The following is a 55,693-nucleotide window of genomic DNA, read 5'->3' on the forward strand; positions in this document are numbered from 1 at the left end:
GTACCGGTGGTCGCCGTTCCACAACCCGGACGACGAGCTGACGACGCGGCTGCAGTCCGCGAACGACCTGATGCGGCAGCACCTGGAGGGGTACGAAGGCCCGATCTTCGTCACCACGCCGGACCTGCTGGAGTTCGTTGACAACGGCATCTGGTTGCCGCTGACCGTGGACGTCGAGGAGTTCGGGTCGACCCAGCCGGTGCTGGAGCGCGAGGTGCCGGTGGTCCTGCACGCACCGTCGGCGAGTGCGTTGAAGGGTTCGGCGTACGTCGATCCTGTGCTGGCGGACCTGGATGCGCGAGGCCTGATCAGGTACCAGCGGGTCCAGGGCGTTCCGCACGCGGAGCTGGCCGAGCTGGTCAAGAGCGCCGACATCGTGGTCGACCAACTGCTGCTCGGCACGTACGGCGTCTTCGCCTGCGAGGCGATGGCGGCCGGCCGGGTCACCGTCGGGCACGTCGCGGACCCGGTTCGCGACCTGCTCCCGACCGGCCTGCCGATCGCGGAGGCGACGCCGGACGACCTGTCCGAGGTGATCGAGCGGCTGGTCGCCGAGCGCGACACGGCCCGCAAGATCGCCGACGCCGGGCCGTCGTACGTCCGGGACCTGCATGACGGGCACCGGTCGGTCGAGGTGCTGCTTCCCTTTGTCAACAACGAGCTCGAGGTCGGCGGCCGGTAAGTGCGAATTCTGATGATCGCGCAGTCCCCGATCGCCGGGGACTCGCGCATTCTGCGAGAGGCAATGGCTCTGGTCGCGGCCGGTCACACGATTCATGTGATCGGACGCGATGTCCCCGAGGGCTTCGAGGTCGGACCCGGGGTCACGGTCGAGTCGGTGTCCCGCTCGGCCGGGCTGCGGACGGGCAACGGCGGACTCGCGGTCGGCCACGGCCGGAACGGGCCGAAGGTGCTGATCCAGCGATTCGGCCGGTGGCTGCTGCTGCCGGAACACCGGGACCGGACCGAGAAGCAGTGGCGGATCGCGGCGGCGCCCCAGGTGGCCGACGCGGGGCCGTTCGACGTCGTGCACGCGCATGACTTCAACACGTTGGAGCTCGCCGCCGAGTACGCCGAGAAGTGGTCGGCGGCGCTGGTCTACGACACTCATGAGCTGTGGTTCGACCGGGCACTGCCGGGGCGGCCGACGCCGCTGTGGCGTGCTCGCGGGCGGCGGTACGAGGTTTCGCTGGCTTCGAAGGCGCGGTTCGTGATCACCGTGTCGGACGGGATCGCGGCTCGGCTGCATTCACGGGGGTTGCCGGACGTTCGCGTCGTACGCAATACCTTCCCGCGGCCTTCCGCTGTACCGCCTGCGCTGGACCAGCCGGAAGGTCTGCTGTACGCCGGTCGCGTGGGCGCCGGCCGGGACCTGCCGACGCTGGTGGAGGCCGCGCGTCGGTTGGCGCCGTTCCGCACTGTGTTGATGGGCTCGGTGGATCCGAACTACCGCCTGGACCTGGGGCCTGTCGAGACGGAGGCCGAACGCTCGATCGACGAGGTCGACGACACGCTCCGCTCGTACGGGATCTCGCTCGTGACGTTGACGAACACCTGCGAGAACCACCGCTTGGCTCTCCCCAACAAACTCTTCCACGCCGTCCGGGCGGGGGTGCCGGTGGTCGCCGCCGACCTCCCCGAAATGCGCGCGGTGGTAACCCAGTACAAGCTCGGCACCTTGTACGAACCCGGGAACCCGGCATCCCTCACCGCCGCCGTACGAGCCCTGATCGAGAACTACACGGTCTACACCGATGGAGTCCGCTCGGCAGCCACAGAACTCAACTGGGAAAAGGATTCCGCCACCTTGGTGGCTGCCTACGCAGAGCTCGCCGGCTGACTCCAAGAACTAATCCGCCTCGGCCTTCGCCGTACTGCCGTCCGGCTTGTGCCCGGCGACCCGGTTGTTCAGCCAGTCGATCACGGCCTTGGTGCCGAGCACCTCCAGATCCGCTCCGACGTCGCTGCACTTCGCCCGCAACTTTGTGCGTGCGCCCGGTATCAAGCTCTGTGGAGGCGATCCACTGACTCGAGGGGACTGGGGACATGCAGCGACGGATGGTGGCCTGGGCGGGGAGTGCGGTGCTGGCGGTGGGCGCGCTGGCGCCGGCGGCGGCGTACGCACGAGGACCGAACCCGATCGGCCCGGGCGCGACGGTGCCGGGCACGAACAAGAAGATCACCGCGGCGGCCGCTGAGGCGTGCTGGGTCTGGCTGGGCTCGGTGACCGCGACCGGACAGCACGGGTCCTCGGATCCGACCGCGACCGTCCCGCCGACCGTGCCAGACAAGGGGGCCACCGACGGGGTGTACCAGCCCGGCCAGATCCGGCTCAGCGCCCGCCAGACGGTCGAACCGAACATCGCCGGCATCGACCGCTACGGGTACGTCGTCATCGGCGACGGGCTTTACGCCAGTAGCTACGCGCTCGACGGCACCGGCGAGATCGACCCGAGCCTCCCGCAGCAGTTGCGGCGGATCGGCGGTGGCTGGAGCAAGTTCACCTTCCTGGAGACCGCGGAGTACGAGAGCCCATCCGGCCAAAAGCCCATGGTCTACCACTCGAACGCCTACGCCTTGCGCAACGACGGAGTGCTGTTCCGCTGGAACACGGGCGGAGGCTGGCGCGCGACCGGCTCCTACGCCGGTTTCTCCGCGGTCAAGACGATGACGCTGATCGCGAAGACCCGCACGTACGACACGTTCCTGGCGAACACCCGCGGCGGTGCGCTGTACACGATCCGGATCCCGTTGACGTCGCCGATGAAGCCGATCGTCAAGCAGGTCCGGACCCGCACCTGGCAGGGCTTCGAGACGCTGTCGGCGATGGGGTGCGGCCAGTACGGCACGCTCCTGCTCGGCATCGACAAGGACACCAAGAAGGGCTACCTGTACGCCGTCGGCCACGCGAACGGCCTGTCGACGGTGATCCAGTCCCGCGGTGAGGTCCCGGGCCCGTTCGACGACCCGGTCTACTTCCGCTGGGTTCCGATCCCGATCTACGACGTCGCCAACGGCGACTGAGCTGCAAGGAGGGTTTCTAGCGCGGCCTGGGTTGTGGGGTCGGCTGGGGTGTAGGTGATGACGTGGTGGGGGTTTTCGCCCGGGAGTTGGAGGGACTCGAGGGAGAAGGTCAGGGGGCCGACGGCCGGGTGGTTCAGGAGTTTGGGGCAGTGGGTGCGGTTCTGGACGTTCTGGGTGGTCCAGAAGCGGTCGAAGTCGGGGCTGGCGGTGCGGAGCTCGTGTACCAGTGCCGCCAGCTCCGCGTCGTCGGCGTACTCCGCCGAGGCCCGCCGGAGCAACGCGACAGCATCTCGTGCGACGGATTCCCAGTCTGCGTAGAACTCTCGGGCCTCCGGATTCAGGAAGTACAGGCGGGCAAGGTTCCGCTTCTGCGGGTCGTCGAAGTCCGCGATCACCGCGGTGGCGCCGTGATTCCACGCCAGCACGTTGCTCAGTCGGTCGACCACGATCGCCGGGACATCGCGCATCGCCTCGATCATCGCCTTCAACTGCGGGCGTACGTCGGCTCGCGGCGGAACGGCCGGTGGAGCCGCGCAGGCCAGCGAGCGCAGGTGATCCCGCTCGGCGGTGCTCAGCTGGAGGGCGTCGGCAACCGCGCTCAACACCCCGACGGACGGGTTCTCGGCGCGGCCCTGCTCGAGCCGGATGTAGTAATCGACGCTGACGTTGGCCAGCAGGGCGACCTCTTCACGACGCAGTCCGGCGACGCGCCGATCGCGACCGGGCTGGAGTCCGACATCCTGCGGACGCACCCGGGCCCGGCGGGTCTGCAGGAACTCTCCCAGCTGCGGTCGCGCACTCACCTGACCAGTATCCCCGGCCCTCCAACGACCCGGGTGGTACTGCCAGACCTACGGTGCAAGCGGATCTTCTCCGGCCCGCCCGTCCGCCGGAGTGTGGAGGCATGAATCGCATCGCACTTGTCACCGGCGCCGCCAGCGGAATCGGCGGCGCCATCGCCACCCGGCTCGCCGCCGACGGCGCCTCGGTTGCCCTCCTGTCCCGCCGCCGCGACCGCCTGGAGAAGGTCGCCGCCCAGATCTCCGAGTCCGGCGGTACGGCGCTCGTCGTACCAGCGGATGTGACCGACGCGGACTCCGTGGCTCTGGCCGCGGCGCACGTACACAAGCACTTCGGTGACCTGGATCTGCTGGTGAACAACGCGGGCCTGATGAAGGTGGTCCCGTTCGGCGACGCGCCCGCCGCGGACTGGCGTCGTACCGTCGACGTCAATCTGTCCGGCGTTCTCAACGTCACGCATGCCTTCCTGCCGGCACTGAAACGGTCGGCGGCCACGAGAACCACCGATCTGATCAACGTCTCGTCGATCGCTGCGGATCGCTACCTGCCCGGGATGGCGGCGTACGGCGCCTCGAAGGCAGGCGTCAGCCACCTCACCCGCGCACTGCGGACCGAGCTCGCCGGGGAAGGCATCCGGGTGACCAACCTCGAGCCAGGCATGGTCGACGGCACCGAGCTCGCCGACGACTTCCCGGCCGAGCTCCGGTCGATGGTCGACGATCTGCGCACTACTCTGCCGGCGGTCCCGGCCGCCGAGGTCGCCGACCTGATCGCGTACGTCGTCAGCCGCCCACGCGAGGTCAACCTGCCGAACCTGCTTATCCAGCCGTCGCGGGAGATCTAGACAACAAGGTGCAGTTTGACCGAGGCGACGCCGATCTCGACGCGCTGACCCCAGCCGACCGCCAGGGTGTCGGACTCCATGCCGTCGCCGAACACGACCAGGTCGGACTCGGCGGTGATCGTCAACGTGTCCGGGGCCTTCAGCAGTCCCTCGGTGTTGTCGGTCCCGGTCGCCGGTGACGGCCAGGCCTCGCGAACGAACCAGCACAGCGCCGGATCGGTCGGCGTCGGCAACGCCAGCGGGCTGCGCCGCTCCTGCCACGCCGACCGGCACCAGCCGGTCGACCCGGTACCGGTGCCGACCAGGATCCCGGACGACGACTGCCGCTCCGGCAACCCATCCGGTGAGCGGAGCCGATAGCGCGCGGACTGATGCGAGTGGTGGCCGACGTACACCTCGTTCAGCGCGATCAGCTGCTGACCGTCATCGGTACTCGCGGCAACCATCGTGCGGGCCGCCACCTGGGGCACGGCCAGCAACTCGGCGATCGCGGCCGGTTCGTGTGGCACGAGTACGCCGGGATTCCGGGCTGGCTCGGGGTTGATCCCGATCACCGGCTGCCCGTCCAGATACTTGGCCACGTTGGCGACCAGGCCGTCCTGCCCGACCGCGATCACCACATCCTCCGGCCCGAACCCGAACCGGTCGAGGTCGTTGCGCTCAGCAACGGCCCGCCGCCAGTCCAGCGGGATCGCGGCCGAGACCGTGGCCAGCGCGTCCTGCTGCGCCTGGTGCCGGGCATCGAGCTCGGCCAGGTCCCGGCCGCGGCCGGCCAGGAAGAAGCCGGCCTGCTGCCGGGTCCCGTGCCGGGCGACCAGCTCGGTGAGCTCGGTCGTCCGATGCACGATCACCGCCCTCGGTGGGAGACTCATACCGGTTGCCCGGAAGTCAGCCTGGTCAGCAGCGGGGTGATGAGGTCGGGCGTCAGGTTCAGCGTGCCGATCTCCGGCAATGCACCTTGCTTGATCGCCATCGCGAGGATGGTTCCCTGGTCCAGCTCGGCGTACGCGTCGAGCATCCCCTTCTCGGCGGCCGCCTCGGCCGCGCCGATGACCCGCTTGGCGTCGGCCTCCGCCTCGCTCATCGCACGCTGACGTCCGGCCGCGGCGGCAGTCTCGATCTGCCCGGCCGCGGCGGCCTCGGTCGCGCGGAGTCGCTCGTTCTGACCGCGCTGGTTGACGAGTTGCTCCTCGCGCCGGGCGAGCTCGATCTGGTTCTGCAGTTCGTTCTCCGCGATCGACCGCTCCCGCTCGACCGCCATCGCGCGACGCTCGTACGTCGCCTTGTCCGCGGCCTGCTGCACCATCTCCCGGGTAGGAGTCTGCAGTGCCTTCTCGACATCCCGCTCGGCCCGGACGGCGACCACGCGGACGTCCTCGACACCGATCCCCAGACCGGTCAGCCGCTGATCCGCGCGCAGGCCCGTGCCGACCGCCTGCCGCAGCGCGGTCATGCCCTCCGACAACGCTTCGGTCAGCGACATCCGGGCCAGCAGGTCCAGCGCCGTCTGCTGTGCCAGCTCGGTCAGCAGTCCGCCGAGCTGCTCCAGCGGAGTGGCTCGCCAGAGTCCGGTGTCCGGGTCGATCCCGAAGTCGAGCCGGCTCGAGGCCAGCGCCGGGTCGGTGACCCGGTACGTCACCGTCGCCTGCACGGCGACGTCCTGGAAGTCCTGCGTCCGGCCGTGGAACAGCAGCGGCTGCTCGCGGTCGTCGATCGGGATCTCGCTCAGCGACGAGTTCAGCGCGCGGAACCAGAACGCCTGGCCGGCGCCGTCGTGGGCGACCTTGCCGTTGCGCAGGTGCCGCACGTGGGTGGTCGGGTTGGCCCGCAGGTGGCTGATGAAACGGAACCGGGTGATGTCTGCCATCGGTCGTTCTCCTCTTTGTCGTCAGTCTGACGATAAGGGGCCGGCTGACTTCTCGTCAAGGTGACGATTAAAATGAGGTCATGGACTTCGAGCCGCTCGGCCTGGCCGCCGACCTGGTCATCCTGACCGTCCGCGACGGCCGCCTCCAGGTGTTGCTGATCCGCCGCGGCATCGCGCCGTACCGGGGTCGCCGTGCGCTGCCGGGTGGTTTCGTCCGGCCGGACGAGGACCTCGAGTCGACCGCGCGTCGCGAGCTCGCGGAGGAGACCGGCCTGTCGTCGGACCGCATCCACCTCGAGCAAGTGGCGACGTACGGCGCTCCCGATCGCGACCCGCGGGGCCGGGTCGTCAGCGTCGCCTACCTGGCCCTGGTCCCGGATCTGCCCGCGCCCGTCGCAGGATCGGACGCCGCGTCCGCGGGCTGGGTCGACGTCGCGGAGGTGCTGGATGATCCCGGCCGGCTCGCGTTCGACCACCACCGGATCCTGACCGACGGGGTCGAGCGCGCCCGGGCCAAACTCGAGTACTCACCACTCGCGGCGGCTTTCTGTCCGCCCGAGTTCACCATCTCCGAGCTGCGCGGCGTCTACGAAGCCGTCTGGGGTACGCCGCTCGACCCCCGCAACTTCCACCGCAAGGTCACCAAAACCCCCGACTTCGTCGAACCTGTCGGCGCCACCACTACCCGGGACGGCGGCCGCCCGGCCCAACTCTTCCGCCGCGGCACAGCCACCATCCTCCACCCTCCGATGACCCGATCCTGACTAGAGGTGTTTCCGGGTTTGGAGGGCTAGTTGTTCGGCGGTGATGAGGTTGGTGTGGGTGCCGGGGGAGCCGCAGGACCAGGCGCCGGCGATGGTGCCGGCGAGGGCGGCGTCGTACCAGTCGACGCCGTCGAGGTAGCGGGCCAGGAAGGCGGCGACGTAGGCGTCGCCGGCACCGTTCGTGTCGACGACCGGGCGATCGGGGAGGGAGATCGCCGGGACGTGCCGGGCGGGATGGTTGCGGACGTACAGGTAGCTGCCGTCGGCACCCGACATCGCGACGACGATCTCGGCCCGGCCGTTGGCGAAGATCCAGTCGACCCCGTCAGGCTCCAGGGAACTGGTGGAGACGAAGACGATGTCGGCCGCGGTCGCGAAGTCCTTGTGGTAGTCGCTCCGCCCGTCCCAGTCGTGCAGGTCGGTCGAGACCGTGCAGCCGGCCGCGATCGCGTCGCCCAGTGCGTACCGCGCGAAATCCATGATCGAGACATGCACATGCTGAGCGTGTACGACGTTCGTCCGCCAGAGGTCCGGGTCGACGCGGAGCCCGGCCGGCTGCCGCCCGTCGTACAAGGCGAGGCGCCGGCCGTCCGGGGCGACCAGATTTACGGACCGGCGAGTTCCGCTGGGGTGGATAGCGACGTGCAGGGGGAGACGGAGTTCGTCGTACGTCCGGCGGATGCGGTCGCCCTCGGGGTCGTCGCCGATCACGTCCACCAGGCCCGCGCGCAGGCCGAGCAGGTGGCAGCCGAGCGTCACACCGTGTCCGGTGTGGCCGAGGTACGACTCGATCGGCTCCACCCCGATCGTGTCGACGTCCTTCAGTGGCAGGCTCGGCACCCGCACGATCGTGTCGATCCCCACCCCACCGATGACCAGCACATCCAGCTCCACCCGTCCCGTCATACCTGACTTTCGCCAGGTATGACAGGGTTTTTCCGGGACCTGAACGCAACCTGTCTCATTTACTGCTTGATCGGTGCCCCGGTCTTTTCCTGCAGTTCGTCGAAGGTGACGCCGTCTGCGAGCTCGACCAACTGCAGCCCGTCGTCGGTGATGTCGAGCACGGCGAGGTCGGTGATGATCCGGTTCACCACGCCGCGACCGGTGTAGGGCAGGTCGCATTCGGTCAGGATCTTGTGCGAGCCGTCCTTGGCGACATGCTCCATCAGCACGATCACCTTCTTGGCGCCGTGCACCAGGTCCATCGCGCCGCCCATGCCCTTGACCATCTTGCCGGGGATCATCCAGTTGGACAGGTCGCCGGTGGCCGAGACCTGCATGGCGCCGAGGATGGCCGCGTCGATCGCGCCGCCGCGGATCATCCCGAAGGAGAGCGCGGAGTCGAAGAACGAGGCGCCCGGCAGCGTCGTGACGGTCTCCTTGCCGGCGTTGATCAGGTCCGGGTCCTCTTCGCCCTCGACCGGGTACGGGCCGACGCCGAGGATGCCGTTCTCGCTCTGGAGTACGACGGTGACGCCGTCGGGGATGTAGTTCGGGACCAGCGTCGGCAGGCCGATGCCGAGGTTCACGTACTCGCCGTCGGCGAGCTCGGCCGCGGCGCGGGCCGCCATCTGCTCACGGGTGAGTGGCATGTTCAGGCCCCTTTCGGCTGCACGGTGCGCTTCTCGATCCGCTTCTCGATGTCCTTGCCGACAGCAACGACTCGCTGGACGTAGACGCCGGGCAGGTGGATCTCGTCGGGGTCCAGCTCACCAGGCTGGACCAGCTCCTCGACCGTCGCGATCGTGACCCGGCCGGCCATCGCCGCCAGCGGGTTGAAGTTGCGCGCGCTCCGGTCGAAGACCAGGTTGCCGTGGGTGTCACCCTTGAGCGCGTGCACCAGGCCGAAGTCGGTGGTGATCGACTCCTCCAGGACGTACGTCGTCCCGTTGATCTCCCGGGTCTCCTTGGCCGCCGAGGCCTTCGCCACGGTGCCGTCGGCGTTGTACTTCTGCGGCAGCCCACCGTCGGCGACCTGAGTCCCGACACCAGCCAGGGTGAAGAACGCGGCGATCCCGCAGCCGCCGGCCCGCAGCTTCTCGGCCAGCGTGCCCTGCGGGGTCAGCTCGACCTCCAGCTCCCCGTGCAGGAACTGCCGGGCGAACTCCTTGTTCTCCCCGACGTACGACGAGGTCATCTTGGCGATCCGCTTGTCCGCGAGCAGGATGCCCAGGCCCCAGTCGTCGACACCGCAGTTGTTCGAGACCACGCTGAGCCCGCTCACCCCCTTGTCGTGCAGGGCGGTGATCAGTTCCATCGGATTACCGCACAGCCCGAAGCCGCCGACCGCGAGGCTCGCGCCGTCGCCGATGTCGTCGACCGCGGCCCGCGGCGAGTCGTACGTCTTGTCCATCAGCTGCTCCGTTGCAGTCTCTGTGCCGGTTAGCTCCCGACTCTAACCAGCCGGGTACGACTCCCGCGATGTGGCCGCTACCACACGTGTGGCGGCGTACCACCCGCAGATGTGGTCCGGTGCTATGCGGAGGCTTCCGACGCGTTCAGCGCGGTCAGCTCGTGCAGAGCCTCGAAGTGAGCGTCTTCCAGCTCGGGGAAGGCCAGCACCGCGGACAGGTGTGCCCGGGCGGCCGGGAGATTGCCGCAGTACCGTGCCGTCCGTGCCAGACCGATGCGCGCCGCCGCGGCTGTCTCTGGGAGGTCAGCGCGCTCACTGACGTCCAGCGCCTGGCTGTAGTCCTCGCGAGCGTCCTCGAGCTTGCCCAGTGCGCGGTAGAGGTCACCACGCTGGCAGAGCAGTACGCCGGTCTCCTCTTCCAACCCAAGTTGCTCCGCCAGCGCCAGTGCCTCGGTGGTGAGGTCCAGCGGCTCGTCCACGGTCTGCCGGAGCGCGCTGAGTGCCAGGAACGTGCCCCACGCGTCCTCGAGCATGCGGAAGCGTCCCAACGCCGTACGCAGCGCCTGTGCGGCCTCGGCGGGGGGCACTGTGGTCAGACCTGGATACCCGCGGCACAGCTCGACGGCTGCGCGGGCCCATGCGTCACCGGTCTCGTTGCGCTCCAGCACGTCCTGGACCACGCCGACGGGCTCAAACGGTCCGAACACCAGTGACCACAGCAGCACGGTCACGGAGTACCGGAACGGCCCGGTCGACTCCAGCACGATCTGCTGGGCCCGTTCGACCTGCGCCTGCTCGGCCGATGCGGCGCCGTGCAGCACAGCGAGCAGGTACTCCTCGTCCAGCCCGACCGGGACAGTCCGGCCCAGCATGCTGAGCACTCGCTCCGCAGCGGCCGCAGCCTCGTCTTGAAGCCCGTGCGACCACCAGTACGCCGAGTAGCGCGCAACGAGCCGGAGGGCGGTCCTCAGGTCGCTCTCGCACGCACGCTCGATCGCGCTGACGACCTGGTCACCCTCCAGGCTGTGCAGATCGCCTGAGCCCCCTGAGTCCACGTAACTCATTGTTACTCGGCCGTGTGAACGTCATGTCACCGGGTCAGAAACGGAGTACGCCCCAGTGGGCCGGGAGGTGCATATCCTCGACGCCCTGCGGCGACCAGACCCAGAACTCCAGCTCGGGCCCCTTCACATACGCGCCGTCGACCACCTCGTGCGGGTGCTGGCACCGCATCAGGTTCATCCGCCACTCGTCACCCGGGTTCGGCGGGGTCGCCCGGCCCTCGTTGTACGACGCCAGATCGGCCCACGGTACGGCGATCTCCGTCGACCACCCGGTGTCGGCGTCGGACGGGTCGTTGACCGTCCCGTCGACGTGGATCGCGGTGCGCAGCCCGGGCAGGTTGGTCGGGTCGATGGGTACACCGCCGTCGACGTACGGCTTGGGCAGGGTGAGCTCCCAGATCGTGCCGAGCGGGTTGATCTCGAACTCGTAGTAGTTCTGCCCGTCGCCGTCCGGGTCGAGGAACAGCTCGAAGTTGTTCTCGTGGAAGAGCTTGCTGTTCTTCTCGGTCATCGTCGACCAGACGTGCGGTTCCTCGAGCAGCCCGCCGACGTACAGGTACTGGTCGTCGTACATCAGCTTCGCCCGGGTCCGGAACCGCGGCGCCGGACCGTCGGCGATCGGGACGAAGTCGGTGGTCCAGGGCGCGACGTCCCAGGCGGGGTCGGTCAGGGTGCCGTCGAGGTTCGGCGCGCCTGTAGTTGTGGTCCGCGGGCACTCGTAGACGGGCAGGTCAGGCATCGGCACGCTCCAGCAGTCGGGCGACGAGATTGGCGAGCAGGAAGGTGATCAGAGTCAGAACCGGTACGACGGCCAGGATCCACGGCGAGTCCAGATAGCCCGTCAGAAACGCGAGTACGACGGCCAGCATGAAGGCGACCCCGAGGAACGCGACCAGCCGGGGGCTCGGCATCGACAGCCGGCTCAGCGCAAGCCCGCCGAGCACCATGGTCACGGCCACGATCAGCACCAGCAGCGGGAGCCCGAGCGCACCGCAGTTCGTCGTGTCACGGAACCGCTCGCAACTGCGCTCACTCAGCCACACCAGCGCGATCGTCGCGAACCCGCACAACAACCCGACCACGGCGAGGATCAAAGCCGGCGGCAACGGTGGTGCGTCGTACCGTCCTTCGTCCGCATCCTCCTGGCTCATTGCCGCAGGCTATCGGGATTACGCGGCCCCGAGGGAGTGCGCGATCGCATCCCGCACCATCGCGTCGGTGGGGACGGGCACGGCACGCTCCGCCGCGAGCTCGGCCAGCGAGACCATCGTGACGTCGTGCAGGCCGCAACTCGTGAACGTGTGAAAGACCGTCATGTCCGGGTCGACGTTCACCGAGAAGCCGTGGCTGGTCACGCCGCGCCGGATCCGCATCCCGATCGAGCACAGCTTCCGGCCGTCCTCGGTCCACACCCCGACCAGGCTGCTCGCTCCCTTCGGCGTGTCCCGCCGTACGAGCGGGAACCCGAGCGATCCCAGTGCGTCGATCAGCCCGTTCTCGACCCACCGCACGATGTCGACCGGACCGCGCGACTTCAGATCGATCACCAGGTACCCGACCAGCTGCCCGGGCCCGTGGTACGTCGCGAACCCGCCGCGGTCGACCGCCACCGCCGGGATCCCCGCCGTCTCGGGCGGCAGATCGCCCAGCACGGTCCGGGGCCCGTACGTGATGACCGGCGAATGACTCAGCAGGAACAGCCGATCCTCGGCCGTTCCCGCCACCCGCTCCTCGACCCAGTCGCGCATCTCCTTCGCCGCGACCTCGTAATCCATTTCGCCCAGATCCACGCGCTGCATGCGGTCCAGCCTAGGCGGGTAACCCGAACAGGTTTACTTTTCGATCATGCGCTTCGACCGGTACACCGTGATCGTGCTGACGCTCCGCCCGGACCCGCCGGTCCTGAGCGACGAGCAGGCCACCGAGCTCCAGAACCGCCATCTGGCGTACGGCGCCGGCCTGCAGGAGCGCGGCTTGGTCCTCGCCCGCGGACCCCTCACCGACCAGGACGACGACCGCTTCCGCGGTTTCTCCATCTGGTCCGTCGACCAGGAAACCGCCCGCGCCCACGCCGAAGCCGACCCCGCGGTCCGAGCGGGCCGCCTCGCCGTCCACGTCATGACCTGGATGATGCCCGCCGGCAATCTCACCTTCGCCAAGGTCCGCCCGCCCCACTCCCTCGCCGAGGCCATGGAGGACTAGCGCACCTGAGCGGCCGGGTGGATTATCAGTTAGGACCACATCGCGAGGGGGCGATGTCATGTGTGGTCGACGGGTGGCTCGAACTCGGCTGTCGAGAAGGCTCCGGGGGAGTTTGACCTACGTGGCTGCGGCCGCTCTCGCCCTGCCGCTCCTTGTTGCGTGCGGGCAGGACAACGGCACGCCCACGCTCAACTGGTACATCAATCCTGATAACGGTGGACAGGCGCGGCTCGCCGAGAAGTGCGCGCCGGCGGGCGGCCCGTACAAGGTGGACATCCAGACGCTGCCGAACGACGCGTCCCAGCAGCGCGAGCAACTCGTACGCCGCCTGGCCGCGAAGGACAGCTCGATCGACCTGATGAGCCTGGACCCGCCGTTCGTGGCCGAGTTCGCGAACGCCGGGTTCCTGCGCCCGTTCAGCAAGCAGGACGAGGCGACGTTCACCGACGGCGTCCTGGCCGCACCGATCAAGACGGCGTACTGGAACGGCCAGCTGGTCGCGGCGCCGTTCTGGGCGAACACCCAGCTGCTCTGGTACCGCAAGTCGGCGGCCGCAGCGGCCGGGGTCGACCCGACCGCCCCGGGCTTTACCTGGGACCAGATGATCAAGGCGGCGGAGGCCGAGAACAAGGTGATCGCCGTCCAGGCCAACCGGTACGAGGGCTACATGGTCTGGGTCAACGCGCTGGTCGTCTCGGCCGGTGGCCAGATCGTCACCAACGTGCAGGCGGGCAAGAACGCGACGCCGTCGATGGCCTCACCGGCCGGTGACGCGGCCGCCGAGGTCGTCGGCAACCTGGCCCGGTCCTCCGCGGCACCGCCGGCGATGTCCAACGCGACCGAGGAAGAGGCTCGCTCGGCCTTCCAGAGCGACCGCGGCGGGTTCATGGTCAACTGGCCGTACGTGTACGGCGCGGCGTCGGCCGACGTGAAGGCCGGCGCGACCACGCAGGCCGTGGTCGACGACATCGGCTGGGCACGGTATCCGCGGGTCGTCGAGGAGATGCCCAGCAAGCCGCCGCTCGGTGGCATCAACCTGGCCATCGGCGCGTACACCAAGTACCCCGACCAGGCGCTGGCCCTGGTCAAGTGCCTGACCTCGCTGCAGAGCAGCATCCAGTACATGGTCGACGCGGGGAACCCGGCCGCGAAGGCAGCGGCGTACGACGATCCCCAGGTGCGCAAGGCGTTCCCGATGGCACCGCTGATCCGGGATTCGATCAACGACGCGGGTCCGCGGCCGATCACGCCGTACTACAACGACGTCTCCACGTCGGTGCAGATCACCTGGCACCCGGGGACCGACGTCCGTGCTCCGGCGACACCGGAGGACACCGACAAGTTCATGCGCGAGGTCCTGAGCGGAGATCGGCTGCTCTGAGCCGACCCGAATCGTCCTAGGGAGGGACCGATGGCCGTCAACGATCAACCTGACACGGCGACGCTCCCGGCCACGACGCCGTCGGCCGCACCGGTTCCGGCGCGGATGTCGGACCGCACCCGGCACGAACGACGGCTCGGACTCTGGCTGTCCGCGCCCGCCTTCGTCGTGATGATCGTGGTGACCGCCTACCCGCTGGTGTACGCGGTCGTCCTGTCGCTGTACAACTACCGGCTGACCGACCCGGAGGGGCGCTCCTTCGTCGGCCTGGCGAACTACGGAACCGTGCTGACCGACCCGGTCTGGTGGAGCGACTTCCTGACCACCTTCATCATCACCGCGTTCAGCGTCGGGATCGAGCTCGTCCTCGGCTTCGCGTTCGCCTTCGTGATGTACCGGATCCTGCGTGGCCGATCGCTGGTGCGCACCGGGATCCTGCTCCCGTACGGGATCATCACCGTGGTGTCGGCCTACATCTGGCGGTACGCGTTCCAGCTGGACTCGGGGTTCATCAACCAGTGGTTCGGCCTCGGCGACTACAACTGGTTCGGCCAGCGCTGGTCCTCCTTGTTCGTCATCATCTTCTCCGAGATCTGGAAGACCACGCCGTTCATCTCGCTGCTGCTGCTCGCCGGCCTGGTCCAGGTGCCGTGGGACCTGCAGGAGGCGGCGTCCGTCGACGGCGCCACCGCCCGCCAGCGGCTGATGCGAGTGACGCTGCCGAACATGAAGGCGGCCATCATGGTCGCGCTGCTGTTCCGCACCCTGGACGCCTGGCGGATCTTCGACAACCCGTTCATCATGACGGCCGGTGCGAACAAGACCGAGACGCTGTCCTTCCTCGCCTACCGGCAGAACGTCACGCTGCTGAATCTCGGCGTCGGCTCGGCGATCTCGGTGCTGCTGTTCTTCAGCGTGGTGATCATCGCGTTCCTGTTCGTCAAGGGCTTCAAGACCGACCTCTCGCAGGTGAGGGGTGACAAGTGATGAACCGGAACGCGAAGTACTGGTGGACCGGCTGGGGCCTGCTCATCCTGGTCTGGGCACTGTTCCCGATGTTGTGGATGGTGTCGTTGTCGTTCAAGGACCCGGCCACGTTCCGCAGCGCGAAGCCGACGTTCTTCCCCGAGAAGTGGGTGTGGACGAACTACGACACCGTGTTCAGCGACAGCCTCTTCACCAGCGCGCTGCGCAACTCGGTGGGCATCGCCTTCATCGCGACCCTGCTGTCGGTGATCGTCGCGATGTTCGCCGCGTACGCGATCGCTCGGCTGGAGTTCCCGGGTAAGAAACTCCTGCTGTCGATGGCGCTGGCGATCGCCATGTTCCCGCAGGCCGCGCTGGTCGGGCCGCTGTTCAACATGTGGCGCAACCTCGGCATCTACGACACCTGGGCCGGCCTGATCATCCCCTACCTCACCTTCGCCCTGCCGCTGTCGATCTGGACCATGTCGGCGTTCTTCCGGCAGATCCCCTGGGAGATGGAGCAGGCCGCACAGGTGGACGGGGCGACCGCCTGGCAGGCGTTCCGCAAGGTCATCGTGCCACTGGCCGCACCCGGCGTGTTCACCACCACGATCCTGACGTTCTTCTTCTGCTGGAACGAGTTCCTGCTCGCGATCTCGCTCACCTCGACCGACCGGGCCCGGACCGTCCCGGCGGCGTTGTCGTTCTTCACCGGCGCCTCGCAGTTCCAGTCGCCGGTCACCGCGATCATGGCGGCCTCGGTGGTCGTCACCATCCCCGTCGTCATCCTGGTGCTGCTCTTCCAGCGCCGAATCGTCGCCGGTCTGACCGCGGGCGCCGTCAAGGGCTGATCGCCCGCTCAGGAAGGAGATGTCCGACTGTGGCAACCATCAATATGAAGAACATCGTCAAGCGGTACCCGGACGGATTCCTGGCCGTCGACGACATCAGCATCGAGGTCGCCGACGGAGAGTTCATCATCCTGGTCGGGCCGTCCGGCTGCGGAAAGTCGACCCTCCTGCGGATGATCGTCGGCCTGGAGGACATCACCGAGGGCGACATGCTCATCAACGGCGAACGGGTCAACGAGAAGGCGCCGCGGGACCGGAACCTGGCGATGGTGTTCCAGAACTACGCGCTCTACCCGCACCTGAACGTGTTCGAGAACATCGCGTTCCCGCTGCGACTGAAGAACATGTCGGACGCCGACGTGACACGACGGGTCGAGGAGGCCGCCGACGTGCTCGAGCTGACCGAGCACCTGAAGCGCAAGCCGGCCAACCTGTCCGGCGGCCAGCGGCAGCGGGTCGCGATGGGCCGGGCGATCGTCCGCAAGGCCGACGCGTTCCTGTTCGACGAGCCGCTGTCCAACCTGGACGCGAAGCTGCGCGGCCAGATGCGGACCGAGATCTCCCGGATGCAGCGCCGGCTCGGGACCACGACCGTGTACGTCACCCACGACCAGACCGAGGCGATGACGCTGGGGGATCGGATCGCCGTCCTGCGCAAGGGCGTCCTGCAGCAGATCGGGACCCCGCACCAGCTGTACGACACTCCCGCGAACCTCTTCGTCGCCGGGTTCATCGGATCGCCGCCGATGAACTTCATCCCGGGCCGGGTGAAAGACGGCGCCATCGAGACCCCGCTCGGCGACATCGGGGTCACCGACCGGCTCGCCGGGACGGCCGGACATGAGCTGGTCATCGTCGGCATTCGCCCGCAGGACTTCGAGGACTCCTCCGGCGTGGATGCTGCGGCCCGGGCGGGCGGGGAAACGTTCACAGCGCACGTGGACGTGACCGAGTGGCTCGGCAACGAGCTGTATGCCTACATCCCGTATGACGCTCCGCAGGACGTCACCCTGCAGTTGAAGGAGCTCCAGCGCGAGCTGGACAGCGAGCAGATGCGCACCCAGCTGGTCGTCGTCCTAGGCGCCCAGAGCAAGGTCACCGACGGCAGCGTGACGGACCTGTGGTTCGACAACGCACAGATCCACGTCTTCGACCCAGCCACCGGGGACAACCTGACCCAGTACGCCGCCGCGCCGGAGCCGGAGCTGGTCGAGTCGAGCTCGCCGGCGAGCGACCGTGGAACCGGTCCGGACCCGCGAGCCGCGGCCCCGCAGACGGAGGAGTAGGAGAACAGCGAAAGAGGCCCCTCACCGAGGGACCTCTTTCGTGTGGTCGGGCTGACAGGATTTGAACCTGCGACCTCTTCGTCCCGAACGAAGCGCGCTACCAAGCTGCGCCACAGCCCGAATCGCCGTTAGCTTACATGCGACGACCGTGGGGACGAAATCGGGTTAATCCGTGGGACGAGAGTGAGCAGCGTCGCCTCCGGCCGGCACGCGAAACGCACCGGCGCGTACGGCGAAGTGCCGAGGCCGGCCGACACGTGCAGAGCCGCCTGGCGGCCGCCGTGGCCCCAGGTGGACAGGCCCTTCACGCGGGAAGTGTCCAGGTCGCAGTTGGTCACCAGGGCGCCGTAGAACGGCACCGCCAGCTGGCCGCCGTGGGTGTGGCCGGCCAGGACGAGCGGGTAGCCGTCGCCGACGAAGCCGTTCAGGATGCGCTGGTACGGCGCGTGCGTGACGCCGATGGACAGGTCGGCCGTGGGGTCCGCCTCACCCGCGACCTCGTCGTACCGGTCGCGCTTGATGTGCGGGTCGTCGGTCCCGGCGAAGTCCAGGCGCAGGCCGTTGACCTTGAGGGTCGCCTTGGCGTTGTTCAGGTCGGTCCAGCCGGCCCCGGTGAACGCGCGGCGCATCTCCTCGTACGGCAGGTCCGGGCCGTGCGGCTTGTGCCGCTGCTTGTGTGCGGGCAGCAGGTACTTGCCCGGGTTCTTGAAGTGCGGCTTCCAGTAGTCGTTGGACCCGAACACGAACACTCCCGGCAGGTCGAACAGATCGCCGTACGCACGGAGCAGTGGCTGGACCGCACGCTCGTGGGAGATGTTGTCGCCGGTGTTCACGATCAGGTCGGGCTCGAGTGCGGCCAGGTTGTTGACCCAGTTGATCTTGCGCTCCTGGGTGGGCATCAGGTGCAGATCGGACAGATGCAGCACCCTGAGTGGCTCGGAACCCTCCGGCAGCACCGGCACCGTCACTCTGCGCAGTGTGAACCAGCGCACCTCGACGGCGGCCGCGTACGCGACACAGGCGGCACCCACGGCACCGACGACCGCCGTGGTCTTCAGAGTGGTGTTGACAAGCCCGCGCAACGTCATTTCACCAGCCTGCCACAATCATGGTCATGTCCAACTCCGGAATGAAGCAGCGCCTGCACGACGACATGACCGCCGCCCTGAAGGCGCGCGACGAGATCCGCAAGTCCACTCTGCGGATGGCGCTCACCGCGGTCACCAAGGCGGAGGTGGCCGGCAAGGAGGCCCGCGAGCTCTCCGACGCCGAGATCGTCGACGTCCTGGGTTCGGAGGCGAAGAAGCGGCGCGAGTCCGTCGTCGCCTACCGCGACGCCGGCCGGACCGAACTGGCCGACAAGGAACAGGCCGAGGCGGACATCCTCGCCGAGTACCTCCCCGAGCAGCTGAGCCAGGAGGAGATCGCAGCCCTGGTCACCGAGACCATCGCCGCGACCGGCGCCGCCGAACTCGGCCCGCGCGGCATCGGCAAAGTCATGGGCGCCCTCCAGCCCAAGGTCAAGGGCAAAGCCGACGGCGGCGCCGTCTCCGCCGAGGTCAAGCGCCAGCTCGGCGCCTAGCGTCGCGGCCTCTGCGGTCATGGCTGTCAGCCGTGGCCGCGGCCGCCGCAGTTGGGGTACTTCGGGTTCCAGGGTGGGCAGTTGGGGTTGATGGTGGTGGGAGTGCCCGGGGGCTTGGTGGTGTTCGGCGGCTTCGTCGTGTTGGGCTGGTTCTGCTGGCTGCCGTTGGAGACGAAGATCGTGACCTTCGAGCCCTCGGGGGCGCCGTCGCGCTGGCGTGGGCTGGTGTAGGCGACGGTGCCGGCGGTCTCCTCGGAGTTGACCGTGCCGGGCGCGATCTCGACGTCGAACCCGGCCTGCCGCAGCTTGTTGGCGGCGTCGTCGGGGTTCATCCCGTTGACGAACGGCAGATCCTTCACGTTGCCGCGCGAGATCGTGTCCGACGGCGCGGTGAAGCGCGTGGTCGGATAACCCTGCAGCGCGCCTTGCATCGCCGTCTGCCAGAGCGGTCCGGCGGTGCCCGAGCCGGACGCGTCGTACATCTTCTTGCCGCCGAGCGTCTGACCGATCAGGTTCCGGTACGGCAGCGAGGCGTCGGCCACCACCGACGCGGCGGCGAGCTTGGTCGAGTAACCGGCGTACCACACGGCCTTGTTCTCGGTGATCGTTCCGGTCTTGCCGGCCAGGTCGCTCTTGCCGAAGTTCAGCTTCGCGCCGGTGCCGCCCTTCTGCATGACCTGGTGCAGTACGGCGTTCACGCCGTCGGCGACCTCCGGGGCCAGTGCCTGCTTGCAGTCGGCGCCACGGGTGGCGATCGACTTGCCGGCGGCGTTCTTGATCGTGGTGACCAGCCACGGCGTGCAGTACATGCCCCGGGCGGCGAACGCGGCGTACGCGCTCGACAGCTGCAGCGGGGTCACGTAGCCGACGCCGAGAGTCATCGACACGACCTGGTCGAGCGGCCTGGCGGTCTGGGCGTCGCCGGTCTGCGCGTCGTACATCCCCAGCGACGCGGCGATCTTGGCGATCGGGCAGAGACCGGTCTGCTGGGACAGCAGCAGGAAGTAGGTGTTCGTCGACTTCTGTGCGGCCTGGATCATCGTCGGCTCGGGGACGTTCTGGGTGGAGTTGCTCGGTGTGTAGTCCGGGTCGGAGGTCGTCCCGTTGCAGGTGCTGAACTTCTTGCCGCTGAGGTCGATCTGGTTGGGCGCGTTGATCTTGTAGTTGAGCGGGAAGCCCTTCTGGATCGCGGCCGCGATCGTGAAGGCCTTCATCGTCGAACCGTTCTGGAAGCCGCCGTACCCGCCGGGGTAGGACTTCTCGACGTTGTAGTTGTACGACGTCTGGTTCTTCTTGCCGCCGTACGGCTTGCTCTGCACCATCGCCTTCACCAGGCCGGTCCCGGGCTCGACGATCGTGATCGCGGCGATCGCGGAGTCGGTGGCCTTGGAGTGGACGTCGATCGAGTGCTGCGCGGCCTTCTGGATCTTCGGGTCGAGCGAGGTCCGGACCGTGAGGCCGGCGGTCTTGAGGAAGTTCGCGCGGTCGGTCTTGGTCTTGCCGAAGGCCGGGTTGTCCTCGAGCTGGGAGACGACGTACTCGCAGTAGAACGGGTACGGACCGTTGGCGCAGCCGAGTTTGTTCGGGCGGACCTTGGCGAAGTCGATCACCGGGGTCTTCAGCGCCGAGTTGGCCTGGGTGGCCGAGATGACCTTGAGCTCGAGCATCCGCTTGATGACCACGTCGCGGCGCTCCTTGGCGCGCGTCGGGTTGTTGGTCGGGTCGTAACCGGTCGGGTTCTTCACCAGGCCGGCCAGCAGTGCGGCCTGCGGCAGAGTGAGCTGGGAGGCGTTCACGGAGAAGTAGTGCTGCGCGGCGGCCTGGATGCCCCAGGCACCGTCGCCGAAGTTCGCCAGGTTGAGGTACTTCTCCAGGATCTCGTTCTTCGAGTACTCCTTCTCGACCGCGATCGCGTACCGCAGCTCGGCGACCTTGCGCTGGTACGTGTCGGCGGTCGCCTCGGCGACCTCCTCGGGCGTCTTCGCCTTCTCGACCAGGCTCACCTTCACGTACTGCTGGGTGATGCTCGAGCCGCCCTGCTGGATCCCGCCCGAGGACTTGTTCTGCAGCAGCGCCCGCAGCGTGCCCTTGAGGTCCAGCGCGCCGTGCTCGTAGAACCGGTCGTCCTCGATCGCGACGATCGCCTTCTGCATGATCGGCGCGACCTGGCTGAGCTTGACCGGCACCCGGTTCTGCTCGGCCAGGGTGGCGATCAGCGAACCGTCGGCGGCCAGGATGGTGCTCTTCTGCTTGAGCGGCACCTCGTCGAACTGCTGCGGCAGGTCTTGCAGAGTGTCGGAAGTCTTCTCGGTGGTGAAGCCGGCCAACCCGGCGAACGGGATGGCGAGACCGGCGGCCAAGGCCCCCGACAGCACGCTCACCCCGAGGAACAGGACCACCGATTGGACGACTCCCCGGTCGTCCTTCTCCCTGACGCGCATGGTTATAGAGACTACGGGACCGGCATCTTGGGTTACCGCTGCGAATGTGAGTTCCATCACGGTGTCTGGACAAAGTTCATCCAAAAGGAGGAGGGCCCGAGCAAACTGCTCGGGCCCTCCGGTTGTACGACGGTCAGGCGGCGTACTGGTGTGCCTCGACCTGCGCCGGTACGAGCGCCAGATCCAGCACCTCGCGGACATCGCTGACCGGGTGCACCGTCAGCTCCTTGAGCACGGACTCCGGCACGTCCTCCAGGTCCGGCTCGTTCCGCTTCGGGATCAGGATCGTGGTCAGCCCAGCCCGGTGCGCGGCGAGCAGCTTCTGCTTCACCCCACCGATCGGGAGGACCCGTCCGGTCAACGACACCTCACCGGTCATCGCGACCTCCGAGCGGACCGGCCGCCCGGACAGCAGCGACGCCAGCGCCGTCGTCATCGTCACACCCGCCGACGGCCCGTCCTTCGGGACCGCACCGGCCGGCACGTGGATGTGGGCATTCCGCTCGGCCAGGTCGCCGACCGGCAGCCCCAGCTCCGCGCCATGCGAGCGCAGGTACGACAGGGCGATCTGCGCCGACTCCTTCATCACGTCACCGAGCTGTCCGGTCAGCGTGACTCCGGTTGGGCCGGTCTCCTTGTCGGCCAGCGACGCCTCCACGAAGAGCACGTCACCACCCGCACCAGTCACCGCAAGCCCGGTCGCCACGCCTGGGAGCGCCGTACGCTCGGCTGACTCCGGAGTGAACTTCGGTGAGCCCAGGTAGCCCTTCAACTCACCGGATCCGATGGTCAGCGAACCAGCGTCCTCGCCCAGGGCGAGCTTTGCCGTCACCTTCCGCAGGACTCGAGCGATCGCCCGCTCCAGCTGCCGTACGCCGGCCTCACGCGTGTACTCGCCGGCCAGCAGCCGCAGTGCCGAGTCGTCGAAGGCGACCTCGTCCGCCGTCAGGCCCGCCCGCTCCAGCTGACGCGGGAGCAGGTGGTCACGGGCGATGACGACCTTCTCGTCCTCGGTGTACCCGTCCAGCTGCACCAGTTCCATCCGGTCCAGCAGCGGCGCCGGGATGGAGTCCAGCACGTTCGCCGTGGCCAGGAAGACCACGTCGGACAGGTCCAGCTCGACCTCCAGGTAGTGGTCCCGGAAGGTGTGGTTCTGCGCCGGGTCCAGCACCTCGAGCAGCGCGGCGGTCGGGTCACCCCGGTAGTCCGCACCCACCTTGTCGATCTCGTCCAGCAGCACCACCGGGTTCATCGAACCGGCCTCGGTGATGGCCCGGACGATCCGGCCCGGCAGCGCACCGACGTACGTACGCCGGTGACCGCGGATCTCGGCCTCGTCCCGCACACCACCCAGAGCGACGCGGACGAACTTCCGTCCCATCGCACGCGCCACGGACTCACCCAGCGAGGTCTTACCCACACCAGGCGGACCGACCAGGGCCAGCACGGCGCCACTGCGGCGTCCACCGACCACACCGAGACCGCGGTCCGCGCGGCGGCGCCGTACGGCCAGGTACTCGGTGATGCGCTCCTTCACGTCATCCAGACCGGCGTGGTCCGCGTCCAACACGGCCCGCGCCTCGCGGATGTCGTAGCTGTCCTCGCTGCGCTCGTTCCACGGCAGCTCGAGGACGGTGTCCAGCCAGGTGCGGATCCAGCCGACCTCGGGGGACTGCTCGGACGTCCGCTCCAGCTTGTCGACCTCGGCGAGCGCGGCCTTGCGGACGTGCTCGGGCAGATCGGCCGCCTCGACACGGGCCCGGTAGTCCTCTTCCTCGGACTCGGCCTTACCGTCCAGCTCGGCCAGTTCCTTGCGGATCGCGGCCATCTGCTGGCGCAGCAGGAACTCCCGCTGCTGCTTCTCCATGCCCTCCTGGACGTCCTTCTGGATCGTCTCGGAGACCTCGAGCTCGGCCAGGTGGTCCTTCACCCAGCCGATCAGCTTCTCCAGCCGCTCGGTGACGTTGGCGTTCTCGACCAGCCAGGACTTCTGCTCATTGCTGAGGTACGAGGCGTAGCCGGCCAGGTCGGACAGCTCCGCCGGGTCGTCGACCTGCTTCACGGAGTCGATGACCTGGTAGGCGCCGCGACGCTGCAGCACCGAGGTCATCAGGGTCTTGTACTCACGAGCCAGCTCCGCCGAACGGGCGTCGGTGATCTCGTGCAGAACAGTCGCGCCCACCCAGAGCGCGGCACCCGGACCGGTGGTCCCGGCGCCGATCAGGACCCGCTGGGTCCCGCGGATCACGGCCGCCTGGGCACCGCCCGGCAGCCGGCCGATCTGCTCGATCTCACCGAGCGTCCCGGCCTTGGCATATTTCCCGTCCAGCCGCGGCACCAGCAGTACCTGGTCCTGGCCGGAGGCCTGCGCCGCGTCGATCGCGGCCCGGGCCTCGGGGTCGGCCAGTCGGACCGGCACGACCATTCCCGGCAGGACCACGACGTCGTCCAGCGGCAGAACAGGAAGATTCAACGTATCGGTCACGCTGTCACACCCTTTACAAGATTGAGTCTGACAGGCTCAACCACAGCCCCCACCAGGTCATTCCCGGCGTTCGCTGTGGGTGAAAACGTGGCCGGCCGACCTCAGGCGGTGAGCAGGTCGCCGATGTGGCGTAGACCGGTGAGGTCGTGGATGTCGTCGGCGAGGGCCGGGACCTCGGCGGTCGGGATCGCGCGGTGGCTCCGGCGAAACCGGTCGGCGCGTTTGTGGTCGCCGACGACCTGATGCATCTTGTCCGCGTGCAACCGCAGGACGGCGGCCGTCAGCGGCGACTTGTCCGCCTCCTCCAGCCGCTCGGCGGCGCCCAGTGAGCGCTCCGACGACAGGTCCGGTACGTCGGTGTTCGTGACCCGGTTCAGGACGACGCCGGCCAGCGGCATCCGCTCGGCCCGCAAACGCTCGGCGAAGTACGACGCCTCCCGCAACGCGTCGTTCTGCGGCGCGGCCACGACGAGGAAGGCCGTGTGCGGCTCACGCAGCAGCGCGACCGTCTGTTCGGCCCGCGCCCGGAATCCCCCGAACAACGTGTCGAAGGCCGCGACGAACGTCTGGACGTCGGTCAGCACCTGGGCTCCGAGCACCTTGTTGAGCACGGACATCGCCATGTTGACGCCGGCGGACATCAACTTGAACGGCCCGCGAGCGGGAGCCAGCAGCAGCTTGAGGAACCGTCCCTCCAGCAAGGACGCCAACCGCTCCGGGGCGTCCAGGAAGTCCAGCGCCGACCGCGACGGCGGTGTGTCCACGACGATCAGGTCCCAGTCGCCGGTCCGCTCCGCCTGCTTGTGCAGCTGCCCGAGCTTCTCCATCGCCATGTACTCCTGCGTCCCCGCGAACGACGACGACAGCGCGACGTAGAACGGGTTCGCCAGGATCTGCTCGGCCTTCTCCGGCGTCGCGTGCGCGAGCACCACCTCGTCGAAGGTGCGCTTCATGTCCAGCATCATCGCGTCCAGCCGGCCGCCGTTCCCGGTGTCGACCTCGGCGACCGCCCGCGGCGTGTTGTCCAGCTCGGTCAGCCCGAGCGACTGCGCCAGCCGCCGAGCCGGGTCGATCGTCAGTACGACGACCTTCCGCCCCCGCTCCGCCGCCCGCAGCCCCAGCGCCGCCGCGGTCGTCGTCTTCCCAACCCCACCCGCACCACAGGTAACAACAATCCGCGTCGACGGATCATCAATCAACGCATCCAGATCGAGCGCGGTCACGGGGCCTCCCGGCCTGGACTGAGGAGCGGAGGGAGCGAAGCGACTGGAGCGACGAGGGAAGGCCGGGAGGCAAGGCCCCGTGACCCTGCCGGCGCCGAAGGCCCGGCCAAAAGCACTGTCATGTCCTTAGCTCCTCGGCCAGGTCGACCAGGGCGCCGTGGTCGATCCCTTCCGGCTGCAGCGCCAGCTCGATCACTTTCTTGCCTAAGGCATCTATCCGGTCGCGGTTCTCGCGTTCCAGCCCGATCCGGATCGCGTGGTCGCGCGCCTCGGTCGCCAACGTCCTCGCCAGCCCGGCGCCGCCCGTGAGCCCAGCCGATCGCAGGCCCTTGGTGAGTTCGGTGATCGGCAGTTTCTCCTTCACCGCCAGGGCGAGCGCGTCATCGTCGAGCGGACTGTTGCGGACCATGTTCACCACGATCGACCCGATCCGCAGATCGAGTGCCTCGAGGTGCTCGACCGCATCGAGCGTCTCCTGGACCGGCATCTCCTCGAGCAGGGTCACCAGGTGGATCCGGGTCACGTCCGACCGCAGCATGCCCATGATCGCGTCCGCCTGATTGCGGATCGGCCCGACCTTGGCCAGCCCGGCGACCTCGTGGTTCACGTTCAGGAACGGCGCGATCCGTCCGGTCGGCGGTGCGTCCAGCACGACGGCGTCGTACGCGAGCCGTCCGTGCGACTTCCGCCGCGTCGCCTCGTAGACCTTGCCGGTCAGCAGTACGTCGCGCAGCCCGGGAGCGATCGTGGTGACGAAGTCGATCGCGCCGACCTTCTCGAGCGCCTTCCCGGCTCGGCCGAGGTGGTAGTACATGTCGAGGTACTCCAGCAGGGCGGCCTCGGCGTCGACGGCCAGCGCGAACACCTCGCCCCCACCGGGCCCCTGGGCGATCCGGGTTTCGACGTACGGGAGCGGCGGTACGTCGAAGAGCTGAGCGAGCCCCTGCCGTCCTTCGACCTCGACGAGCAGGACGCGCTTGCCCTCCTCGGCCAGTGCGAGTGCCATGGCAGCCGCAACAGTCGTCTTCCCGGTGCCCCCCTTACCGGTGACCACGTGCAGTCGCGCCATACGGTCCAGGGTAGGACGTGTCCCACGACACACCGTTAGAGTCCCCTTCATGAAGAAGTTCGAGTACTTCACCGCACCGCTGCTGGTCCACTCGACCAAGGAGATCCTGGACAACTTCGGCCAGGACGGCTGGGAGCTGGTCCAGGTCGTCCCGGGTCTGAACCCCGAGAACCTCGTCGCCTACTTCAAGCGGGAGATCGAGGCCAAATGAGCCACCCCGAGGAGAAGCTGGCCGAGCTCGGCGTGAAGCTGCCCGACGTGGCCAAGCCGGTCGCCGCCTACATCCCGGTCGTGCGGACCGGGAACCTCATCTATACGTCCGGCCAGCTGCCGCTCCGTGACGGCACCCTGATCGCCACTGGGAAGGTCGGCGACGCGGTCAGCGCCGAGGTCGCGAGCGAGTGCGCCCAGCAGTGCGCCCTGAACGCACTGGCCGCGGTCAAGTCCGAGATCGGCGACCTGGCGAACGTGAAGCGCATCGTCAAGGCGGTCGCGTTCATCGCGTCCACGCCCGACTTCACCGGTCAGCCGCAGGTGGCCAACGGCGCCTCCGAGCTGTTCGGCCAGGTGTTCGGCGAGGCCGGGCAGCACGCCCGCAGCGCGGTCGGCGTACCGGTCCTGCCGCTGGACGCACCGGTCGAGGTCGAGCTGATCGTCGAGGTCGGCTGACGCTGTCGTGCGGGACCTGAAGTCGCAGCTGATGACCGGCCGGATGGCGTCGGCCGCGCTGGAGTTCGCCCGCGAGAGTCGTACGCCGGTCGCCCCCCGACCGGCGTCGACAGTCATCCTGCTCCGCGACGCCCCCACGCCCACCGCGTCCACGCGCGCCGTGTCGACGCCCACCGCGTCCACGCGCGCCGTGTCGACGCCCACGCCCGCTGCGCCGACGCCCGCCGCGCCAACGCCCACGCCCGCTGCGCCGACGCCGACGCCCGCCGCGCCCGCGGCGGACGGGCTGGAGGTGGCTGGTGGGCTGGAGGTGTACCTGCTCCGGCGGCAGCGGACGATGGCGTTCGCCGCCGGGATGACGGTGTTCCCCGGCGGCCGGGTCGACCCGGCCGACGCGGCCATCGCCGACTCGTGGTCAGGCCCGCCGCCGTCGGCCTTCGCCGTCCGGCTCGGGTGCTCCGCGGAGCTGGCCGCGGCTTATGTGGCCGCCGCGGTACGCGAGACCTTCGAGGAGTGCGGCGTACTGCTGGCCGGTCCGTCCACGTCCTCTGTGGTCAGCGACACGACCGGCGACGACTGGGAGGCCGACCGGATCGAGCTGGAGGCCGGCCGGCTGCGATTCGCCGACTTCCTGCATCGCCGCGGACTAGTGCTGCGCGCGGACCTGCTCGGCCCGTGGGCGCACTGGATCACGCCGGAGTTCGAGCCGAAGCGGTACGACACGAGCTTCTTCGTCGCCGCACTCCCGACCGGCCAGGTCACCCGGGACGTGACGAGCGAGTCCGACCAGGTCGCCTGGATGCGCCCCGCCGATGCGGTGGCCGCGGTCGAGGGCGGTGAGCTGCTGATGCTCCCCCCGACGTACCTGTGCTGCCGTGAGCTCACGCCGTACGACGACGTCGCGGCGGTCCTGGACGCGGCCGGCGACCGCGAGATCCGGACGATCCTGCCGACCGTACGCGTGGACGGCGATCAGGCGTACCTGGAGACGATATGACCGCGCAGGAGAACCGATGACCGAACGGATTACCGACCACGCGAGCCGAGTGCTGGCCGCCAACCCCGGTCCGATGACGCTGGAGGGCACCAACACCTGGATCCTCCGCTCCCCGGACGCGGACGTGTCGGTAGTCGTCGATCCCGGGCCGATGCTCGAAGATCACCTCCGCGAGGTCCTGGCGGTCGCGGGCGAGGTTGCCGTCGTACTGCTGACCCACAAGCACCCGGACCACTCCGAGGGCGCCGCGTGGTTCGCCAACCAGGCGGGTTGTGGAGTCCGAGCGGTGGATCCGGCGTACCGCATCCCGACCGACCACGCCCACGGCCTGTCCGAGGGCGACGTGATCACCGCCGGCGGCCTCCGCATCGAGGTCCTCCCCACCCCCGGCCACACCCTGGACTCCGTCTGCTTCTGGCTCCCGCAGGACGGCTCGTTGCTCACCGGCGACACCGTCCTAGGCCGCGGAACCTCCGTCGTAGCCCACCCAGACGGTGCCCTCGGCCCCTACCTGGACTCCCTCGACCGCCTCCTCGCCTTCGCCAACTCCCCAGCCGGCGTAGACCGCCTCCTCCCCGGCCACGGCCCCGTCATCGAGGACCCCTCCGACGTCCTCACCTACTACCTCGACCACCGCCACGAACGCCTGGACCAGGTCCGCGCAGCCCTGGCTGCCGGCCACACCACCCCCGACGCCATCGTCGAACACGTCTACGCCGACGTACCCCACACCCTCTGGCCCGCCGCCAAACGCTCAGTCCAAGCCCAACTCGACTACCTCAACGCTTAGTGGCCGGGGGTTGCCCCCTGAGCCGGAGGGTTGCCCACTGAGAATCTGAGGGGGCAACCCTCCAACTGAGGGGATGCCCACTGAGTTGGAGGGTTCGCGCGGTTATCCACAGGTTGGTGGAAGGCGGCTGCGGGGGACGGGGGTGACGGCTGATGCTTGGCGGGTGAATCGGAAGTTGAAGCTGCTCGCGGAGGGGCAGGGCGGGGTGTACAGCCGTGCGCAGGCCGCGGACTGCGGGTACACGCCAGGCCAGGTCCACGATCGGATCCAGGACGGCCGCTGGGAGCGGATCCGCTACGGGCAGTACGCCGAGGCGGTGGATCTGAGCCACCTCGCTCCCTGGGATCAGCAGGGCGTGAAGCACCGGCGACTCGTCCACGCGGTGATGAACTCGATGCGCCCGGGCACCGTTGCCGTGAGCCACCAGTCGGCGCTCGCGCTGCACGGCGTACCGCTGTGGGGACCGGATCTCGCCGAGGTCCAAGTCAGCCGTCTGGACAAGCACCGCGGTGGCCGGATCGCCGGCGTACGCCACCATCGCGGCAAGCTGACCTCGGCCGACCTGACCGCGCTCGGTGGTCTGACCGTGACCACGGTGCCGCGCGCCTTGTTCGAAATGGCCTGTACGTCGTCCTTCGAGGCGGCCGTGATCAGCGCAGACGCCGTACGGCGTGATCACGCGATCAGCCCGGACGACCTGCAGCGCCTACTGGCGGCGACCGAGTTCTGGCCGGGCAGCGCACGGGCGAGAGCCGCCCTGGATTTCAGTGATCCGTTGTCTGAGTCTGTCGGGGAGTCGCGGTTACGAGTGCTGATGCAGACCCACGGGCTTCCGGTGCCGGTGCTCCAGGTGGTGTTCACCGATGCCGCCGGCTTCGTTGCCCGCGTCGATTTCTACTTCCCAGACCAGCGGACCGTTGTCGAGTTCGACGGGCTGGTCAAGTACGCCGGTGACACGCGCGAGACCCTGATCCGGGAGAAGGTCCGGGAAGACCGCCTGCGCGCACTCGGCCTGCAGGTCGTACGCGTCATCTGGACCGACCTCGATCACCCCAGCCGGGTCGTCGCCCGCATCCGCCAAGCCTTCGCCCGCGCCTGAGCCCGCCCGCGCCCGCCCGCGCCTGAGCTTGCCCGCGCCTGAGCCCGCCCGCGCCTGAGCTCGCCCGCGCCTGAGCTCGCCCGCGCCTGAGCTCGCCCGCGCCTGAGCTTGCCCCCTGAGCTGGAGGGTTGCCCACTGAGAATCTGAGGGGGCAACCCTCCAACTGAGGGGATGCCCACTGAGTTGGAGGGTTCGCCCGGCGGACCGCTCGGCGGCGAGGCCCGGCGGCGAAGCCCGGCGGCGAGGCCTGGCGGCGAGGCCCGCAGGCCTGGCGGGGTGGTTGGGTCGGCCGGGGGGCGGGGTGGGTTAGCGGGCTCGGCGTTGGAGGCGGTCTACGTCCAGGAGGACTACGGAGCGGGGTTCGAGGCGGACCCAGCCTCGGGAGGCGAAGTCGGCGAGGGCCTTGTTGACCGTTTCGCGGGAGGCGCCGACGAGTTGGGCGAGCTCCTCCTGGGTGAGGTCGTGATGGACGTGGACGCCGTCGTCGGCGGTGCGGCCGAAGCGGCTGGCCAGGTCGAGGAGGGCCTTGGCGACCCGGCCCGGTACGTCGGAGAACACCAGGTCGGCGACGACGTCGGAGACCTTGCGCAGCCGGGACGCGAGCTGGAGGAGCAGGCCGCGGGCCACCTCGGGGCGGCCGGCCAGCCAGCGGAGCAGCTCGTCGTGGGTCAGCGACATCAGCGTGGCGTCGGTGACGGCGGTGACGGTCGCGGATCGCGGTCCCGGGTCGAACAGGGACAGCTCGCCGAACATCTGTCCCGGGCCGAGGACGGCGATCAGGTTCTCCCGGCCGTCGGCGGAGGTACGGCCGAGCTTGACCTTGCCCTCCACCACGACGAACAGCCGATCACCGGAATCGCCCTCGTGGAACAGCACCTGGCCGCGGCGCAGCCGGCTCTCGGTCATCGAGGAGGCCAGTGCGTCGGCCGCCTCGTCGTCGAGCTGACTGAACAGCGGTGCCTGTCGGAGCACTGCGGCATCCACTTTGGGCCTCCTAGGACCTTCGACCACGACTGCGGGCGGGGGATCGACCCCGTCCGGCACCGGGTCGTTCACACCCGGTTGCCCCAAAACCGTAGCCCCTCCGGTGTCGGCGCCGCCACGTAGGCTGGCCTCCATGCCATCCCAGCGTGTCGCGGACCCCCTTCCCGGGCCCGTCTCAGTGGTGCCCCTGAAGCTGCCCCGCAAGGCCCCGGTCTTCGTCGACGAGACGCCGACCCAGCTGGTCCGGCGGGCCCGGAAGATGCACAAGGTGCTCACCGAGACGTATCCGGACGCTCACTGCGAGCTGGACTTCACCAGCCCGCTCGAGTTGCTGGTGGCCACCATCCTGTCGGCCCAGACCACCGACGTGACGGTGAACAGGGTGACCCCGACCCTGTTCGCGAAGTATCCGACCGCGAGTGCGTACGCCGAGGCCGACCGGGAGGAGATGGAGGCGATCCTGAAGCCGACCGGCTTCTTCCGGGCCAAGACCAACAGCGTGATCAAGCTCGGCCAGGCCCTCGTCGACGAGTACGACGGCGTCGTGCCGAACAAGCTGGAGGAGCTGGTCAAGCTCCCCGGCACCGGCCGCAAGACCGCGAACGTCGTCCTCGGCAACGCCTTCGGCATCCCGGGCATCACGGTCGACACGCACTTCGGCCGGCTGGTCCGCCGGTTCGGCTGGACGACCGAGGAGGACCCGGTCAAGGTCGAGCACCTCATCGGTGCGCTGTTCCCGAAGAAGGACTGGACGATGCTGTCGCACCGGCTGATCTTCCACGGCCGCCGCCGCTGTCACGCCAAGAAGCCGGCCTGCGGCGCGTGCCCGGTGGCCCAGTGGTGCCCGTCGTACGGCACCGGCCCGACCGACCCCGAGGCCGCCGCGAAGCTGGTGAAGGTCCCGGCGTGAAGTTCCGTACGGCGCTGTGCACGATCAGCTGGCTCGTCGCCGGACTGGTCCTGGCGTCGTGTGGATCCGAACAGCCCGGCCAGAGCACGTCGACCACCGGGACAACGGTTGCCGGAGCGGACAAGCTGACGGCCTGCCCGTCGACCCCGTCGAAACCACCGGTCACCAACGGCCTGCCCGACGTCAGCCTGCCCTGTCTGGGCAACGGACCGGATATCCGGCTCGCGGACCTGCGCGGTCCGCTCGTCATCAACGTGTGGGCCCAGTGGTGCGGGCCCTGCCGTGACGAAGCGCCGTACCTGGCGAAGCTGGCGAAGTCGGGCAAGGTGCGGATGCTGGGGATCGACTACGCCGACCCGCGGCCGGAGCTCGCGGTGCGGTTCGCGACCGACGAAGGTCTCGCCTACCCGCACCTGGTCGATCAGGACAAGGCGATCCAGGGGCCGTTGAAGGTGGGCGGGCCGCCGTTGACGGCGTTCGTGGACGCCGACGGCGCCGTCTTCGTGCACCGCGGTGTGCTGACCTCGCAAGAGCAACTCGACCAGCTGGTGAAGGACAAGCTGGGGGTAACGCTGTGACTGTGCTCTTGGCCGGGCCTTCGGCGCCGGCGTGGTCATGGGGCTTTGTCTCCCGGCCTTCCCTCGTCGCTCCAGTCGCTGCGCTCCCTGCGCTCCTCAGTCCAGGCCGGGAGGCCCCATGACCTTCGACGGTGTGGAGATCCCGGAGTGGCTGAAGCAGCTGGCGAAGGCGTCCGAGGAAGTTGATCCGAACCAGTTGTCGCGGTTCCTGCCGCCCGACGATCCGTCCGTGCGGCAGTCCGCCGTACTGATCTTGCTTGCCGATGGCAACGACGGGCCGGAGGTGCTGCTGACCGAGCGGGCGTGGACGTTGCGCAAGCACGCCGGGCAGATGGCGTTCCCCGGTGGTGGGGTCGATCCGGAGGACGGCAGCGGCGACGAGGGGCTGGTGCGGACCGCGTTGCGTGAGGCTGAGGAGGAGACCGGGCTCGATCCGGCCGGCGTCGTACCGTTCGCGGTCTGGCCGGCCCTGTGGGTGCCGGTCAGCAACTTCGGCGTGTCGCCGGTGCTGGCGTGGTGGCGGGAGCCGTCGCCGGTCGCGGTGGTCGACCCGGCCGAGGTCGCGTCGGTGCACACCGTGTCGGTACGCGCGCTGGCCGACCCGGCGAACCGGATCAGCTGCCTGCACCCGTCCGGATTCAGCGGGCCGGCGTTCACCATCGGCGATCTCTACATCTGGGGCTTCACCGCCGGCTTGCTGGACAAAATGCTTGTGCTCGGCGGGTGGGCGCGCGACTGGGACCCCTCGATCGTCGTACCGTTGCCCGACCGACTGGTCGAGGCGGCCTGGCGGAGCGAGGGACGGCGGCCGGAGGATGTGCGGCGGCTGACCGCCATCGAGCACGACCTGGGCCACCGGGAACGGGACGAGTCGGAAGGTGTGGAGTGAGCAAGCTCGACTGGGCACTCCTGATCGTCACCTTGCTGGTGGCCATCTCGGGGTACATCGAGGGGTTCGTCCTGGGCGCCTGTGCCACCATCGGCCTGCTCGGCGGTGCCGCCATCGGGGTCTGGGGCGTGCCGCGGGTGCTGGACAACTTCTCGCCGAGCGTGTCGGTGTCGTTCGCCGCCCTGGTGCTTGTGGTCCTGCTGGCCTCGATAGGCCGCACGCTGGGCGCCGTCGTCGGGTCCAGAGTCAGGAACAGACTGTCCTGGCGGCCGGTGAAATTCCTCGACGCCCTCGGTGGTGCCGCGCTGGCGGCGGTCTCCGTGCTCATCGTGTCTTGGGTGCTCGGCGTCGCGGTGAGCGGTGCGCGGATCCCGAGCGTGACCTCGGCGGTGCGCGGCTCCCAGGTGCTGGCGAAGGTCGACGAGGTGCTGCCGAGCAGCGCCGACCGGGCGCTGCAGTCGTTCAACGATGTGGTCAACACCGATCTGTTCCCGCGCTTCCTCGACCCGTTCGTGCCGGAGCGGATCCGCGAGACGCAGCCGCCGGACAGCGCGATCGCCCGGCAGCCGCTGGTCCGGACGGCGTACACGCGGATCGCCAAGGTCACCGGGGTCGCCAGTTGCTCGCGCGGTCTCGAGGGCAGTGGGTTCGTCTACGCACCGCAGCGGGTGATGACGAACGCGCATGTGGTCGCGGGCGTGAGCTCGCCGCAGGTCGAGGTCAACGGGAAGAAGTACGACGCGACCGTCGTCCTGTTCGATCCCGAGGTCGACATCGCCGTGCTGTACGTGCCCAAGCTGACCGAAAAGCCGCTGGACTTCGACTTCACCGGTAAGGCCGACGACCCGAGCGTCGTCCTCGGCTACCCGGAGAACGGCCCGTTCGACTCCGAGCCGGCCCGGATCCGGTCCGAGGAACGGCTCCGCGGTCCGGACATCTACGGCGACCGTACGGTCACGCGCGAAGCCTTCTCGATCTGGGCCTCGGTCCGCCCCGGCAACTCCGGCGGCCCGCTGCTGTCGTCCAAGGGCACTGTGTACGGCGTGGTCTTCGCCGCCTCGGTCGAGGACAACCGCACCGGCTACGTCCTCACCGCCGAACAGGTCTCCGACGACGCCAAGGACGGCTCCACCGCAACCCAGGAAGTCTCCACCCAGTCCTGCACCTAGGTGGTGGTTCTGGTCGATGAGTGCCTCCAGCAACCAAACCCCGCCGCTACGGTCCGACAGACCGCAGCCAGTCGACCACCAGGTTGTTGAACAGGACTGGCGCCTCCTCGTGGGGGAAATGGCCGGCCGGGGTGATGAGCTCGTGGCGGAGGGGGGCCGTGACCAGGTCCGGCGGGGTGGTCGCGGTGGGGGAGACGGCCGAGTCCTGGGCGCCGTGGATCTGCAGTACGGGTACGGCGATCGGCGTACGCATCGTGGCTGAGTACTTGCGGCCGTCGGGGCGGAGCCGGGACCGGGCGAACCACCGGTGGTACTCGAGTGCGCAGTGTGGAGCCGGCCAGACCTGCAGCGCCGAGCGGTAGCGGCGGGACGCCTCGGCGTCCGGGAACGTACCGCCCGGGGCGGACCAGGCGCGCAGGAGGCCTTCGATGTGGGCTCCGTCGTTGGCCAGGAGCCGGCGCTCCGGGAGGATCGGAAGCTGGAACCACGCAGTGCGGGTCAGCGCCTTGGTCTGACCGGAGCGGGCCAGCAGCAACGGATGTGGTGCCGAGACAGCCGCCAGCCCGCGGACCTGCCGGGGTGCGAGTACGGCGGCCGACCAGCCGATGAATCCGCCCCAGCCGTGCCCGACCACGACGGCATCCGCGGCGCCCAGCGATCGGATCACGCCGGAGACGTCAGCGGCCGCCGTGTAGGGGTCGTAACCGCGGGGCGTCTTGTCGCTGGCGCCGTACCCGCGCAGATCCATGGCAACGGCGCGGTAGCCGGCCGCGGCGACCACTGGCAGCTGGTGCCGCCAGGCCCACCAGAACTCGGGGAAGCCGTGCAGGAAGAGGACGAGCGGATCGTCCGCGGCGCCGCACTCGGCGACGTGGAAGCGTGCCCCGTTGGCCGCCACCAACGAGTGTGACCAGGGCCCGTCGACCAGCAGGTCGACGACGCCCGCCGGGCTCAGCGCCGTACGCCCGAGGCGGGCCTGGCCTCGATGGCGTCCTCCTGGTCGCCCTTGCCGATCGCCTTGAGCGCCTCGACGGACTCCTTCGAGGTCTCGATCGTGCGCTCCGGGCCCTTCGCGCCGCGCAGCGCCCGCCTCCCGATGAACACCAGCACGGCCGCGATCAGCAGGTAGACGCCGGACACGATCAGGAACGCGATGGCCGGGTGCAGCCCGGCCGCGGTGAGCCCGAACGCCGCGGCGATGGACAGCAGGATGATCACCAGCAGGACCAGGAAGGCCGCTCCGGCGAACATCCCGGCTCCGGTCCCGGCGGCGATGGCCGTTTTCTTCAGCTCGGTCTTGGCGAGCTCTACCTCACCGCGGACCAGATTGGACAGGTCCTTGCTGGCATTCGCGACGAGCTGGCCGACCGTGGGCTCGTCCCCGTTCTGCCCCATCGACATGGCACTCCTTCCACACGTCCGTCCCCCGACACTACCGCCGCGGCTCCCCAACCCCCTGCATCTGGCTAATCGGCGTACGCGCGGTTCCGCCGAGCCAGCAGCAGTGTGGCGATCAGCGCGGCGAGCACCGAAGCGATCAGGACGGCGGCCTTGCCGCGTTCCACCTGCGCGACGTCGCCCTCGAACGCCAGTTGTGCGATCAGCAGCGCGACCGTGAACCCGATGCCGGCCAGCACCGACACCGCGCCGACATCACGCCAGGCGAGGTCGGAGTTCAGCTCCGCCCGGGTGAAGCGGGCCGTCAGCCACGACCCGCCGAACACCCCGATCGTCTTGCCGAACAACAGCCCCGCGACCACGCCGATCGCGACCGGGTCGGTCAACATCGCCCGTACGGCGTTCCCGCCCAGCGTCACGCCCGCCGCGAACAAGGCGAACAGAGGTACGGCGACACCCGCGGACCAGGGCCGGAGCCGGTGCTCGATCCGCTCGGCCGGCGCGTGCTCCTCACCGGGATCGGCGACCACCCGGGTCACCAGGCCGAGAGCGACACCGGCGATCGTCGGGTGGATCCCCGACTCATACATGAACCACCACGCACCGATGGCGACCGGGATGTACAGGAACGGCGTACGCACGCGGCGGTGCTGCAGGAGATACCAGACCGCGATCAAGGCGGCCGCGGCGAGCAGCGAGAGCAGGTGGAAGCCATGCGAGAAGAACACCGCGATCACCAGGATGGCGCCGAAGTCGTCGACCACGGCCAGCGTGAGCAGGAACGCCCGCAGCGCGCTCGGCAGCGACGACCCGACGATCGCCAGTACGGCGAGCGCGAACGCGATGTCCGTCGCCGTCGGCACCGCCCACCCGTGCGGCCGTCCGTGATGGGCGGTCAGGTTCACCACCAGGTAGATGATTGCCGGGAGCACCATTCCGGCGATCGCCGCGACCACCGGCACGACCGCCTCGGTCAGCTTCGACAGCGTGCCGACCACGAGCTCACGCTTCAGCTCGACACCGGCCAGGTAGAAGAACAACGTCAGTGCGCCGTCCGAAGCCCAGCCCTCGAGCGTGAGCGGCCCGAGCTGGGTGGCACGCAGATGCTCGTAAGCGTCCTGCCACGGAGAGTTGGCCCAGGCCAGCGCCACCACAGCCGCGGCGAGCAACAGCAGCCCACCGGTCGTCTCGGCCCGCAGCGTGTCGGCGAGAAAGGCGCGCTCGCGGCCGAGGATCCGGGGAAACGCACGCTTCTTCTGCCTGATCCGAGGGCGCTGACTCATGATCAGGTAGTCCAGACGCGGGGGTCCGGGCCCTTGGGGACGATGCCGGTGGGATTGATGGTGTCGTGGGTGACGTAGTAGTGCCGCTTGATCTGGTCGAAGTCGACGGTCTCGCCGAAGGACGGGAGCTGGTAGAGGCGGCGGGCATAGGCCCACAGATGCGGGAACTCGGTGAGCTTCTGCCGGTTGCACTTGAAGTGATTGTGGTAGACCGCGTCGAAGCGGACCAGGGTGGTGAAGAGCCGGATGTCGACCTCGCGCAGCGTGTCACCCAGCAGGTACGCGCGGTCGGCCAGCCGTTCCTCGAGGACGTCGAGGCGCTCGAACAGAGCGTCGTACGACTCCTCGTAGGCCTCCTGGGTGGTCGCGAAGCCGCAGCGGTAGACGCCGTTGTTCACGTCCCGGTAGATGTCCTCGATCAACGTGTCCATCTCGGCCCGGTCGGCCGGGATCAGCTGCGGCGCGTCGGGGCGGTGGAACTCGGCCCACTCGGTCGACAGGTCCAGGGTGATCTGCGGGTAGTCGTTCGTGACCACCAGCCCGGTCAGCGTGTCGATGATCGCGGGCACCGTGACGCGTCCGTCGTACGACGCGTCCGTACGGCGGTATGCCTCGGACAGGAACTCGATCCCGAGCACCGGGTCGCGACCGTCCGGGTCCAAGGTGAATCGCCAGCCGCGCTCGTCGCGGATCGGGTCGACGATCGCCTGACTGATCGCGTCCTCCAGCCCGAGCAGCCGGCGCACGATGACCGAGCGGTGCGCCCACGGACAGGCCAGGCTGACCACCAACCGGTACCGGCCCGGCTCGACCGGCCAATGGCCCCGATCGTCCGGGCCCTCGCCGGGACCTGACCGCGAGTCGCGGGTGATCCGGCCGGTGAATCGGTTGCCCTGCCGCTTCCATTCGCCCGTCGGTGAGCTCTCCTGCACGAACTGTCCGCGAGTCATAGCGGTAAAACTACCCCCGGCCGAGATTGTGGGAGCTTACTGGCCGTGAGGTGACGGCAGCCGTTACAGTCAGGCTGACAAGGTACTTCGGAACAGTGGTGTTCCGGCGGCCACACAGCACGGAGAAGATCAGGAGTACGACCGCGGCTCGCGTCCCCCGGCAACCGGTTTGCCGGGCACATTCCCAGGGATACTGACTTCATGGCCCGCCCACGGAACAACCCAGGCGATCTCGCCGAGCTCCCCACAGAGCTGCGGACCGATCGGCCGAAGGGTGACCAGATCCGCGAGATTCTGGAGAACCTCACTCGCTCGCTGACGGTCGGCACCGTGCTGCCCTCGGAGCGGGTCCTGGCCGAGCGCTTCGGGGTGGCCCGGATGACCGTGCGGCAGGAAGTGGACCGGGTGGTGGCCGAGGGTCTGGCCGCGCGTCGCCCCGGCGGCGGCACGTTCGTCGCCGAGCCCCGGCCGTCGCGGATGCTCGCGTCGTCGTTCAGCCAGGACATGATCCAGCGCGGCATCAAGCCCGGCGCGAAGGTGCTCGAGCGCCGCGTCGGCGCGGCCGACGAGGACCTGGCCCGCGAGCTGGAGGAGCCGGTCGGCACCCCGGTGTTCCACCTGGTCCGGCTGCGCACCGCCGACGGCGAGCCGATGGCGATCGAGCGCACCTCGCTGTCCCTGAACCGCTACCCCGGCCTCGACGAGGTCGACTTCGAGGAGAACTCGCTGTACACCGAGCTGTCCTCGCGCTGGGGCGTCACCCTGGGAATGGTCTCCGCCTCGATCGTCGCCGCCCCACCCGAGCCGGGCGACGCCGAGCTGCTGGAGATCGACTCCACCACGCCCTGCCTGATCATCACCTCGGCCCCGCGCACCGCCTCCGGCGAGGTCATCGAATTCGGCCGCTCCATCTACCGCTCCGACCGCTACGACATAACCGTCGCCTACCGAGCCACGTAAAAGTACTGGGGAAGAAGTACTAGACGTTCAGGCTCCGGAGGACGTTTGGGGTTTCGCCGCGGGCGGCCAGGCGGGTGACGATCTCTACGGTGAGGGCTTGGAGTAGTAGGGCACCGGCCATGGTTGAGGTGGCTCCGGTGCGTTCGGGGCTGCCGGGGACTTCGATGAGGGCGTCGCCGGGGACGCCGCAGTTGTCGATGACCACGTCGGCGGTTTCGAACAACCGCTGACCACCGGGTGCTCGTGGGGTGGTCGACGTACTCTGCGCCATCGACGTCAGCGCGATCACCTGTGCACCCCGCTTGCGGGCGCCGAGGGCGAACTCCACGGGTACGGCGTTCCGCCCCGAGTTCGACGCGATCAGTACGACGTCGCCCGCGGCGATCCCGTTGGTCTCCAGCAGTACGTCGGCCAGCCCGGGCAACCGTTCGAGCAGCGAACTCTTCTGCAACCCCTCGTGCAGCATCAGCCCGGGTTCGAGCACCGCCCGTACGTCGGCCAGCCCGCCGGCGCGCCCGTACAGCTCCTCCGCGAGCGTGTGGCTGTGCCCGGTCCCGAACACCCAGAACTGCTTCCCGGCGGCCAGCGCATCCACCACCAGCGCGGCCGCCACCCGGAGGGCCCCGAGCTGCGTCTCCGCCGCCCGCTGCGCAACCTCCAACGCCTGCTGCAAGTACCCCTCGGCCCCAGCCATAGCGCCGAACCTACCGCCCCGCTGACGCCACCCGCGAGCACCCCGGCTAGACCACTACACCGATCGCCGCGCGGTGATGGGCGGGTTGGTCCACCTCATCCACGAGCGCGATCGCGAGGTCGGCGTACGAGATCAGCCCGCCGGCATCCCCCGGTACGACGCGGTAGCCGCCGGACCGCGTCGGGTCGGCATGGTTGAAGTCGCCGGCCGGTGCCACCGACACCCAATCGAGCGTCGACGCCGCAAAGGTATCCAGTGCCGCTTGATGAGCGAGGTAGAAGGACCGGTACTCCTGCGGATAACCAGGCCCGTCCATCAACGGCGTGCCGTCCGCGGTGGGAAGAATGGAGGCCAGCCCGACCCAGACCAGACGGCCGACACCAGCCTTCTCCAGCCCGTCGACGAGAGCCCGAGACGCCGCCGGAAAGAACACACCCGGCTCGGTGCCACCGTCGTACACAGCCGCGATCACAGCGTCGTGGTCCAAAGCCAAGTCGGCGATCCGCTCCGCATCCGTCACGTCACCCGTCACCATGTCGGCCACCGGCGTACGCGCGGCAGACGTCACCTCATGGCCGCGCCGCCGCGCCTCCTCCACCGCCGCCCGGCCGGCGCGCCCGCGGGCACCGATGACCAGAATCTTGCTCACTGCAACCTCCTCGAATAGCTGATGCGGCGACAGTAGGAGGCAGGCTGGTTACCGATTGGATACCGTGAAAGCCATGGAGGCCTTGCGGACGGACATGTTCGAGGAGATCTGCCCGTCGACTCTGCTGCCGTTCCGGATCGGCGGGGACAAGTGGGCCGGGCTGGTGATCCGCTGCCTCGAGGACGGGCCGCGGCGGTTCTCCGAACTGCGGGTGCCGTTGGCGCGGGTCAGTCCGAAGGTACTCACGCAGTCGCTTCGCACCCTGGAGCGCGACGGCTTCGTACGCCGTACCGCGCACACCGAGCCGGTACGACGCGTGACGTACGAGCTCACCGACCTCGGCCGGAGCCTGCTCGAGCCGATGCGGGTGGTCTGCGAGTGGACGGCGGAGCACTGGGACGAGCTGCTCGACGCGCGGGAATCGTAGGACCTGCCAACGGATAGACTACGGACTGTGGACGATCAGACGCCGAGTGTCTTGACGCAGTTGCCGAGCTGGTTGCTGACACAGAGCGCGACACAGGCGCATCGGGTCATCAGCGAGACGTTCGCCGCGGGCGGCGCGCGGGCCTACCATTTCCGGTTGCTGGCGACGCTGGTCGAGTTCGGCCCGGCCAGCCAGGCGGCGCTCGGCCGGCGCAGCTCCATCGACCGCAGCGATGTGGTTGCCGCCCTCAACGAACTGGCCGCCGACGCGTACGTCGAGCGGACGCCGGACCCGGACGACGGACGCCGCAACATCATCAGGATCACCACGGCGGGCCGCCGGCACTACAGGCGCCTGACCACCCTGGTCACCAGGGCTCAGGACGAGATCTTCGCCCCGCTCTCACCCACCGACCGCACCCGCCTGGTCACGCTCCTCGGCCGCCTCCTGGACCACCATCAGGCGGAGTGACCTACCAGGTCGGGAGCTGGGACCGGGCCGCCTTCTGAGTCCGCCGTACGCGGTACTCGCGGGCGTGCACCCGGCGCCGCGCGGCGCGGGAGATCTTCCGCGACTCTCCCTCGGAAGCAGTCGGCTCGGAGAGCTGGGGGTTAGGCTGCGTCGGATTCACGACCACTCCGATGCGCGGGCCTTGGGAAAGGTTCCCACTGGCCCGTCCAACCCGGAATTGGTCCTGTTCGGCGCAGATCGAGGGCTGCTCGGCGATACGCCGGTTCCCGTGCCGGGGTCTGCGTTGGTAGAAAGGTAACCGGCGCTCCAGCGCGCCGAAAGCCAGCGAGGAGGAGTCGTCGACGTGACGAATGCAGAGTCACCCCAGTCCGAGACCGCCCAGTCGGAGGCATTGTCGAACCTGATGCACGAGGAGCGCAGGTTCGAACCACCGGCCGAGCTGGCCGCGAACGCGAACCTCAAGGCCGATGCCTACGAGCGCGCCGCCGCCGACTTCGAGGGGTTCTGGACCGAGCAGGCCAAGCGGCTGACCTGGGCCACCGAACCGACCGAGACGCTGGACTGGAGCAACCCGCCGTTCGCCAAGTGGTACGCCGACGGCAAGCTGAACGCGGCGTACAACTGCGTCGACCGGCACGTCGAGAACGGTCTGGGCGACAAGGTCGCCTACTACTTCGAAGGCGAGCCCGGGGACACCCGGGAGATCACCTACGCCCAGCTCAAGGACCAGGTCAGCCAGGCCGCGAACGCGCTGCTCGAGCTGAACGTCCAGGCCGGCGAGATCGTCGCGATCTACATGCCGATGATCCCCGAGACGGTCGTGGCGATGCTCGCCTGCGCCCGGATCGGCGCCCCGCACACGGTCGTCTTCGGCGGCTTCTCCTCCGAGGCGCTGAAGGACCGGATCCTCGACTGCGACGCGCGGGTCGTGATCACCTCCGACGGCGGCTACCGCCGGGGCGCGGCTGCGGCGCTGAAGCCCGCGGTGGACGCCGCGCTGGTGGACTGCCCGGACGTCCGCAACGTGCTCGTGGTGAAGCGCACCGGCCAGGAGACCGCCATCGTCGAGGGCCGCGACCTGTGGTGGGAGGACTTCGTCGGCAAGCAGTCGACCGAGCACACGCCCGAGGCCTTCGACGCCGAGCACCCGCTCTACGTGATGTACACGTCCGGCAGCACGGGCAAGCCGAAGGGCATCCTGCACACGACCGGCGGCTACCTGGTCGGTACGTCGTACACCCAGTGGGGCGTGTTCGACCTCAAGCCGGACACCGACGTCTACTGGACCGCCGCCGACATCGGCTGGGTCACCGGCCACAGCTACATCGTGTACGGCGCTCTCGCGAACGCGACCACCTCCGTGCTGTACGAAGGCACCCCTGACACTCCGCACCAGGGCCGCTGGTGGGAGATCATCCAGAAGTACAAGGTCTCGATCCTGTACTGCGCGCCGACCGCGATCCGCACGTTCATGAAGTGGGGCTCCGACATCCCGGCGAAGTTCGACCTGTCCTCGCTGCGGGTGATCGGGTCGGTCGGCGAGCCGATCAACCCGGAGGCCTACGTCTGGTACCGCGAGCACATCGGCGGGAACAACGCGCCGGTCGTGGACACCTGGTGGCAGACCGAGACCGGGATGCACATGATCTCGCCGCTGCCGGGCGTGACCGCGGGCAAGCCGGGTGCCGCGATGAAGGCGATCCCGGGTGTCAGCGTGGACGTCGTCGACGACGCGGGCAAGTCGGTGCCGGACGGTTCCGGCGGCTACCTGGTCATCACCAAGCCGTGGCCGGCCATGCTGCGCACGCTGTGGGGCGACGACCAGCGGTTCGTCGACACCTACTGGTCCCGCTGGGATGGCATGTACTTCGCCGGTGACGGTGCGAAGAAGGACGAGGACGGCGACCTGTGGCTCCTCGGCCGCGTCGACGACGTGATGAACGTGTCCGGCCACCGGCTCTCCACCACCGAGATCGAGTCCGCGCTCGTGTCGCACCCGAAGGTCGCCGAGGCCGCCGTCGTCGGCGCGTCCGACCCGACCACCGGCCAGGCGATCGCCGCCTTCGTCATCCTGCGCTCCGAGGCCGGCGACGGCGGTCCTGACGTCGTCCAGGAACTCCGCAACCACGTCGCCAAGGAAATCGGCCCGATCGCCAAGCCCCGCCAGATCATGGTCGTCGCCGAACTCCCCAAGACCCGCTCCGGCAAGATCATGCGCCGCCTCCTCCGCGACGTCGCCGAGAACCGCGAGGTGGGCGACGTCACCACCCTCGCCGACTCCACCGTCATGGACCTCATCAAAACCAACCTGGAATCCGGCAAATCCGACGAGGAGTGACCTACCAACAGAACCCCCGGCCCGGCCGGGGGTTCTGTTGTTCCATCCCACGCCTGCTACGCAGACACTCCATCGTCGCGCCTGCTATGCCCGCTCCCGCCCACCCGTATCCGCGCGCTACCGCGCTTCATCGACCGCAGTGTGGTCCCGGGGGTGATGGTGTTTCAGCCTCACGGGGTCGGTGTGGGCCTGCCGCTCGCGTGGTTTCGGGCGGCTAGACCTGGCCGGCCTTCTCCAGGGCGGTGCAGCAGGTGTTTACCAGCAGGCGCGTGACGTTGTACGGGTCGATGTTGGCGTTGGGACGACGGTCTTCGATGTAGCCCTTTTTGTCGACCTCTACCTGCCAGGGGATGCGGACCGAGGCGCCGCGGTCGGAGACGCCGTAGCTGTAGACGTCGTGCGGGGCGGTCTCGTGGGCGCCGGTGAGGCGTTCCTCGATCCCGTCGCCGTAGCCGGCGATGTGTTCCTCGACCTTGCCGGGGGCACCCAGGGACTCGCACGCAGTGATGATCGCGTCGTAGCCCTCGCGCATCGCCTTGGTGGAGAAGTTGGTGTGCGCGCCGGCACCGTTCCAGTCGCCCTTGGCCGGCTTGGCGTCCAGGGTCGCGGCGACGTCGTACTCCTCGGCGATCCGGTAGAGCAGCCAGCGCGCCACCCACAGGTGGTCGGCGACCTCGACCGAGCCGGCCGGGCCGATCTGGAACTCCCACTGGCCGGGCATGACCTCGGCGTTGATGCCGGAGATCTTCAGGCCCGCGTCGATACAGGCGTCCAGGTGCTTCTCGACGATCTCGCGGCCGAAGACCTCGTCGGCGCCGACACCGCAGTAGTACGGGCCCTGCGGGGCGGGGAAGCCGACGGCCGGGAAGCCGAGCGGGCGGCCCTCCTGGAAGAAGGTGTATTCCTGCTCGATGCCGAACCAGGACTCCTGCTCGGAGAACTGTTCGGCGATCGGGAGGAGCTTGGCCCGGTTGTTGGTCGGGTGCGGCGTGCCGTCGACCAGGTAGACCTCACACAGCACCAGCTTGTGATCGCCGCCGCGGATCGGGTCGGGGCAGGAGAAGACCGGCTTGAGCACGCAGTCCGAGTTGTCACCGGGCGCCTGGTTGGTGCTCGAACCGTCGAAGCCCCATTCCAGCAGCTCCGCGCCGTCGGCGAGGATCCGCGTCTTCGAGCGCAGCCGCGCGCTCGGCTCGGTACCGTCGATCCAGATGTACTCGGCTTTGTAGGTCACGTCTGCCCCTTCGTCGCGGCCGTTCCCTCAGGTGTTCCTGCAACGGCCGCCACTGACATTGTCAATCGGTCATTTCGGTCCTGTTGCTCGTTTGTGACGGGCGTGTTAACCGCCTTGTGACCTAGAGTTCCCTGGCGTGACGACGACGGTGCTGGCGATCATCCACGCGGGACTCGCGGCGGCCTGGGTCGGCGGGATGGCGTACTCGCTGCTCGTCGTCCAGCCCAAGCTCAAGAGGTACTTCGGCCCCGATCAGGAGGGCCGTGAAGCGCTGACCACGGTGATTGCCTCAGGCAACCGCTGGAAGGTGGTCGGCCTGATCGTGGCGATCACCGTCACCGGCCTCGGGCTTCTCGCGATCACCCACGCGCACTGGTGGATCCACGCGCTGAAGGGATTCCTGTTGCTCTGCGCAACCGGCATCTTCTGGTACGTCTCCTGGCGGCACTGGCCGAGCCGGGTGTTCGCTACCGCGGCCGAGCTCCCGGCGCTGCAACGCCGGCTGATCCTGCTTGCGAGCACGATGCTCGGGCTCACCGGACTCGCGTTCGCGCTGGGCGTTCTCGCCGTACAGCTCTGAAAGGTTGGTCACTCAAACGAGTGTTGTGATCACTCATCGCCAGAAATACATTGGAAGCGAATGTATCTCCGGAGAGGAGCGACCATGTGTGGCATCACCGGATGGGTGGCCTACCGGCACGATCTGGCGACTGAGCAGGACGTAGTCGACGCGATGACCGAGACGATGTCGTGTCGCGGACCGGACGCACGGGGCACCTGGTTCGCCCCGCACGTCGCCCTCGGGCACCGAAGACTCGCCGTCATCGACCTCCCCGGCGGCGAGCAGCCGATGACCACCGAGGTCACCTCCGAAGGCCGCACGATCACCCTCGGCATGGTCTACAGCGGCGAGGTCTACAACTACACCGAGCTGCGCGACGAGCTACGCCGCCGCGGTCACCGGTTCAGCACGGACTCGGACACCGAGGTCGTGCTACGCGCGTACGCCGAGTGGGGTATGGCGTTCGCCGAGCGGCTGAACGGGATGTACGCGCTGGCCATCTGGGACCCGCGGCTCGAGACCCTGGTGATGGTCCGCGACCGGATGGGCATCAAGCCGTTCTTCTACTACCCGACCGCCGACGGTGTGCTGTTCGGGTCCGAACCGAAGGCGATCCTCGCGAACCCCGCCGTACCGGCCGTGGTCGAGGCAGCCGGCCTGCGCGAGCTCCTCACGGTGTCGAAGACGCCGGGGCACTCGCTCTGGGCCGGGATGTACGAGGTCGAGCCGGGTACGGTCGTCACCGTCGACCGCGCCGGCCTCCACACCAGCCGGTACTGGCGTTTGGAGACGAAGGAGCACACCGACGATCAGGACACGTCGGTGGCACATGTCCGTGAGCTTCTCGACGACATCACGCGCCACCAGCTGATTGCCGACGTACCGCGCTGTGTGCTGTTGTCGGGCGGTCTCGACTCCAGTGCGATCACGGCGCTCGCGGCCGGTCAGCTGGCCGAGGAGGGGCGCAAGGTCCGCAGCTTCTCGGTCGATTTCACCGGCCAGGACGAGAACTTCCAGCCCTCCGAGCTCCGGATGACCCCGGATACGCCGTACGTGCACGACGTCGCGGACATGGTCCACTCGCAGCACTCAGACATCGTGCTGGACAACTCCGCGCTGACCGATCCGGAGATCCGGCGCAAGGTGATCTGGGCGAACGACGCACCGCTTGGAGGGGACATCTTCAGCTCGCTGTACTTGCTGTTCTCCGCCATCCGCGAGCAGTCCACGGTCGCACTGTCGGGTGAGTCGGCGGACGAGGTCTTCGGCGGCTATCTGTGGTTCCACGACGCCGAGGTGCGGAAGCGGGAGATGTTCCCGTGGATCGCCTACATGGCGTCGCGACGGGAGGTCGGGCAGGTCAGCGTGCTGCGCCGGGATGTGCTGAAGCGGCTCGACCTGGGTGGTCATCTGAGAGATCGGTACGCCGACGCCGTCCGCGAGGTCGAGCGGTTGGACGGGGAGTCCGACGACGAATGGGAGATGCGGAAGATCTGCTACCTGCACCTGACCCGGTTCGTGCGGATCCTGCTGGATCGCAAGGACCGGATGAGTATGGCGGTCGGGCTGGAGGTGCGGGTGCCGTTCTGCGATCACCGGCTGGTCGAGTACGTGTACAACACGCCGTGGTCGCTCAAGACGTTCGACGGCAAGGAGAAGAGCCTGCTCCGGGCCGCGACCCGGGACGTGCTGCCGGAGTCGGTCGCCGAGCGGAAGAAGTCGCCGTACCCGCAGACGCAGGATCCGGCGTACGTCGAAGCTCTCGCCGGTCAGGTCCGTGGGCTGCTGGCCGACCACCACGCGGTTTTCGACCTGGTCGACCGGAAGTCGGCCGAATCGCTCACCCGGGCGGCCGACGGTACCGCCCGGCGACACCTGGAGCAGACGCTGTCGCTGGCGACCTGGCTGGACCTCTACCACCCGGACATCCGACTCAACTGAAGCTTCGGCGGTAGGAACTATTTGCCCGCCTGTGCCAGGATGGCGCTTCCCCTCGGAGGTGATCGCGAATGGCTCAGGAAACCCTGCAACTGCTGGTGAGCATGCACCGGATCGTCCGGCACCTGCGCCGGAGCAGGACCACCGCGGTCCTGCACCCGACGCAGTTCCTGGCGCTGATGCTGGTCGCCGACGAGCAACCGATCCGGATCGGCGAGATCGCCGCCCGGGTGCCGTGCTCGCAGCCCACCGCAACGACCACGGTCGCCTCCCTCGAGGAGGCCGGCCTGGTCCGCCGCGAGCCCGACCCCGTGGACGGCCGCGCCACTGCGGTCGTCCTGACCGACGCCGGCGCCGCCACCGTCGAAGCCTCCGGCCGCCAAGCAGCCGAAGAACTCGGCAAACTCCTCCGCCGCCTCGACCCCGCCGACCAAGCCCTGGTCCTCAAAGCCGGCGAAGCCCTCGCCCGAATCGCCGACGACCTCTGATCCGGGGCAACCTGGGGCAGCTCTCAAAAGGCCCTCCGCGAACCACCAACACCCGCTACAGTTGAGAATGCCGAGGGACACGAGTCCCCCGGAAGTGAACCCGGCAGCCCTCCGGACGGTGGACGAGCCGGGTTTCGCGCTGTCAGGGCTCCCTGAGCTGGCAGAACGAAGCGATCGCCTGCTTCCAGGCGCCGCCACGAGCCCAACTCCAGGCGATGGCATCAGGGATCCACAGCAGTGGGTCGGCCACGAGCAGATGAAACCCGCGATGACGGCGAGGATCTGCTTGCGACGTGCGGGCCGCTCGTGGTTGAAGTGCAATCGTTCCTGTCCCGGCAACAGGAGACCTCTGAGCGACTTGCGATTGACGGCGGGGGCAGATGGAGAAGCCGCCGGAGGGGTGCTCCGGCGGCTTCGGTTGGCTGAGTGTTAGTTGCGGGTGATGGTGAAGGTTGTGGTGGTGTTGCGGATGTCGGTGGTGTTGTTGGTCAGGGTGAGGTTGTTGAAGGTGACGGCGCCTCGGGCCGGGCCCTCGCCTGGTTCGGGGAGTTCGTTGGCCCAGATGCCGAAGCCGGACCTGGTGTCGAAGGAGTCGCCGGACTTGCGCGCTCCGGACACCGTGGTGTTGGTGAAGATGGTGTCGGCGACCGGGAACAGCGGGCTGCCGCCGACGTAGTCGGTCTGGAACATGATCCCGGCGTACGTCGGATCGACGACATCGAGATCGCTGACCCGAATCCCCTGGAACACCTTCGTGGCGGAGTAGATCCACACCGCGGGGAAGGTCTGGTTACCCCAGAAGTGCCCGCCGGACCGCACCACCGACGCGTTCTCGAACCGGGTCGGCGGAGTCGCGCCGAAGCCGTTCATCGGGATGCCGAAGTCGAGTGAGCTGATCGTGATGCCGGGATAGGTGAGCATGTCCGCGGCGTACAGGTTGCGGAACACGTTGTTCGTCCCGCCGTACACCGCGAACCCGGCGGCCCGCCAGGTCAGCGTCGCGGACAGGTTCTCGAAGACGTTGTCCCGGACCTCCCCACCACCGTTGTCGGTGGCGTTGAAGAGCGCGAAACTGTCGTCGCCGGTGGACCGGGCGTCGTTGTTGCTGACCGTGTTGCCGGCCGACCCGTTGGTCATGTTGATGCCGTCGGCAAACGAGTCCCGGATCCGCGAGTTCTTGATCACCGAGTTGTCGGTGTTCGCGCCCCAGTACAGGCACATCTGGTGCTCGGCCCAGACGTTGTCGATGGTCATGTTCGAGGTGTTCGCGAAGTTGAACACCTTGCCCGGGCCGTCGTTGCGGCTGTCGTAGTTGCCGAAGTACGAGAACCCGCTGAACGTCGACCCGTTCGCCGACGGCTGCGCGTCGAACCCGACATCGGTGTTCGACTGGTTCTGCGGTGCGACGAACCGCGTGAACCACGGCCCGGCGCCGACGACGCGAATCGCCTTGCCGGACACGGTGAACTTCGACGACGTCTGGTACTCACCCGCCGGCAGGTACACACCCTGCAGCGAGTTGTCCTGCCGCACCCGGTCGAGCGCGTTCTGCACGTCCTGGTGGGTGAACCCGGCCGGCGTCACGAATCCGGCGCCCGGGTTCCCGAGCGGCGTCGCCGCCTCGGTGTCGACGAAGTCGATCGAGTACGTCGTACCGTTCGCCGGATCCTTCTGCAGCCGGATCTTCGTCCCGGCCGGGAACGTCGAGTCGAGCATGATGCCGGCCTCGTCGTAGATGTGCCGGGCCGGTCCGGAACCGGGCGAGTTGTTCGGTGAAGCCTCCGCGCCGTACAGCCAGGAGTACTTCGAGGTCAGCGGCAATGCCTTGTGGAAGCTGCCGTTCACATAGACGTTGATCGACGACGTCTGACCGCCGCCGCCCGCCGAGTCCGGGATGGAGAACCGGGTGACGAGCGTGTTCGTGCTGGCCCGGGTGGTGAACTCGACGTACGAACCATTCGAGTTCAGCGTCACCGCGCGCCGGCCGGACGCTTCACCGGCCAGGTCGCCGATGGTGCGGTTCGGACCGATCACGGAAGCGCCGCCGCCGACCGAGGCGTCCTCGGCCTCCAGGTGGTCGTACGGCATGTTCGCGCCGCGGCCCACGAAGAACGGCCGCTCGATGGTGTTGTTCGTCCGCTTGACCGGCAGTTCGTTCGCGTCATCCGCGAGTACGACGCGGACCGTGTAGCGGCCGTTCGCCGCCGTCCAGTTGCCGAGGGCAACAGCGGACGTGGTCGCACCGGCTGCGATCGCGCCGTTGTAGGTCCCCGTCAGCGTCGTGACCACCGACGACCCGTTCAGCACCGTCAACGTGATCCCGTGCGCGCCGGCCGCAGAGGCAACGCTGCCTTGGTTCTTGAGCGCCACCGAGAAGGCGACCGAGTTCCCAGCCGCCGGGTTGTTCGGTGTCCAGTTGACCGCTGCCGCGACCAGGTCCGAGCTGGCGACCGGTGTCACGACCAGCGGGCCGGATGCGTTCGCGGCGTTGTTCGCGTCGTTCTGCTCGATCACCGTGTTCGACTCGTCGACCTTCGCGCCCAGGGCATAGCTGCCCGCGTCCCGGGTGCCGATCGCTGCGGTGACCGTGGTCGACGCGCCGGCCGCGATCGCGCCGACAGCCGCCGTACCGACCTTGGTCTCGCCGAGGTAGAAGTTGACGTCCGTCGCCGGCGAGCCCGCCGTGCCGCCGTTGTTCACCGTCGCCCGGAGCGTGATCGTGTCGGTCTCGACCGGCGAGGTCGGTGTCCACGAGACGTTCGAGAGGGTGAGATCCGGGTTCGGCGCCGGCACCCCCATCACCTGCAGTTCCGCGACCTGGCCGGCGGGGGCGCCGGTGTTCGCGGTGAAGTTCAGCCGTACCTCGGCCACCCGCGCGCTGACCGGGATCGTCACGCTGTTCCCGCTCGCCGGGCTGAAGTTGTACGACGCACTCGGCACGATCGTGGTGAACCCGGACGCGCTCTGCTCCCGGCCGAGGATCGAGAACGTCTGCGTCCGAGGTCCCCAGGCCGAGTCCGGGTTGAGCCGGATCACGATCGAGCTGAGGTCCGCGTTCGAGCCGAGCTGCGTGGTCAGCGTGGCCGGGTTGGCGTTGCCCTCCCAGTAGGTCGTCACGTTGTCGTCGTTCGCGTTGGCCGGAACGAAGACGTGCACGTAGCCGGACGCGTCGATCGGCTTACCGAGCGCGAGGTTGCTACCAGGTCCGCTGCTGCCGTTCCGGCTCACCGTGTTGCTGTTGGCCGATTGGTTGCCAGCGGCATCCTTCGCGCGGACGAAGTACGAGATCGTCGTGCTGGCCGGCTGGTTGTCGGTGTAACTCAGCACGTTGCCGGCCAGGCTGGTCCGCAGTTGGCCGTTGGCATAGACGTCGTACCCGGTGACTCCGACGTTGTCCGTGGAGGCGGTCCAGGTGAGCCGGATCTGGCCGGCGCCGGGTTCGGTGAGAGCCAGGTTGCCCGGGGCGGTGGGAGCCTGGGTGTCACCGGTCGCCGGGCCGTAGACCTCGAGCTCGGACAGTTGCCCGGCCGGCCAGCCGGTGTTCGCCGTGATCCGGATGCGGACGAACCGCGTGGTCGCGGTGCCGTAGTCGATGGTCACCGTGTTGCTCGGTGGGGTGAACGCGCGCACGGCCGACGCGGACAGGTCGCTGAAGTTCTGCCCGTCGGTGCTGCCCTGGACCGCGAGGGTCTGGTCGCGGGCACCCCAGTTCGCGGTCGGCAGCTTGAGCACGACCTGGCTGGTCGCGACCGACGAGCCGAGGTCGACCTGGACCCACTGCGGGAACGCGTTGTTGGCGCTCTCCCAGTAGGTGCCCTGGTCGCCGTCGGTCACGTTCGACGCGCCGTAGGTCTGGGTGACGGTGCTGGCCGACGCGGCCTTGCCCGTGGCGAGGTTGGGTCCGGCCAGTACGGCGGCCGCCGCGGTGCCGGCCGGGGTCGGGTGGACGAGCGGGCTCGCCGCGAGCGCGAGACTCGCGGCGAGCAAGGCGGTTGGCAGCCGCCACTTCGGGATTCGCATGGCCTCTCCTAGGGGGCGGGGGTGAGGACGCAGAGAGATAGCCGCGCTGTGCCGTCAAGAACAAGGAAGTCGGAAACTTGCTTAGATCTTGCTCGTTTCTTGCGCAGCGCTGGCTCATTGTTACGGCATGGCTACGCGAGCGTCAACGGTTCGTGACGCGTGGTGGGGCTTTGAAGGGGTCAGGAGTAGTCGGCGGAGAACCAGCGCGCCGGGGTGAAACTGAAGAAGACGATGGTGCTGTCCGGGTTGTCGACCTCGGCGTGGGCGAACTGCTGCGCGGCCTCCTCCGGCATGTACCGGCGCACGATCGTCAGCATCTGCTCGACCGTCGGCCGGCTCACCGAGTCCAGCGTCGCCTCGACCGCGACGTACTTCGCCGGCCAACTCTCCTCCTGGACCAGGAACGTGACCACGCCCGCCGCCTTGATCGCCTCGGCCCGAGCCGTCGTCCGCCCCTGAGTGTTGGTGAACATCGTCAGTGCGCCGCCCGGCTCGTACGCGTAGAACGTCGGCACAGTGGTCGGCGGCAACCCGTCGGGCCGCCCCACGCTCACCACCCCGACGTGCTGACCGGCCAGAAACTCCGCACGCCACTGCTGCTTCGTCGTCATGAAGCAAGCTTGCAAAAAACAAGTAGACTCTGTCAAGTAGACTGGGGTCATGACGTCGAAGACCTACGGGCAGCACTGCGGTGTCGCCCGGGCGCTCGAGCTCGTCGGAGAGCGCTGGGCGTTGCTGATCGTGCGCGACCTGCTCGTCGGTCCGAAGCGGTACACGGATCTGCGCGCGGGCCTGCCGAAGATCCCGACCAACGTCCTGGCGACCCGGCTCAAGGAGCTCGAGAGCGCCGGCCTTGTCGAGCGCCGGGTGCAGCCGCGTCCGTCGGGCGCGATCGTTTACGAGCTCACGCCGTACGGGCTGGACCTGGAAGACGTCGTACTCGCGCTCGGCCGGTGGGGAGCGCGGTCACTCGGGGAGCTCCGGCCGGGCGAGATCGCGACGCCGGACTCGCTGGTGATGGCGCTGCGGTCGACGTACCACCCGCCGAAGCGTGGGGTTGGAAAGCTCGCCTACGAGCTGCGCTTCGGTGACATCGTCGTACATGCGCTCTGCTCGGGTCCGACGCTCACGGCGGCGCCAGGACCGTTCCCCGAGCCCGCGCCGGCCAACGTGGTCGTTGTCGAGGCGATGGCGCCGCTGACGCCGTTGCTGACGGGTACGATCGATGGGGCGAAAGCACGCGCCGACGGGATCGCCGGCCGGCAGGCGAGCGCCGCGGAGCTGGATGTGTTCGCGACGATCTTCCGGATCAACTGACGAAGGGCCGGCTCGCAGAACGCGAGCCGGCCCTTCGTCGGTCCGAGTTAGTGCTTGGCGGGGCCCTCTGCGCCGGCGCCGGTGAGGGAGCGGACGGAGAGCTCGTGGTAGCGGGACTCGCTGGCCTTGTCGCGGCCGAGGTACGTGCCCAGGACGCCGAACAGGAAGCCCAGCGGGATCGACACGATGCCCGGGTTCGACAGCGGGAACCAGGAGAAGTCGGCGCCGGTGATCATCGACGTCGGCGTGCCGGACACCACCGGCGAGAAGATCACCAGGACGACAGCGGAGATCAGCCCGCCGTAGATGCTCCAGACCGCGCCGGAGGTGTTGAACTTCTTCCAGAACAGGTTGAACAGCAGCGCCGGCAGGTTCGCCGAGGCCGCGACCGCGAACGCGAGGGCGACCAGGAACGCGATGTTCAGCTTCTGTGCCGGGATCGCCAGCCCGATCGAGACCGCGCCGATCCCGATGGCTGCGAATCGGGCCACCCGCAGCTCGCTCTTCTCGGACGGCTTCTCCTTGGCGATGACGTTCGCGTAGAGATCGTGCGCGAACGACGAGGCCGAGGTCAGCGTCAGGCCCGCGACCACCGCGAGGATGGTGGCGAACGCGACCGCCGCGATCAGCGCGAGCAGGATCGCTCCGCCGATCGAGTCGGCGCCACCGCCGACGGACTCGGCCAGCAGCGGCGACGCCACGTTGCCCTTCGACTCGGCAACCGCCGAACCCTTGCCGGTGTCCAGCAGCGCGGCCGCGCCGAACCCGAGGGCCAGCGTCATCAGGTAGAACGCGCCGATCAGACCGATGGCCCATTGCACCGACCGGCGCGCGGCCCGCGAGTCCGGCACGGTGTAGAAGCGGATCAGGATGTGCGGGAGGCCCGCCGTACCGAGGACCAGCGCGAGGCCGAGCGACAGGAAGTCGATCTGACCGGTCAGGTCCTTGCCGTACAGCAGTCCGGGCTGCAGGAACGCCTCGCCCTTGCCGGACTTCGCCGAGGCCGCACCGAGCAGGTCGGAGATGTTGAAGTGGAACTTCAGCAGCACCAGGAAGGTGATCAGGATCGCGCCGGCCATCAGCAGCACGGCCTTGACGATCTGTACCCAGGTGGTGCCCTTCATGCCGCCGAAGGTCACGTAGATGATCATCAAAGCGCCGACCAGGATGATCACGCCCGCCTTCAGGCCCTCGCTCTTGACGCCGAGCAGCAGCCCGACCAGCGCGCCGGCGCCGACCATCTGGGCCAGCAGGTAGAAGATCGAGACCACGATCGTGGAGGTCGCGGCCGCGGTCCGGACCGGCCGCTGCCGCATCCGGAACGCGAGCTGGTCGGCCATCGTGAACCGGCCCGAGTTCCGCAGGAGCTCGGCGACCAGCAGCAGGGCCACCAGCCAGGCCACCAGGAACCCGATCGAGTACAGGAAGCCGTCGTAGCCGTAGAGCGCGATCGAGCCGGAGATGCCGAGGAACGACGCCGCGGACATGTAGTCACCGGAAATGGCGAGACCGTTCTGCGCGCCGGTGAACGAGCGGCCGCCGGCGTAGTAGTCGGCCGCCGTCTTGTTCTGCCGGGACGCCCACCAGGTGATGTACAGCGTCACGGCAACGACCGCGGTGAACAGCGCGATGGTCAGCGCCCGGTTGCCCGGCTCGGTGGCCAGCGGGACGAGAAGCGTGGTCACCGGCGGCGCTCCCTCTTGTACTTGGCGTTCAGCCCGTGGGCGAGCGGATCGAGCTTCCGGTTCGCGAACCGGCCGTAGATCGCGGCGATCGCGAAGGTGGACACGAACTGCAGCAGGCCGAAGATCAGCGCCACGTTGACGTGCCCCACCACCTTCTGACTCATGAAGTCACGGGCCCAGTTGTTGCAGGCGACGTACGCCAGGTACCAGGCCATGAAGGCGATCGTCCACGGCACGACGAAGTTCTTGTAGCGCCGCCTCAGCTCGGTGAAGTCGGCCGCCTCGTACACGGCCTCGTACGCGCGGGCATCCCGCTCGCGCACCGCTTGCTCGTCCATGAGATCCCCTTCGCTGGACACGAACAGATGCACGTTAGCCGCTGGTCGCGGATTTGTGACCCACCGCAACCAAAACGTTCACCTGTTTCACAGATGCGGGGCGACCGGGGCGTCGAGAGTACGGCGGTAGTTCGCCAGGTCGCTGGGCCGAGCGCGGTAACAGTCGGTGAAGTACGGCATCCGCAGCGGCTCGGGAGGACGGGCGGTGGTGTCGTACAGCGCGTCGACCTGGTCGAGCGCCGCGTCACGGCGGGACTCGGTCAGAACGGCGATCCGGGAGTGCGACAGGGCCAGTTGCCGTAGGCCCTTCCGGTCCAGGTCCTGCCAGTGCCGGAACCGGGCCGTCTCCACCAGCGCGAACAGGTCCGACTGCAGCAGGATCGGCATCGGGTCGAACCGGTCGTCGCCGATGTGGTCGCTGCCCTGCATCGCGTGCACCATCCGCCGGACCCACGGCACGACCGTGTCGGCGTTGTTCCAGAGCAGGCCGAGTACGCCGTTCGGCCGCAGGACGCGGGCGATCTCCGGCAGGGCCCGGGCGTGGTCGAACCAGTGGAACGCCTGGCCGACGATCACCGCGTCCACCGAGGCGTGCGCGAGCGGGATCGACTCAGCCGCACCGACCATCGAGTCGATCCCGGGCCGCCGGC

General features: G+C 68.6%; 57 protein-coding genes and 1 tRNA gene (2 of these 58 only partly in view). 28 read left to right on the plus strand and 30 right to left on the minus strand.

Annotated elements, in window-relative coordinates; all coding sequences use genetic code 11:
- The 3 genes from AB0E63_RS11640 to AB0E63_RS11650 form a co-directional block, all read left to right on the plus strand.
- Positions 1–682, plus strand: partial view of a glycosyltransferase gene (locus AB0E63_RS11640; protein ID WP_360364378.1) — the final stretch only. 1,937 nt of this gene lie to the left of the window's left edge; 682 of the gene's 2,619 nt are visible here — the last part of the coding sequence; the start codon falls outside the window, past its left edge; the stop codon is at positions 680–682.
- 12 nt (positions 683–694) lie between these two features.
- Positions 695–1,840 (plus strand): glycosyltransferase, encoded by a 1,146-nt coding sequence (locus AB0E63_RS11645; protein ID WP_360364380.1) that lies wholly within the window; start codon positions 695–697, stop codon positions 1,838–1,840.
- Positions 1,841–2,046: 206 nt separating this feature from the next.
- Positions 2,047–3,024 (plus strand): hypothetical protein, encoded by a 978-nt coding sequence (locus AB0E63_RS11650; protein ID WP_360364382.1) that lies wholly within the window; start codon positions 2,047–2,049, stop codon positions 3,022–3,024.
- On the opposite strand, the gene AB0E63_RS11655 is transcribed toward AB0E63_RS11650, so the two are convergent.
- Complete coding sequence (locus AB0E63_RS11655; RefSeq protein ID WP_360364384.1) at positions 3,000–3,827, minus strand: helix-turn-helix transcriptional regulator; 828 nt, start codon at positions 3,825–3,827, stop codon at positions 3,000–3,002. The genes AB0E63_RS11650 and AB0E63_RS11655 overlap by 25 nt on opposite strands.
- A 101-nt stretch (positions 3,828–3,928) precedes the next feature.
- On the opposite strand from AB0E63_RS11655, the gene AB0E63_RS11660 reads away from it, so the two are divergent.
- Positions 3,929–4,669, plus strand: coding sequence for an SDR family oxidoreductase (locus AB0E63_RS11660; protein ID WP_360364386.1), 741 nt, complete (start codon positions 3,929–3,931; stop codon positions 4,667–4,669).
- Here the strand turns inward: AB0E63_RS11660 and AB0E63_RS11665 are convergent.
- Both AB0E63_RS11665 and AB0E63_RS11670 read right to left on the minus strand, forming a co-directional pair.
- Positions 4,666–5,541, minus strand: coding sequence for a hypothetical protein (locus AB0E63_RS11665; RefSeq protein ID WP_360364388.1), 876 nt, complete (start codon positions 5,539–5,541; stop codon positions 4,666–4,668). The genes AB0E63_RS11660 and AB0E63_RS11665 overlap by 4 nt on opposite strands.
- A complete protein-coding gene (locus AB0E63_RS11670; RefSeq protein WP_360364390.1) occupies positions 5,538–6,536 on the minus strand; it encodes an SPFH domain-containing protein in 999 nt (332 codons plus the stop codon). Before AB0E63_RS11670 ends, AB0E63_RS11665 begins: the two co-directional genes overlap by 4 nt.
- Before the next feature lie 80 nt (positions 6,537–6,616).
- Here AB0E63_RS11670 and AB0E63_RS11675 point away from each other — a divergent pair, with 80 nt between their 5' ends.
- Positions 6,617–7,300, plus strand: coding sequence for an NUDIX domain-containing protein (locus tag AB0E63_RS11675; RefSeq protein WP_360364392.1), 684 nt, complete (start codon positions 6,617–6,619; stop codon positions 7,298–7,300).
- Here the strand turns inward: AB0E63_RS11675 and AB0E63_RS11680 are convergent, their stop codons facing one another.
- The 7 genes from AB0E63_RS11680 to lipB form a co-directional block, all read right to left on the minus strand.
- Entirely contained in the window at positions 7,301–8,206 is a 906-nt protein-coding gene (locus tag AB0E63_RS11680; protein WP_360364394.1) for a carbohydrate kinase family protein, read from the minus strand. It lies immediately after the preceding gene.
- A gap of 59 nt (positions 8,207–8,265) precedes the next feature.
- Positions 8,266–8,895, minus strand: coding sequence for a 3-oxoacid CoA-transferase subunit B (locus AB0E63_RS11685; protein WP_360364396.1), 630 nt, complete (start codon positions 8,893–8,895; stop codon positions 8,266–8,268).
- 2 nt (positions 8,896–8,897) lie between these two features.
- Positions 8,898–9,656, minus strand: coding sequence for a CoA transferase subunit A (locus tag AB0E63_RS11690; RefSeq protein ID WP_360364398.1), 759 nt, complete (start codon positions 9,654–9,656; stop codon positions 8,898–8,900).
- Between the two features lie 122 nt (positions 9,657–9,778).
- Positions 9,779–10,711 (minus strand): tetratricopeptide repeat protein, encoded by a 933-nt coding sequence (locus AB0E63_RS11695; RefSeq protein WP_360364400.1) that lies wholly within the window; start codon positions 10,709–10,711, stop codon positions 9,779–9,781.
- Between the two features lie 43 nt (positions 10,712–10,754).
- The gene (locus AB0E63_RS11700; RefSeq protein ID WP_360364402.1) at positions 10,755–11,459 is read right to left on the minus strand and encodes a carbohydrate-binding family 9-like protein; all 705 of its coding nucleotides are present in this window, start codon (positions 11,457–11,459) and stop codon (positions 10,755–10,757) included.
- Positions 11,452–11,871, minus strand: a complete 420-nt coding sequence (locus AB0E63_RS11705; RefSeq protein ID WP_360364404.1) for a hypothetical protein — start codon at positions 11,869–11,871, stop codon at positions 11,452–11,454. The genes AB0E63_RS11700 and AB0E63_RS11705 overlap by 8 nt, the downstream gene beginning before the upstream one ends.
- A gap of 18 nt (positions 11,872–11,889) precedes the next feature.
- Positions 11,890–12,519, minus strand: coding sequence for a lipoyl(octanoyl) transferase LipB (lipB, locus tag AB0E63_RS11710; RefSeq protein WP_360364406.1), 630 nt, complete (start codon positions 12,517–12,519; stop codon positions 11,890–11,892).
- Between the two features lie 46 nt (positions 12,520–12,565).
- Between lipB and AB0E63_RS11715 the strand changes: the two genes are divergently transcribed.
- From AB0E63_RS11715 to ugpC, 5 genes are all read left to right on the plus strand, one after another.
- Positions 12,566–12,922, plus strand: a complete 357-nt coding sequence (locus AB0E63_RS11715) for a YciI family protein (RefSeq protein ID WP_360364408.1) — start codon at positions 12,566–12,568, stop codon at positions 12,920–12,922.
- Between the two features lie 121 nt (positions 12,923–13,043).
- On the plus strand, positions 13,044–14,303 hold the full coding sequence (locus tag AB0E63_RS11720) for an extracellular solute-binding protein (protein ID WP_360364410.1): 1,260 nt from the start codon (positions 13,044–13,046) through the stop codon (positions 14,301–14,303).
- A gap of 30 nt (positions 14,304–14,333) precedes the next feature.
- The gene (locus tag AB0E63_RS11725) at positions 14,334–15,290 is read left to right on the plus strand and encodes a sugar ABC transporter permease (protein WP_360364411.1); all 957 of its coding nucleotides are present in this window, start codon (positions 14,334–14,336) and stop codon (positions 15,288–15,290) included.
- Positions 15,290–16,120 (plus strand): carbohydrate ABC transporter permease, encoded by an 831-nt coding sequence (locus AB0E63_RS11730; protein ID WP_360364413.1) that lies wholly within the window; start codon positions 15,290–15,292, stop codon positions 16,118–16,120. The genes AB0E63_RS11725 and AB0E63_RS11730 overlap by 1 nt, the downstream gene beginning before the upstream one ends.
- A 29-nt stretch (positions 16,121–16,149) precedes the next feature.
- Positions 16,150–17,406 carry a sn-glycerol-3-phosphate ABC transporter ATP-binding protein UgpC gene (gene ugpC / locus AB0E63_RS11735; protein WP_360364415.1) on the plus strand — a complete coding sequence of 419 codons (1,257 nt, stop codon included), beginning with the start codon at positions 16,150–16,152 and terminating at the stop codon, positions 17,404–17,406.
- 43 nt (positions 17,407–17,449) lie between these two features.
- On the opposite strand, the gene AB0E63_RS11740 is transcribed toward ugpC, so the two are convergent.
- Together AB0E63_RS11740 and AB0E63_RS11745 are read right to left on the minus strand one after the other, a co-directional pair.
- Positions 17,450–17,526 (minus strand) — tRNA-Pro (locus tag AB0E63_RS11740).
- A gap of 8 nt (positions 17,527–17,534) precedes the next feature.
- Complete coding sequence (locus AB0E63_RS11745; protein ID WP_360364417.1) at positions 17,535–18,494, minus strand: metallophosphoesterase; 960 nt, start codon at positions 18,492–18,494, stop codon at positions 17,535–17,537.
- Positions 18,495–18,520: 26 nt separating this feature from the next.
- On the opposite strand from AB0E63_RS11745, the gene AB0E63_RS11750 reads away from it, so the two are divergent.
- Positions 18,521–18,988 carry a GatB/YqeY domain-containing protein gene (locus AB0E63_RS11750; protein WP_360364418.1) on the plus strand — a complete coding sequence of 156 codons (468 nt, stop codon included), beginning with the start codon at positions 18,521–18,523 and terminating at the stop codon, positions 18,986–18,988.
- 26 nt (positions 18,989–19,014) lie between these two features.
- Here the strand turns inward: AB0E63_RS11750 and AB0E63_RS11755 are convergent, their stop codons facing one another.
- From AB0E63_RS11755 to AB0E63_RS11770, 4 genes are all read right to left on the minus strand, one after another.
- On the minus strand, positions 19,015–21,429 hold the full coding sequence (locus AB0E63_RS11755; RefSeq protein ID WP_360364420.1) for a transglycosylase domain-containing protein: 2,415 nt from the start codon (positions 21,427–21,429) through the stop codon (positions 19,015–19,017).
- Positions 21,430–21,562: 133 nt separating this feature from the next.
- Entirely contained in the window at positions 21,563–23,914 is a 2,352-nt protein-coding gene (gene lon, locus AB0E63_RS11760; protein ID WP_360364422.1) for an endopeptidase La, read from the minus strand.
- Between the two features lie 101 nt (positions 23,915–24,015).
- Complete coding sequence (locus AB0E63_RS11765; RefSeq protein ID WP_360364424.1) at positions 24,016–25,137, minus strand: ArsA family ATPase; 1,122 nt, start codon at positions 25,135–25,137, stop codon at positions 24,016–24,018.
- 118 nt (positions 25,138–25,255) lie between these two features.
- Positions 25,256–26,206, minus strand: a complete 951-nt coding sequence (locus AB0E63_RS11770; protein WP_360364426.1) for an ArsA-related P-loop ATPase — start codon at positions 26,204–26,206, stop codon at positions 25,256–25,258.
- A gap of 49 nt (positions 26,207–26,255) precedes the next feature.
- On the opposite strand from AB0E63_RS11770, the gene AB0E63_RS11775 reads away from it, so the two are divergent.
- The 5 genes from AB0E63_RS11775 (at position 26,256) to AB0E63_RS11795 (ending at position 29,761) form a co-directional block, all read left to right on the plus strand.
- Positions 26,256–26,417: a hypothetical protein gene (locus tag AB0E63_RS11775; RefSeq protein WP_360364428.1), complete on the plus strand. Its 162-nt coding sequence runs from the start codon at positions 26,256–26,258 to the stop codon at positions 26,415–26,417.
- Positions 26,414–26,875, plus strand: coding sequence for a RidA family protein (locus AB0E63_RS11780; RefSeq protein WP_360364430.1), 462 nt, complete (start codon positions 26,414–26,416; stop codon positions 26,873–26,875). The genes AB0E63_RS11775 and AB0E63_RS11780 overlap by 4 nt, the downstream gene beginning before the upstream one ends.
- A gap of 7 nt (positions 26,876–26,882) precedes the next feature.
- Positions 26,883–27,872, plus strand: coding sequence for an NUDIX hydrolase (locus AB0E63_RS11785; protein WP_360364431.1), 990 nt, complete (start codon positions 26,883–26,885; stop codon positions 27,870–27,872).
- 16 nt (positions 27,873–27,888) lie between these two features.
- Positions 27,889–28,662, plus strand: coding sequence for an MBL fold metallo-hydrolase (locus AB0E63_RS11790; RefSeq protein ID WP_360364433.1), 774 nt, complete (start codon positions 27,889–27,891; stop codon positions 28,660–28,662).
- Positions 28,663–28,825: 163 nt separating this feature from the next.
- Positions 28,826–29,761 carry a hypothetical protein gene (locus tag AB0E63_RS11795; protein WP_360364435.1) on the plus strand — a complete coding sequence of 312 codons (936 nt, stop codon included), beginning with the start codon at positions 28,826–28,828 and terminating at the stop codon, positions 29,759–29,761.
- 306 nt (positions 29,762–30,067) lie between these two features.
- Here AB0E63_RS11795 and AB0E63_RS11800 read toward each other — a convergent pair whose 3' ends face one another.
- Positions 30,068–30,745 (minus strand): Crp/Fnr family transcriptional regulator, encoded by a 678-nt coding sequence (locus AB0E63_RS11800; protein ID WP_360364437.1) that lies wholly within the window; start codon positions 30,743–30,745, stop codon positions 30,068–30,070.
- Between the two features lie 133 nt (positions 30,746–30,878).
- Between AB0E63_RS11800 and nth the strand changes: the two genes are divergently transcribed.
- The 4 genes from nth (at position 30,879) to AB0E63_RS11820 (ending at position 34,291) form a co-directional block, all read left to right on the plus strand.
- Positions 30,879–31,655, plus strand: a complete 777-nt coding sequence (gene nth / locus AB0E63_RS11805) for an endonuclease III (protein ID WP_360364439.1) — start codon at positions 30,879–30,881, stop codon at positions 31,653–31,655.
- The gene (locus AB0E63_RS11810; RefSeq protein WP_360364440.1) at positions 31,652–32,233 is read left to right on the plus strand and encodes a TlpA disulfide reductase family protein; all 582 of its coding nucleotides are present in this window, start codon (positions 31,652–31,654) and stop codon (positions 32,231–32,233) included. The genes nth and AB0E63_RS11810 overlap by 4 nt, the downstream gene beginning before the upstream one ends.
- 118 nt (positions 32,234–32,351) lie before the next feature.
- Positions 32,352–33,122 (plus strand): CoA pyrophosphatase, encoded by a 771-nt coding sequence (locus AB0E63_RS11815; protein ID WP_360364441.1) that lies wholly within the window; start codon positions 32,352–32,354, stop codon positions 33,120–33,122.
- Positions 33,119–34,291, plus strand: coding sequence for a MarP family serine protease (locus tag AB0E63_RS11820; protein ID WP_360364442.1), 1,173 nt, complete (start codon positions 33,119–33,121; stop codon positions 34,289–34,291). Before AB0E63_RS11815 ends, AB0E63_RS11820 begins: the two co-directional genes overlap by 4 nt.
- A 46-nt stretch (positions 34,292–34,337) precedes the next feature.
- On the opposite strand, the gene AB0E63_RS11825 is transcribed toward AB0E63_RS11820, so the two are convergent.
- The 4 genes from AB0E63_RS11825 to AB0E63_RS11840 form a co-directional block, all read right to left on the minus strand.
- A complete protein-coding gene (locus tag AB0E63_RS11825) occupies positions 34,338–35,189 on the minus strand; it encodes an alpha/beta hydrolase (RefSeq protein WP_360364444.1) in 852 nt (283 codons plus the stop codon).
- A gap of 53 nt (positions 35,190–35,242) precedes the next feature.
- The gene (locus AB0E63_RS11830) at positions 35,243–35,686 is read right to left on the minus strand and encodes a phage holin family protein (protein WP_360364446.1); all 444 of its coding nucleotides are present in this window, start codon (positions 35,684–35,686) and stop codon (positions 35,243–35,245) included.
- A gap of 71 nt (positions 35,687–35,757) precedes the next feature.
- Positions 35,758–36,972, minus strand: a complete 1,215-nt coding sequence (nhaA, locus tag AB0E63_RS11835) for a Na+/H+ antiporter NhaA (RefSeq protein WP_360364448.1) — start codon at positions 36,970–36,972, stop codon at positions 35,758–35,760.
- 2 nt (positions 36,973–36,974) lie between these two features.
- Entirely contained in the window at positions 36,975–37,922 is a 948-nt protein-coding gene (locus AB0E63_RS11840) for a glutathione S-transferase C-terminal domain-containing protein (protein ID WP_360364450.1), read from the minus strand.
- Positions 37,923–38,123: 201 nt separating this feature from the next.
- Between AB0E63_RS11840 and AB0E63_RS11845 the strand changes: the two genes are divergently transcribed.
- Positions 38,124–38,882, plus strand: a complete 759-nt coding sequence (locus tag AB0E63_RS11845) for a GntR family transcriptional regulator (protein ID WP_360364452.1) — start codon at positions 38,124–38,126, stop codon at positions 38,880–38,882.
- A 19-nt stretch (positions 38,883–38,901) separates the two neighbouring features.
- On the opposite strand, the gene AB0E63_RS11850 is transcribed toward AB0E63_RS11845, so the two are convergent.
- Together AB0E63_RS11850 and AB0E63_RS11855 are read right to left on the minus strand one after the other, a co-directional pair.
- On the minus strand, positions 38,902–39,576 hold the full coding sequence (locus AB0E63_RS11850; RefSeq protein ID WP_360364454.1) for an SIS domain-containing protein: 675 nt from the start codon (positions 39,574–39,576) through the stop codon (positions 38,902–38,904).
- 46 nt (positions 39,577–39,622) lie between these two features.
- Positions 39,623–40,225 carry an NAD(P)H-binding protein gene (locus AB0E63_RS11855; protein WP_360364456.1) on the minus strand — a complete coding sequence of 201 codons (603 nt, stop codon included), beginning with the start codon at positions 40,223–40,225 and terminating at the stop codon, positions 39,623–39,625.
- 73 nt (positions 40,226–40,298) lie between these two features.
- Here AB0E63_RS11855 and AB0E63_RS11860 point away from each other — a divergent pair, with 73 nt between their 5' ends.
- Entirely contained in the window at positions 40,299–40,652 is a 354-nt protein-coding gene (locus AB0E63_RS11860; protein WP_360364457.1) for a helix-turn-helix domain-containing protein, read from the plus strand.
- Positions 40,653–40,679: 27 nt separating this feature from the next.
- Positions 40,680–41,123 carry a MarR family transcriptional regulator gene (locus AB0E63_RS11865; RefSeq protein ID WP_360364459.1) on the plus strand — a complete coding sequence of 148 codons (444 nt, stop codon included), beginning with the start codon at positions 40,680–40,682 and terminating at the stop codon, positions 41,121–41,123.
- Position 41,124: 1 nt separating this feature from the next.
- Here AB0E63_RS11865 and AB0E63_RS11870 read toward each other — a convergent pair whose 3' ends face one another.
- On the minus strand, positions 41,125–41,283 hold the full coding sequence (locus tag AB0E63_RS11870; protein ID WP_360364461.1) for a hypothetical protein: 159 nt from the start codon (positions 41,281–41,283) through the stop codon (positions 41,125–41,127).
- Positions 41,284–41,526: 243 nt separating this feature from the next.
- On the opposite strand from AB0E63_RS11870, the gene acs reads away from it, so the two are divergent.
- Positions 41,527–43,461 (plus strand): acetate--CoA ligase, encoded by a 1,935-nt coding sequence (gene acs, locus AB0E63_RS11875; protein ID WP_360364578.1) that lies wholly within the window; start codon positions 41,527–41,529, stop codon positions 43,459–43,461.
- Between the two features lie 214 nt (positions 43,462–43,675).
- Here the strand turns inward: acs and glnII are convergent, their stop codons facing one another.
- On the minus strand, positions 43,676–44,695 hold the full coding sequence (gene glnII, locus AB0E63_RS11880; RefSeq protein WP_360364463.1) for a glutamine synthetase GlnII: 1,020 nt from the start codon (positions 44,693–44,695) through the stop codon (positions 43,676–43,678).
- A gap of 136 nt (positions 44,696–44,831) precedes the next feature.
- Between glnII and AB0E63_RS11885 the strand changes: the two genes are divergently transcribed.
- From AB0E63_RS11885 to AB0E63_RS11895, 3 genes are all read left to right on the plus strand, one after another.
- On the plus strand, positions 44,832–45,275 hold the full coding sequence (locus AB0E63_RS11885; protein WP_360364465.1) for a hypothetical protein: 444 nt from the start codon (positions 44,832–44,834) through the stop codon (positions 45,273–45,275).
- Between the two features lie 84 nt (positions 45,276–45,359).
- Positions 45,360–47,198, plus strand: coding sequence for an asparagine synthase (glutamine-hydrolyzing) (asnB, locus tag AB0E63_RS11890; protein ID WP_360364466.1), 1,839 nt, complete (start codon positions 45,360–45,362; stop codon positions 47,196–47,198).
- 68 nt (positions 47,199–47,266) lie between these two features.
- A complete protein-coding gene (locus tag AB0E63_RS11895; RefSeq protein WP_360364468.1) occupies positions 47,267–47,683 on the plus strand; it encodes a MarR family transcriptional regulator in 417 nt (138 codons plus the stop codon).
- A gap of 429 nt (positions 47,684–48,112) precedes the next feature.
- On the opposite strand, the gene AB0E63_RS11900 is transcribed toward AB0E63_RS11895, so the two are convergent.
- Positions 48,113–51,703 (minus strand): discoidin domain-containing protein, encoded by a 3,591-nt coding sequence (locus AB0E63_RS11900; protein WP_360364470.1) that lies wholly within the window; start codon positions 51,701–51,703, stop codon positions 48,113–48,115.
- A gap of 179 nt (positions 51,704–51,882) precedes the next feature.
- Entirely contained in the window at positions 51,883–52,314 is a 432-nt protein-coding gene (locus AB0E63_RS11905) for a pyridoxamine 5'-phosphate oxidase (protein WP_360364472.1), read from the minus strand.
- Between the two features lie 49 nt (positions 52,315–52,363).
- Between AB0E63_RS11905 and AB0E63_RS11910 the strand changes: the two genes are divergently transcribed.
- Positions 52,364–53,020: a helix-turn-helix domain-containing protein gene (locus AB0E63_RS11910; RefSeq protein ID WP_360364474.1), complete on the plus strand. Its 657-nt coding sequence runs from the start codon at positions 52,364–52,366 to the stop codon at positions 53,018–53,020.
- 47 nt (positions 53,021–53,067) lie between these two features.
- On the opposite strand, the gene AB0E63_RS11915 is transcribed toward AB0E63_RS11910, so the two are convergent.
- The 3 genes from AB0E63_RS11915 to AB0E63_RS11925 all read right to left on the minus strand — a co-directional run.
- On the minus strand, positions 53,068–54,705 hold the full coding sequence (locus AB0E63_RS11915) for a cation acetate symporter (RefSeq protein ID WP_360364476.1): 1,638 nt from the start codon (positions 54,703–54,705) through the stop codon (positions 53,068–53,070).
- On the minus strand, positions 54,702–55,043 hold the full coding sequence (locus AB0E63_RS11920; protein WP_360364477.1) for a DUF485 domain-containing protein: 342 nt from the start codon (positions 55,041–55,043) through the stop codon (positions 54,702–54,704). Before AB0E63_RS11920 ends, AB0E63_RS11915 begins: the two co-directional genes overlap by 4 nt.
- An 87-nt stretch (positions 55,044–55,130) precedes the next feature.
- On the minus strand, positions 55,131–55,693 hold the 3' portion of the coding sequence (locus tag AB0E63_RS11925; RefSeq protein WP_360364478.1) for a class I SAM-dependent methyltransferase. The gene runs 253 nt beyond the window's last position; only the last 563 of its 816 coding nucleotides appear in the window; its start codon lies off the right edge, out of view; the stop codon is at positions 55,131–55,133.

It is taken from the genome of Kribbella sp. NPDC026596 (assembly GCF_040638415.1).
GTDB lineage: Bacteria > Actinomycetota > Actinomycetes > Propionibacteriales > Kribbellaceae > Kribbella.

Excerpts from the sequence above, each read along its gene's own strand:
- AB0E63_RS11645 (WP_360364380.1), top strand. The coding sequence starts at position 695 with ATGATCGCGCAGTCCCCGATCGCCGGGGACTCGCGCATTCTGCGAGAG.
- AB0E63_RS11650 (WP_360364382.1), top strand. The coding sequence starts at position 2,047 with ATGCAGCGACGGATGGTGGCCTGGGCGGGGAGTGCGGTGCTGGCGGTG.
- AB0E63_RS11660 (WP_360364386.1), top strand. The coding sequence starts at position 3,929 with ATGAATCGCATCGCACTTGTCACCGGCGCCGCCAGCGGAATCGGCGGC.
- AB0E63_RS11665 (WP_360364388.1), bottom strand. The coding sequence starts at position 5,541 with ATGAGTCTCCCACCGAGGGCGGTGATCGTGCATCGGACGACCGAGCTC.
- AB0E63_RS11670 (WP_360364390.1), bottom strand. The coding sequence starts at position 6,536 with ATGGCAGACATCACCCGGTTCCGTTTCATCAGCCACCTGCGGGCCAAC.
- AB0E63_RS11675 (WP_360364392.1), top strand. The coding sequence starts at position 6,617 with ATGGACTTCGAGCCGCTCGGCCTGGCCGCCGACCTGGTCATCCTGACC.
- AB0E63_RS11680 (WP_360364394.1), bottom strand. The coding sequence starts at position 8,206 with ATGACGGGACGGGTGGAGCTGGATGTGCTGGTCATCGGTGGGGTGGGG.
- AB0E63_RS11685 (WP_360364396.1), bottom strand. The coding sequence starts at position 8,895 with ATGCCACTCACCCGTGAGCAGATGGCGGCCCGCGCCGCGGCCGAGCTC.
- AB0E63_RS11690 (WP_360364398.1), bottom strand. The coding sequence starts at position 9,656 with ATGGACAAGACGTACGACTCGCCGCGGGCCGCGGTCGACGACATCGGC.
- AB0E63_RS11700 (WP_360364402.1), bottom strand. The coding sequence starts at position 11,459 with ATGCCTGACCTGCCCGTCTACGAGTGCCCGCGGACCACAACTACAGGC.
- AB0E63_RS11705 (WP_360364404.1), bottom strand. The coding sequence starts at position 11,871 with ATGAGCCAGGAGGATGCGGACGAAGGACGGTACGACGCACCACCGTTG.
- lipB (WP_360364406.1), bottom strand. The coding sequence starts at position 12,519 with ATGCAGCGCGTGGATCTGGGCGAAATGGATTACGAGGTCGCGGCGAAG.
- AB0E63_RS11715 (WP_360364408.1), top strand. The coding sequence starts at position 12,566 with ATGCGCTTCGACCGGTACACCGTGATCGTGCTGACGCTCCGCCCGGAC.
- AB0E63_RS11725 (WP_360364411.1), top strand. The coding sequence starts at position 14,334 with ATGGCCGTCAACGATCAACCTGACACGGCGACGCTCCCGGCCACGACG.
- AB0E63_RS11730 (WP_360364413.1), top strand. The coding sequence starts at position 15,290 with ATGAACCGGAACGCGAAGTACTGGTGGACCGGCTGGGGCCTGCTCATC.
- AB0E63_RS11745 (WP_360364417.1), bottom strand. The coding sequence starts at position 18,494 with ATGACGTTGCGCGGGCTTGTCAACACCACTCTGAAGACCACGGCGGTC.
- AB0E63_RS11750 (WP_360364418.1), top strand. The coding sequence starts at position 18,521 with ATGTCCAACTCCGGAATGAAGCAGCGCCTGCACGACGACATGACCGCC.
- AB0E63_RS11755 (WP_360364420.1), bottom strand. The coding sequence starts at position 21,429 with ATGCGCGTCAGGGAGAAGGACGACCGGGGAGTCGTCCAATCGGTGGTC.
- AB0E63_RS11770 (WP_360364426.1), bottom strand. The coding sequence starts at position 26,206 with ATGGCGCGACTGCACGTGGTCACCGGTAAGGGGGGCACCGGGAAGACG.
- AB0E63_RS11775 (WP_360364428.1), top strand. The coding sequence starts at position 26,256 with ATGAAGAAGTTCGAGTACTTCACCGCACCGCTGCTGGTCCACTCGACC.
- AB0E63_RS11780 (WP_360364430.1), top strand. The coding sequence starts at position 26,414 with ATGAGCCACCCCGAGGAGAAGCTGGCCGAGCTCGGCGTGAAGCTGCCC.
- AB0E63_RS11790 (WP_360364433.1), top strand. The coding sequence starts at position 27,889 with ATGACCGAACGGATTACCGACCACGCGAGCCGAGTGCTGGCCGCCAAC.
- nth (WP_360364439.1), top strand. The coding sequence starts at position 30,879 with ATGCCATCCCAGCGTGTCGCGGACCCCCTTCCCGGGCCCGTCTCAGTG.
- AB0E63_RS11815 (WP_360364441.1), top strand. The coding sequence starts at position 32,352 with ATGACCTTCGACGGTGTGGAGATCCCGGAGTGGCTGAAGCAGCTGGCG.
- AB0E63_RS11830 (WP_360364446.1), bottom strand. The coding sequence starts at position 35,686 with ATGGGGCAGAACGGGGACGAGCCCACGGTCGGCCAGCTCGTCGCGAAT.
- nhaA (WP_360364448.1), bottom strand. The coding sequence starts at position 36,972 with ATGAGTCAGCGCCCTCGGATCAGGCAGAAGAAGCGTGCGTTTCCCCGG.
- AB0E63_RS11840 (WP_360364450.1), bottom strand. The coding sequence starts at position 37,922 with ATGACTCGCGGACAGTTCGTGCAGGAGAGCTCACCGACGGGCGAATGG.
- AB0E63_RS11845 (WP_360364452.1), top strand. The coding sequence starts at position 38,124 with ATGGCCCGCCCACGGAACAACCCAGGCGATCTCGCCGAGCTCCCCACA.
- AB0E63_RS11850 (WP_360364454.1), bottom strand. The coding sequence starts at position 39,576 with ATGGCTGGGGCCGAGGGGTACTTGCAGCAGGCGTTGGAGGTTGCGCAG.
- AB0E63_RS11860 (WP_360364457.1), top strand. The coding sequence starts at position 40,299 with ATGGAGGCCTTGCGGACGGACATGTTCGAGGAGATCTGCCCGTCGACT.
- acs (WP_360364578.1), top strand. The coding sequence starts at position 41,527 with ATGCACGAGGAGCGCAGGTTCGAACCACCGGCCGAGCTGGCCGCGAAC.
- asnB (WP_360364466.1), top strand. The coding sequence starts at position 45,360 with ATGTGTGGCATCACCGGATGGGTGGCCTACCGGCACGATCTGGCGACT.
- AB0E63_RS11895 (WP_360364468.1), top strand. The coding sequence starts at position 47,267 with ATGGCTCAGGAAACCCTGCAACTGCTGGTGAGCATGCACCGGATCGTC.
- AB0E63_RS11900 (WP_360364470.1), bottom strand. The coding sequence starts at position 51,703 with ATGCGAATCCCGAAGTGGCGGCTGCCAACCGCCTTGCTCGCCGCGAGT.
- AB0E63_RS11905 (WP_360364472.1), bottom strand. The coding sequence starts at position 52,314 with ATGACGACGAAGCAGCAGTGGCGTGCGGAGTTTCTGGCCGGTCAGCAC.
- AB0E63_RS11910 (WP_360364474.1), top strand. The coding sequence starts at position 52,364 with ATGACGTCGAAGACCTACGGGCAGCACTGCGGTGTCGCCCGGGCGCTC.
- AB0E63_RS11920 (WP_360364477.1), bottom strand. The coding sequence starts at position 55,043 with ATGGACGAGCAAGCGGTGCGCGAGCGGGATGCCCGCGCGTACGAGGCC.